We start from the raw sequence: 41776 nt of genomic DNA on the forward strand, positions 1-41776 counted from the left end.
AGACCCATGACCCCTATCAAGAACTTGTCCGCCTCCTTTATTTGCTTACTTATTATCCTCTTCTCTTTCTGCAAGGTATCCTATGCCCAGGAAATAACCCACTTCAACGTCTCGACCGGTGCTGAATTTCAACAGGCCCTGGATGCCATTGCAGCCGGCTCTGCCAACGACTACACCATTGAGCTAAAAGAAGACATTAATTTAAAGGACCAGTACCGCTATGACCGCCACCGGATTAGTCGCGGGCAGGTGACCCTAATCGGTAACGGCCATACCCTGACCCAGGTCTACACCATCCGGATTGGTCCCGGTGCTGCCCTCCGGCTGGGGAAAGAAGACGGGAGCGACAGGCTGACCATTGATGGGGCCTACACGGGTATGACCCCCCAACCCCTCTTTCAGGCCCTGGGCGGTGCGCTCTTCATCCATGAGGGGGTCACCATTAGCAACCGCCGGGCCAACCATACCAGTAGTTTCGGTACCATCGTCCTCATTTCCAGTGGCGGGACCTGTACTATGACCGGCGGCGAGATTAAAGATAACCTGGTTGAGAACTCTGCCCTAGGAAGTGGCGGCGGCTTTAACGGCATGGTCACTCTCCTAGGGGCGGATACAAGCTTTACCATGACCGGCGGCAAAATCATCAATAATGCCGTCACCTCCCACTATGAGCCAAGGCCCGGCTGGTTGCCTTTTGAGGAAGTGGTCTATGGCACAGCGATTTCATCTGTTGGGGGAGCGGTCGATATCAAAAATGCCGAGATATCCGGCAATAAGGCCCAGGGCCAATACGGCATGGGGGCCGGCATTTGTATCTTTAACGGGTCCTTGACCGTCGATGCCTCAGTCATAGCCAATAACCACAGTGATTGGCAGGGTGGGGGCATTTATATTGCAGAACCTGCGGATATTCCCTTCTACCCCATTACTTTTGGTGGTGGGGCTAGGCCAACAACGATTCCCGCCACTCCCTCAAGGGTCACTATTACCGACTCCCTCATCGCCTTTAATACCACCGGCCAAGCCGGAGCCGATATCCTTATCGACCAGGGAAACGAGGCCCCGACCCTGCCGAGCATCCAAGAGATGAAGGCCTTTGCCGCTAGCAAGGCCCTTCCCTACGATACAGCCAAGCTGGTGGATTGGCACCAGGATGCCCCTTCCAAGCGGTATAGCGATGCCGACCCAACAGCGGTCCTAGAGGTCAGTGAGCCCATCAGCCTGCCCCAGTACCTGATCGCTGCAGGCCTGCCAAAAAGCCATACCATTTCCTTTGATGCTAATGGCGGAGGAGGCAGCATGGCCCCGGTCGAAACAAGTGAGGCGACCTACGTCCTCCCGACCGCCAGCTTTACCCCACCGGCCGGGATGCACTTTGCCCATTGGTCAGTCCTAGGGGCGGTCAAGCAGCCCGGCGATGAAATCCCCCTGACCGATGACCTGGTCATTCAAGCGGTGTGGGAGAAGGATGCGACAGCTTCAGGGGCCGGTTCAGCCGGCAGCGGCGGGGCTGAAATCAGCTTCGAACGGCAGAAGGCCTATTTCTTCGGTTACCCGGACGGTAGCATCCGGCCCGATGGGCAGATGACCCGGGCCGAGGCCATTGCCCTCCTGGTGCGCCTAGAAAAGCTGCCTACCGGGGCAAAAGACCGGACCCCCTTTGCCGATACAGCAGCAAATGCCTGGTATAATACCGCCATTAATGCGGCCTTTAAGGCCGGCTACTTAGCAGACCAGCCCCGGGCAGCCATCCGGCCCGACGATCCGATTAGCCGGGGTGAGCTGGCCCAGTTGATTGCCCATGTTCCCGGCAAGACCGTCCTGGAAGGACCGGCCCCCTTTACGGATATCAAGGACAGTCCCTACTGGGAGGCCATCGAAGCCGGCTACACAAAAGGCCGGATAAAGGGCTATCCAGACCAGACCTTCCGCCCCAACCAGTCCATCAGCCGGGCCGAGGTAGTGACCATTTTTAACCAAATTTATAGTATTGAACCGGATAAGGACTATATCGCCAAGCACCCGGGGCAAGTGGCCAGCTTCAAAGACCTGTCCAGGGGCCACTGGGCCTATGCCGACCTTATCGCTGCCAGTACCAACCATTTTATTTTAATTAAAAATGGGGCCCGCTCCTGGCTGAATACCTTTAAATAAGGGTAAAAGGACTGGGCCGGAAGGGGCACAATCATTCAAGACCGCCTCTTCCTGTCAATAAAGGTCCCAGGCCATATATCCAGCAAACCTTCCCTGACTTCCCTGACCTCCATGCCCTACAGGCGAATAAAAGCCATAGCAAAGCCCCAGCTCATTTTGAGCTGGGGCTTTGCTATTTGGGTCTCTCTAGGATAAGACTTGACCCTTGACTGCTTTAATACTAGCCCATGCCTTACTTCTTATTTTCCAGGCAGTCCTGCCAGGTCTTTAAAAGCTTGGTCCAAACAAGGGTCCCATCTTCTGCACGGTAATATTCGTAAGAATTGGAGGCGCCAATGATTTCGTAGTAGGCCCAGTGGCCGGCATCCAGGTCTTTAAAGGCGACGATGTCTCCACGGAGGTCTTTTAGACCGGCCGGGCTAACTTGTCTATCGAAGAGGCTGTTGAGGATGGTGACGGCTTCGGCCCGGCTAATGGGATTGTCCGGTTTAAAGCTACCGTCCGGGTAGCCGGTGATCCGCTTGTTGGCGTAGGCTTGCTCAATGGCGCTAAGGCCCCAGTGCCCTTGAATGTCGCTAAAGGGGACGCTGGCCTGGTTGGCCTGGTCAAGGCCCTTAATCAGTTGGGTGAATTCTGCCCTGGTGATTTGCCCGTTGGCTTTAAAGCTACCGTCCGGGTAGCCGCTCATAAGCCCGGCTTTGACGACGGCGTTAATGGCTGAATTGTACCAGCTGCTGTCTACATCTGCAAAGGCCGGCTTGGACTTGTCGGACATGTCCAGGCCTTTGAGCCGGGCGACCATGGTGGCTGCTTCAGCCCGGGTGATCTTCCCTTGGGGACGGACGGTCTTGTCTTCGTAGCCGTAGAAGTAGATGTCATGGCTATGGGTTTCTTTTTGACTGACCTTATTGTCGTCCGGTTTGGAAGAGCTACCGGGGGTGGTGATGGTGGCGCCACCACCTGAGCTGCCCGGTGACGGCTTTTTCTTTTCAACGGTGATCTCTACGGGTTTTCCGTCTTTAGGGGTAATGGTGATTGCTGTGCCTTCGTCTTTCTTAGGTTGGATTTCAATGGTAAAGTCACCATTTCCGTCGGAAGTACCTGTACCGATTTCATTGTCATTTTCGTCTGTGACGGTGACTTCTGTATTCGGACTGGTCTTGCCGGTGACGGTGGTGCTGTCTTTACCGGGGTCGTTTTCGGCTTTGCCATCGGTGACGGTCGGCTTGGTCGGGGCCGGCTTGCCTTTTTCAACGGTTACCGTCGTGGGGTCGCCGTCTTTAGGGGTGACGGTGATTTTGCTGCCTTCGTCTTTCTTAGGCTGGATTTCAATGGTAAAGTCGCCATTTCCGTCGGAAGTACCTTCACCAATCTTACTACCTTGGTCGTCTGTGACGGTGACTTCTGTATTCGGGCTGGTCTTGCCGGTGACGGTGGTGCTGTCTTTACCGGGGTCGTTTTCGGCTTTGCCATCGGTGACGGTCGGCTTGGTCGGGGCCGGGCTGTCTACTTCAGCTGTTGCCGTAAAATCCTTGTTTGCTGCCGTTACCCTACGGTCGCCGGGTGACCAGGTTGGGTTCTTGTAGCCTGATTTAGCGGTGGCCTGCGGGAAGTCTCCATCTTCTAGGGTCAGGCCGCTTTGAACGGTCATGGTTTTACCTGCCGGTGCTAGGCTTTCAATACCATCGCCTGCAATAAAGCGAACTTGAATGCTGCCTTCAGGCTTCGGCTTATCTGCGTTGCCGCTATTATTTTCCGTTTTTGTCTTCCAAACATAGAGTTGTTGTTGGTCTACAGTGAGGCTTGAATCATCGGAGAAGGTAATTTTTATTTGACCTGGTGTCGGATCTAAGACTTCAGCTGTGGTGGCTCTGCCGGAAAGGTCCTCAAATTGCTTGGCCCCGTCAAGGTAGCCCTGGAGTTCAGCTGTTTTTCTAGGATCCAAGCCTGCTTTCACTTGACAGCCTTGCTTCCAGAACTTTTCGGCCTGGACATCTGTGCCAACGAAGACGCCAAAATCCTTGGCGATGATCTCGCCTGTTTGGACCTTGTCGGCGATGAGGGCCTTTTCTGCCTTAGCGGTGTAGACCGTATCTGCGCTGATTGCCTGGCCTGTAATATCCATGATGCCATCTGAGCCAGCAGCTCCATACCACTTTGGCGCCTTGTAGTTGTCCGCCGCCGTTAAGCTGGGCACTTGGATTGGGGCTGCTTCACCGGCAGCTGTCGCAGCGGCATTGGCTTCCTGGATGCTCGTACCTGCAAAGATGGCATAGGTGCCGTACTTGCCATCTTCTGCCGGGTCTGCCTTAATGCCCTCGCCCTTTTGCAGGCTTAGCTTGTAGACGCCTTCAGGCAGGCTGGCCGTGGGGTCGGTGAGTCTTTCTCCATTTTTAATAAACTGTGCCGTATAGACGGCCCCGTCACTTATAGCAAGATCATCAGCCGGAAGGGCCTCTTTCCAGCCGTTAAACTTAACATTGCCTGCCGGTTTGGGGGTCGGTTTAGGAAGGTCCTTCCCCTTGTCGCCCTTTGGCACCAGGACAGAGATAAGCTTACCTTCTGTACCGGCCAGGGCCAGGTCGGCCTTGTCCTTAAAGGATTCATCTACCTTAAAGGCGATGATATTGTAATCATCTAAGAGAATGTCCTGGTTGGCTGAATCTTTTGTAGGAATATTCGCATCTGACCGGCTCGTGGGGTTATTGCTATCTGCCGGGATATAGGGGATGGTCTCTAGCCAGTGAATATTGAGGGTGACCTCTAACTTGTGGCTTTTTCCCTCTTGGACAGTATAGTCATAACTGACCCTGGTTGCGCCCTCATCTACGGTAAGGGTCGTCCCGCTAACACTGCCGCCCTGCCAATTAGCCGTTCGAGCCAGATCAAAGCCCTCCGGCAGGGCCTCCAGGTCAAAGGTCCGGGTCGCCCTATTGACCTTTATTGGGTAGTTTTGATTAGACCCATTAAATAAGTCTAGACTTATGTTATCCGGGAGATTTAATGAGGTGAGCTGGTTGTCATAACACAATAACTGCCACAGATTGGGGTTGTGGGACAGGTCCAGGTCCCTTAGCTGATTCCCACTACAGTTTAAATACCACAAGTCCGGATTCTGGGTCAGGTTGAGTTCCTCGAGTGGGCCGACTACAATTTCCAAATGCTCAAGCTTTGGATTTTTTGAGAAATCCAGACTTTTGAGGTCATGCTGCCGGTAACTGAGGTGGAGCAGGTTAGGGTTCTTGGACAGGTCCAGGCTGGTCAGCCGGTTCTCCTGAAGGGTTAGGTGTTCTAGTTTTTCGAAGAGTCCAAGGTTGACATTTTTGGTGGGCACCTGGTTGTTCACTTCAGCTGCAATCTCAATTTGTTTTAAATTTTTAAATACTTCCCAGCCCTTCAGGTCCTTGACACCGGTGCCGGGCATGACACCATCTATGATTAGCGTATCTACCGCATCACATTCTGCCTGGGTCAGGATGCCATCGTCATCGGTATCAAAGGCTCGTACATACTGTTCCCTAAAGACCGGGTCCGGGAAATTGCTTTCGTTGATTGCCACATCACCCGGGGCTGCAAGGGCCTGGATGGGGTATAGGCTTAGCAGCAGTGAAAAAATAATGAAAAAACATAGGGACCGGTTCTTCTTCCTCTTTCCCTTCATAGCTGATGCTCCTCTCTTTTTTCCTTGTAAAAGGCTTACTTGGGCAAAGGTTATCACAGCCATTATATATATATATATATACGCAAGATGTTTTTTCGCTTTTACTTATTCTGGGCTATTGGATTTTTTTATTGAATGAATTGGCCTAGCTGGAGCTGACCGGTCATGGTTGTTTTACCGGTCGGCCCGCAAGGCCAGCGCCATTCCCAGCCCGGAAGTTCCCATCCCTGACCCGGCCAGCTGGGCCCCCTTCTGCAGACCGGCTATGTCTGCCCGACCTGCCTCCATACCGGCCAGGGCCGGGGCAGCCAGGGCTATACCGCCGCCCTCTACCGGCTCATCCACCAGCTAAGGGGCCGGGCAGACCTGGAAGAGGGTAAAGGCAAACAGAAAAAGCCTCGCAGGCAGTGACCGCCTGCGAGGCTTGCTTATCTTCTATTGACTGATTAATGGACCGGGTGGAGGGGGACAACCTTTTCCTTATCTTCTTTTGGGGCCGGCTCCCCGATGTAGATCCCGGAGAAGAAGCCGATGAGGGTGATGTAATTGCCTTCGGAGACTTCTTCCACTTGGATAAACCGTTCCGGTACGACGGCCCTAAAGACCCCCAAGTCGGTTTTCAGGGCCAGGAGGTAATTGTAGAGGCCGTTACCCAAGTGAACTTGCTCAACGCTTTCAACGGTGCCGTTTAAGTTCATGAGCCCGATGGGGTTGATGGCTAGGTCTTCAGCGGCATAGCGCATGAGGGCGACGGCCTGGTCGTCCATATTTTCGGTATCCTTTTCCTGCATCATCCGGTTGACGGCAATGCCCAAGGGAAACATATCCGGGGCCTCCTTGGCCTGGTCAGGGTTCAGGCCGGCCTGGCTGACCCAGTCTGCCCGGTTGGCGAAAAACTGCATGTCCAGGACGCTGACATTTAAGTTCAGGTCAATGACCTGGTCAGCGGCCGGGATCATATTTTTATTAATTAAATCCACTAAAATGGTGACCGGGTCTTCCCGGTCTGCAACCGGCAGGAGGACCGGGGTCAGGTTGTTAAAACGGGCGTCCTGGCTGGCCACCATGTCTTTTTTGATCTCTTCTGTGATGGTGACTTGGACATTGCCTGCTTGACCAGTGTCGGCGTGGAGGTCTAAGCGCCAGGGCACGTCCTTTTGCTCGGCAGTCACCTCTTGGCCGTCATCTTCCAGGTAGTGGAAGAAGTGGAGCCGGCGGGCGGGGTCATGCAGGTGGGCATAGGTGCCCTTGGCTGTATCAATAAAGTTGCCCCCTTGCAGGACATGCCATTGCATCATATCTTCAATTTCATTCCGGTTAAAACAAGTGAGGGATAGGGTTGCTACATCTGTTAAAAAAGCCATTATTTTCTCCTTTTCGACCTTGCAGTAAGCGACATGTTGACAGCTGCATAAAGCTGCTGGACTTCTTGGGCCGTTAACGGACGCACTTCACCTTCGGCGATTTTAGACAGGCCGAGCCCGGCGACTGCTGTCCGGCGCAGGGCCAGGACCGGGAAGCCAACGGCCCGGCACATCCGGCGGACCTGCCGCTTCCGCCCTTCATGGATGGTGAGGGCTACCTTGCTCTTACGCTGGCTCCGGTGGAGGACCTGGACCTCGGCAGGGGCCGTTCGGCCGTCTTCCAGGTCGATCCCCTTGGCCAGTTGGCGCAGGGCCCTGTCTGAAATAAAGCCCTTGACCGTCACTTCATACCGCTTGTTGACGCGGTAGGAAGGGTGGGTCAGGCGGTAGGTGAGTTCACCGTCATTGGTGAGGATCAGGAGGCCGGAGGTATCCCGGTCCAGCCGGCCAACGGGGACCACCTGCTGCCGCAGCTCAGGGAGGGCATCGAAGATGGTCGGGCGGCCTTGGGGGTCATGGGCGGTGGTGATGAGCCCTTCCGGCTTATCGTAGAGGTAGTAGGCATAGCTGGTCGGCGCCTCAAGGACCCGGCCATCAACAGCGACCCGGTCCTTGTCCGGGTCAATCTGCAGGCCCTGCTCTCTCACCACTTGGCCATTTACGGTAACCCGCCCTTGGGCAATAATGGCTTCCGAATGTCGCCTAGAGGCAACACCACAAGCGGCCATCCATTTTTGTAAGCGAGTCTTTTCCATAGGCATCCTCCTGGTCATCAATAAGACCTATTCTAACAGATACGGGCCTTTTTGGATAGGTGAAATATCTTTTTTATAGATAAGATAAGTGACCCAGGAGGGCCTCCCGGGTATTTTGACTGGGGTCCTCGACGACCAGGGTCAGGAGCCGGTCCAGGGTCTCGCCAATGGCCCTGCCCCGGATGCCCAGGTCCAGCAGGTCCTGGCCGCCCAGGGCCAGGTCTTGGATCCGGTAGGGCTCGCCGCTGGCCAGGATATCATCCACCAGGTCGGTAATTTCCCGGAAGAGGGCATCGACCCGGCTCCGGTCCCCTTTCACATCGTGAGCCTGGATATCTGCCACCTTGACGGCGATGAGCCGCTTGAGGCTCTCTCCGCCAAGGTCTCGGAGCCGGCGGCGGAGGAGCCGGCGGTTGGGCAAGAGGACGTCATTGTGGTGGGCAATGAGCTTGACCACTTCCCGCCGGGTGGCATTGTCGTACTTGAGCCGGCGGAGGCTCTGGTTGGCCAGGTCAGCCCCCAGGACCTCATGGGCCGGAAAGGCATCCTCTCCCCCCTCGCCCAAGGTCCAGGTAAAGGGTTTGCCGATGTCATGGAGAAACATGGTCAGCCGGAGGGTTAAGTCCGGTTGGATGAGGCCGGTGGCCAAGACGGTGTGCTCATAAACATCCAGGAAGTGGCGGCTGGTCTTTTGGTCAAAGCCGACGGCCGGGCATAGGTAGGGGACCACTTCGCCCAGGAGGCCGAAGTCCCGTAGGTCCAGGAGGCCCTTGGCCACATAGGGAGCGGTGAGGATCTTATTCAGCTCCACCTGGACCCTTTCCTTGGAGATATACTTTAAGAGATGGGCCGAGGCCTTGGCTGCAGCGGCGGTGGCCGGTTCATAGTCAAAGGACAGAACGGTCGCAAAACGGACCAGCCGCATGAGCCGAAGGCCGTCTTCTTCAAAGCGGACCAGGGGGTCACCGACGGCCCGCATGAGTCGGCGGTCCAGGTCAGCCCGGCCGCCATAGAGGTCAATGAGCCCCTCTTGGGGGTGCCAGGCCATGGCATTGACGGTAAAATCCCGCCGGGCCAGGTCCTCGGCCAGGTCCCGGGTGTAGGCCACCGCTTCGGGCCGCCGGTGGTCCTTATATTCGCCATCGATTCGGTAGCTGGTCACTTCAAAGGGGGTACCCCGGATGAGGACGGTCAGGGTTCCATGCTTAATCCCGGTAGGAATGACCCGGTAGCCCCGAAAGACGGTCAGCATTTCTTCCGGCTGGGCCGAGGTGCAAATATCCCAGTCTCCCGGGGTCTTGCCTAAGAGGGCATCCCGTACACACCCCCCTACAATATAGGCTTCATAGCCGGCATCATTCAGTTTTTTCAGGATGTCTGCACAGGCTTTCGGTAAGGTAATGGGCATAGGGATCCTCCTTTCTATATGTGGCAGGCCAGGCCGGTGACCAGGTTGCCGGTAGGGGCTGAAAACAGGTCAGCGGCCGACCATCAGCAGGGTGAGTGAAACTGAGGTAGGGCACATGGAGGGTCGGCCGGTCGTGGCCCAGGGCCGGACCCCCGTAGGCCGTATCCCCCAAGAGGGGGTGGCCGGCCTGGGCAAAGTGGGCCCGGATCTGGTGGCGACGGCCGGTGGCCAGGTAGACCAGGGCCCCACTGGCCAGGCCATCGGCTGAAGTGAATACCCGCCGGTAGTAGGTACAGGCCTCCCGGCCAGCTTTGGCAACAGGCCAAATCCGACCCAGGCCCCCCACCCCCTTGGCCAGGGGCAGGTTATAGCTGCCTGCAGCGGGCAGGCAGCCAAAGGCCTCCAAGGCATAAATCTTTTCCGGCGGCTTCTGGGCCAGCCGGGCCGCAGCCCAGGCAGACTTAGCCAAAAGAACCAGGCCGGTGGTGTCCCGGTCCAGCCGGTAGAGGGGGAAAAAGCCCGGGGCCCCGCCTGCTGCTTGCAGGTGGGCCAGGACAGGGCCGGACAGGGCCCCAAGGTCTCCCTTAAAGCGGGGATACATGGGGGTATCGGCGGGCTTATCCACCACCAGGACCAGGTCATCTTCATAGATGACAGCTAGGGGCCGGTCCTCGATGGGCATGGTCACCGGCCGGGCCGGGCCCTGGGCCACCGACACCCGGTCCCCCAGGACCAACTGGTAGCGGACGGTGACCCGGCTGCCATTGACCATAATCCCCCGGGGGTCGGTTTTCAACCGGCGGATGAGCCGCTTGGAACAGCCCAGGGGCCGCCGCATATAGTCCCCCAGCCGGCGGCCGGCATCTTCCGGCCCGATAGTAGCCTCGAGCCGGTTCACTTGGGCACCTCAAAACGGGCCCGGCTCCCGGCTTCATCGGCAGTGACCACCAGCTTGGCCGGGATCCGGTCTCGGAGTTCTGCCACGTGGGAGATAACCCCGACCAGCCGGCCCCCGCTTTGGAGTTCAAAGAGGGCATCAATGGTCTTGTCCAGGGCGTCTTCATCCAGGGTACCAAAGCCTTCATCAATGAAGATGGCTTCCATGGCATGGCCGCCGCTTTCTTCGCTAACCACATCGGCCAGGCCCAGGGCCAGGGCCAGGGAGGCCTTAAACCGCTCCCCGCCGGATAGGGTGCCGACGGCCCGGGCCCGGCCGGTATAGGTATCAGCTACATCCAGGTCCAGGCCGGCGTTTTTCCGCTTGTCGGCCACAGCCTTATGGCGGATGAGGCTGTACCGGCCCTCGGTCATCTTAGCCAGCCGGCCATTGGCCCGGTCCAGGACCTGGTCAAAGTATTGGGTCAGGACAAAGGTTTCCAGGTCCATCCGGGCCTCATTATCACCGGAGACAATCCGCTGGAGCCGGTTGACCTGGCCGTATTTTTCCAAGAGGCTACCCCCGGTCTGGCGGAGGTCGGCCATGGCCGTCTGGACCCGGGTCAACTGGTCGAGTCGGTTGCGGAGGGTGGCCCGGAGGTCGATATGGTCCACCAGGCTGGCCTGGAGGGCTGCCTCAGCAGCTTCCAAGGCCTGGCCTTGGCCCTTACCCGGGTGCTGGCGGTAGAGGGCCGTCAGCCGGGTCAATTCAGCCTTTAGGTAGGCCCGCCGGGCCCGGTTATCATTGAGGCTGGCCCGCCATTGATCGAGCATGGGCAAGTCTGCCTTGGCTTGCTGGTAGCCGGCAACCTGGTCAAAGACCGCCTCCCGGGCCTGGATCCACCGGTCCCGGGCGGCCAGGTAGGCGGCCTGGGCCTCGGTTAAGGTCTGGAGCCGCTCCCGCTGGCTGGTTTGGGCGGCCAACAGCCGGTTGGCCCCGGCCTGACGCCGGGCCTCCATCTGGTCGCAAGCCGCATCGTAGGCTTGTAGTTTCGCTTCATCGGCCTTGAGCTGGTCTTCCTTGCCGGCCCCCTCTTCTATGGCAAAGGGGAGCTGGTCGGCTATTTCCTGGATACCGGCCTGGCCGGCAGCCAGGTCCAGGGCCTTGGCCTGCCGGTCGGCAGCGGCCTGGGTCAGGTCCTCTTCTGCCAGGGCCAATTGGTCAGCCAAGGCCCTGGTTTCCTCTTCCACTGCCGCCAACCGCTCGCATTTGACGGCTAAGACCTGGGCCTGGCTGGTCTTTTCCTGAAGATCTGCCTTCAGGGCCTTACCGGCCTCTTCAACCTCTGCCATAAGCTGGCGGGTACTGGCGGCATCCGGCGCCTCAGCCTGACAAAAGGCCGGAGCCAGGTCGGAATAGTCTTCCCGGAGCCGCCGGGCCCGGTCTGTCTGGCTGGACCGGCTGGCGGCCAGGTCACCGGCCCGGGTCCGGGCCGCTTGCGCCCGGTCCTGCCAGGCCTTTTCCAACCGGGCCAGCTGGTCATCATCAAGGCCCTGGCCCCTGAAGACCGCCGGGGCCGGGTGGTGGTTGGCCCCGCAAACAGGGCAGGGCTGGCCTTCTGCCAGGTCCCGGGCCAGATAGGCGGCACTCTGGGCCTGACGACGCTGGTAGGCGGCTTGCCAGGCGGCATAGGCCGCCTTTTCTGCTACCAGGGCCTGGTTGGCCAGGTCCTCTTCTTCCTTGACCTGGTCTAGGCCCCGGTCATAGGCAGCCAGGACTTTCCAGGCCTGGCCCAGGAGGGTCTTTTTATTTTCCAATTGGTCACAGGCCGCCCGGAGGCTGACCTGCTGGGTCTCAACCTGGGCCAGGGCCTTACCCTCTTCCTGGAGGGCCTTGGTCCGGTCGGTCAGGGTCCGGACCCTTGCCTGGCAGGCCTTCTCCCGGCCTTCAGCGACGGTTAGGGCCGCCTGCCGGTCCTTGAGTCCCTTGGTCGCTACCTGCCAACGGGCAAAGAGCTGGACCCCCTGGCGCAAAAGGGGGAGGGCCTCCCGGCAGGCGGCCATCTCCTCCTTCTGATTGGCGAGGCGGGCCGCTTCGGCCTGGAGGCCGGTCTGGGCTTTTTCCGCCCGGGCCAGGTCTGTCTTGGCCTGGTCGGCGGCCTTTTCTGCTGCCTGACAGCGGTCTGCCAGGTCCTGGACGGCCTTCTCTTCCTGAACCAGGGGCTGGGCGGCTTCTGCCAATCGGATCCGGTCAGCCAGGGCTTGGTCTTCCGCTACCCCTTGGGTCAGGGGGCGGAGAAGGGCCGCCGTCTCCCGGACCTGCTTTTCCAGCTGGCCAGCGGCATCAACGGCCTGGCGGGTCCGGCCCAGGTCCTGCTTGCACCGGTCCAACCGGTCCAGGGCCAGGTCCAGGCTGGCCAGCCGGTCATGATCCTGCCGGATGTACCGATCCAGGGCGGCTTCGTCAGGCCCCTCAGACAGAGGCCAACCAAAGGCCGCCGGCACTTGGAGCCACTTTTCCTCTAGTTTCATTTCTATCGTGCGGGCCTCCTGGCCCAGTTGCCGGGCCGATTCGGCCAGGAGGTCCCGCATCCGCCGGTAAATATCCGTGCCAAAAAGGTGGCGCAGGAGCGGGGTCTTTTCCTTGGTTTCGGCCAGGAGGAACTGCTGGAATTCCCCCTGGGGCAACATGACAATCTTGCGAAACTGGTCCGCATTAAGGCCAATCCGGTCAATGACGGCCCGGTTGACCTCGTCCACCTTGGTCAGGGGGGCAAAGTCGGGATCGTCAAGGGCTTCGAAGAGGACCACCTGGCCCTGGTCGCGAAAGCCATCCCCCCGCCGCTTGAGGACCTGTTGGGCTGGCTGGCGGTAAATCCGGTACTGGCGCTGGTTTAGGAGGAAGGTAAAGCGGACATAGGTCAGCTGGGCCGGGTCCTTATTAAAGTCACTGACCAGCCTTTCCCCCTTGCTGTCCCCCTCGCCGGTTTCCCCGTAAAGGGCATAGGACATGGCGTCAAAAATCGTGGACTTTCCGGCCCCGGTGGGCCCGGTCACCAGGAAGAGCTTTTCCTGGCCCAGGGCGGAGAAATCCAAAAGGCTTTGGCCGGCGTAAGGGCCAAAGGCCGATATTTCTAACTTGAGCGGTCTCATAGCCCCTCCTCTCTCGCCTGCTGCCAGGTGTCGGCAAAGATGGCCCGGGTGGCCTCATCAGTCGGCTCGCCGGTCATCTCTTCATAAAAAATAGTGGCGTAGTCGACCGGGTTCAGCCCCTTGGCCCGGCTGTAACTGATGGCGGTCGGCCCGCCGGTCTGGGGCCGGATTTCTCGCTCCAGGGTCATGACATTGGGGTAGACCTTCCGTAGCCGGGCCATGGCATCCAGGACATCCCCCCGGTCGGTTAGGACAATGCGGAGGTAGTCATCGCCGGCCACCCCTTGGGGCAGGCCGGCCAGGATATCCGCCAGCTGGCCCCGGACTGTATGCATGGCATGCTGGGGCTGTATCGGCAGGAGCCGGGTGCCGGCATAACCGCTTTCGTCCAGGTCTATGACGCTGATGCTCTTGGCATGGTTTTCCTCTGAAAAGGAGTAGGGCAGGAGGGACCCGGCATAGCGGATATGGGGGGCCCCGGCGGTCTGGGGCCGGTGGAGGTGGCCCAGGGCCACATAGTCAAAGGCCCCTAGGGCATCGGAGGTCCAGTACTCGGTGCCACCAACGGTCAAGTCGCGTTCAGAATCGCTCTCGGCCAGTTCGCCGCCGGCATAGGCAACCATCCCATGGGCAATGAGGACCTGGCGGGCAGCCGGGTCCATGGGTAGGCGGGCCAGGAGGTCCGCCATGGCGTCCGGGTAGGCCAAGCCGGCATAGGCCTCATCCAGGTGGACCAGGAGGGGGCCATCGGCATAGGGCAGGAGGTGAAAATCGACCGGCCCGTAGGCATCGGTCAGGCGGACCACCGGCACCGGCAGGGTCAGCTGGCCGGCCAGGTAGAGGCCGGCATGGGCCAGGATGCCGCTGGCAAAGTTCAGCCGGTCACCGCTGTCGTGGTTGCCACCAATGGCCAGGGTGGGCACCCCTTCTTCTAGGACCACCCGGGCCAGAAAACGGTCAAATAGGTGGACGGCCTCCGGGTTGGGGTTGCGCCGGTCATAGAGGTCACCGGCTAAAAGTAAGGCATCCGGCTTCTCCAGACGGACCTGGTCCAGGACCTGGTCCAAGACCACCGCCTGGTCTTCCAGCAGGTCAAAGCCGTTGACTTTTTTCCCGATGTGTAAATCAGCTAGATGGAATAATTTCATCCGGTCTTCCTTTCTCTTTATTGTAGGGCTTGGGCAAGCAGGGTAGCCGGCACAGCCACCACCGCCCCCAGGGCCCCCATCCGTTCAACATGACGGAAGTAGGGGTTGGCAATGGCCCTTACCATGGTTTCCAACCGGGCCGGGCTCAACTGGAGGATTTCCCGTTGGGCCACCCGGGGCAGTTGCAGCACAGCAATGAGCAGCTGGCCATAAGAGGCAAAAAGAGGCACCAGCTGGTCCCAGGCCTTGGCGAACAGGCCCTCGACCCGGCCTCGGATGGCCTTGTCCAAGCCCCGGTCGCTGGGGTCGGTCAGGAGGGCCACCAGGGTATCCCGGTAATTGGCCCAAACCTGAGGAGCCAGGATATCCCGGATGGACAGGTCACAGAGGACCTGGACCGGGGCACTGGCCAGAAAGCGGCGGACCAGGCCCAGCAGGGCCTCTTTTTTCGCAGGATCGGCATTGGCGTAGACCCGGTCCAGGCGCTTGGATACCCAGCTGAGCACCGGCGAGTCGGCCTGGCCCCACTTGGCCAGGATGACCGGGAGCCGGTCCACCAGGACCCCCGGGTCCGGGAAGAAGTAACGGTGGTTGACTAGCCAGCGGCGAAGGTCCGTACCCTCTATGGCCCTTTTGACCGTCGGCCAGAGGATAGCCAATTGGCCAACGGTTTGAGGATCATTAAATTGGATCCCCAGGGCATAGGGCGTCCGGCCGGCCAGGGTCTTTTCCAGGAGGCCGGTCAGCTCAGCCTGGTAGTAGTCCCGCCGGTCAGCCAGGTAGGTCGGAAATTGTTTGGATAAGAACTTTTTGATGATGTCCCGGATCAGCCCCTCCCCATTCATCAGGGAAAAGAGGAAGTCCACAGACATGGGCAGGTGACGGCGGATCCGCTTGGACAGCCTTTTGGCCAGGCGCCCGGTATGGGGCTTCACCTGGTCGGGCAGTCGGTCATAGGCCAGCATCATCCCCTCAGCCAGGCGGCTGTAGAGGCCATGGCCTTCAGCAGGTAGCTGGAGGTTGCCGGCCCACTGGTCCAGCTGGAAGGCTATGGCTTCCGGCCTTTGGGCCAGTAATTTTCCCGTCACCCCCCGGGCGGTATTTTCCAGAAGATCAAGGAGAGAACCTTCAGAAAAGGCCGCCCAGTCCTGACCGGCCTCCAAGGCCTTCAAGCCCGCAGCCGGCAGGCTGGCAACCAGCTTGGCAGCCACAGACCCTTCCGGCCGGTGGTGAAAGCCGGCACTGACCAGGAAGTCCAGGTCTGCAGTGGTCAGCTGGGTCAGCCCCTGGGCTAGGGTATAGCGGCCGGCCACTCGATCCAGGGCCTCACTGAAAAAAGAAGCGCCGCCCAGCCGCATCTCCGTCATCAGGGGGGCAAAGTGGTCCCAGGCCGGCCTTTGGGCCTGGATGGCCAGGCCCTCCTGGACCCCGGCCCAGATTTCCTCATTGATGACATATTGCTGGGTCAATTCGTGCATCTTTTCAGCAAACCGGTGCTGGTTTTTCGGCAGGAGCCCCTGCCAGCCCAGGGTCTTGCTATAGGGCTTAAAGAGCCCCTGGACCGCCAGGACATTGGTCCCATAGCCAACTGCCCCGTACATGGCACAACGGCCGGCAAAGGCGGCGGAAAAGAGCAACTCACTCTCCTCAAAGGAAGGGGCCTGGAGGCCGGCCAAGGTCATCGCCGACCCGGAGGCCAGGCCCACCGCCCCGCCGACAACCCCACCAATGGCCGACAGGGGCCGCATTTCCCGGCCGAGCAGGTCCAGGGCCAGTTGCCGCATATCATTATGCGACAGCTGGTTCAGCTGGTCCCTGGCCAGCCCCCCCAGGTGGGCGGCCATGCCCCCGAAAACATTAGCGCTAATCCGACCCGTCAGGCTGGCTTCCAGCCGCTTACTCATGGTCGTTTCCCGGTCCAGGACCGCCCACATCTCTGTTAGGGGCAGGTGTAGGAACCGGTCGGCCCCCTTCATGATCAGGGGCTGGGGTGACAGGCCCTCCAGCCGGCCCAATACCGGCGACCAGTCCTTTTCCAACAGATAGTCCGTCGATAGCCGGCTCAGCCGGGCCGTCCGGTCCGCAGTCAGCACCGTCTCCGCCAGGGGCTTCTGTCGCCAGGCGGATTCAAAGCCAGCCAGTTTCGCCGGCATCTCAGTCTTATCGACCATATAGTAGAGGGCCTCATAGAGCCAGTAGACCAGCCGGTCCAGGCCCAGGGTCTCCTGGACCAGCTGGGTCGGCGTCTGGGCCAGGAGCCCGGCCAACTTTTCTTCAATAACCGAGGACAGGAAGGACGAGAGCGGCTCTTCCTCGATATCCCGTCTAAAGTCTTCCTCCTTAGAAGGCTTACTCAGACTGACCCGGTCCATGACCTGGTCGATTAAATTCTCCTTTAAGGAAGCCTGCTTATCCTCTTTTTGCCATTCAATGAAGAGGTGGGTCAGCCAATTATTCCCCTTGCTGCCGGCAAAATAGCTCTTCATGGCCCGGAGGACCGGTCCTTTGAGGCTGCTATCTCCCAGCGTTTCAGATACGGCCGACAAGAGGGCCTTCTCCAGGGCCGGCCGCTCATGCTGGAGGATGTCCATCCCCGCCGGCCAAAGGTCCGGGACTACGCTATCCCAAATGTTTTCCAACCGTCCCTGTAAAAAGCCATCTAAAGCCACCATGACCCCATCCCGGTCTGCCGGTTCGGTGACCTCCCTGGCCTTATCCTGCATATCGTTAAAAATATGGACCACTTTTTCCGCTAGGTACCTGGCCCCCTCCTCAGGCCGCCGACCAACCAGGGCCGCCAGGGATTTTTCCTGCCAGGTGGTCGTCTCACAAAAGGCCAGGAGTAGCCGTTGAAGCTCCTCAGTAATGAGCCGGCGGTGGCCACTTAAAAACTGGGTCATATGGTCCCGGTCCCACTTTTCCGCCAGGTCATTTGCCGGCAAAAGGGCAGCCAAAATAAGGGCATCCGGCGTCTCCCGGCCCAACCGGGTTAGGAACCGATGGACCACCCCTGCATACCCCTCCGCCCCTTCATTGACCGCAGCAATCCGCCTGCCGATAAAGCCCGGCACCAACCGGACCGGCGCCCAACTGGCCCTTTCCAACCGGCAGAGGGTCAAAGTTCGCAAAATCTGCCCCTCATCCCCATCATCCAGCCGCTCATCTGCCAGGACCACCGGCAGGACCTCCCGCCGCAAATGAGCCGCCAAGGCCTGGAAGACCGCAATGGTCTCCGGCTTAGCCGCCAGGTCAGCCATGACCTCCTGGCTAAAGATATCCTTTTCCAGAACCTCCGTAATCATATGAATAAAGCCATCCCGCTCTTTTTCAATAATGCCACCGGGACGGAATAATTGCCGCACAGCAATATCATTGGTCACAAAGCCCGTTAAGCTACCCAAAATGGTTTCAATCAAAATCTGCCACATATATTTAGCCTCATCCTCCTTTCCACCTATCATAGCACAGCCCCTAGAAAACCGACACAAAAAGCTGATGAATAAGGACCCTTTAAGACTACAGCCTTCCCCTTCTTCAAAACTTTAGACGACATGCTAAGAGCAAGGTCGCCTTAATGCAGCTGCTATTTTGCCAAGATCTTCTCAGTATAACCCCCTCTGGAGCAGGTCATGTTTTTAAAGTATTCTTATCCATACTGTGACTTATTATTCAGCATAGCGGGGATGTCTATGCCTTTGTTTACCTAATTGACTCTCCTTAAGAAATAAATTCGGTAAATCTTCTGTGATATAGGATAAGAGCATTTTCCCAGCATCGTTATGTTGCTTATCCTTATGCCAATTGATAAAAACATCACAGGCGGCAAAGGGGTCTAATAAACGAATGGCGCAAATGCCTTCCAAACGAGAATAAAAGGTATCTGACTGTTCTAAACAAACGATTAGCGCATCTAGAGAAGGTAGTATTTCTAGAATAAGCTCTATTTCACTTTCAAAAATAATGCGCGGCACAAAGCCAGCCTGCTTGGCTAATTGATCTATATACCGAGGAAAGTCTGGTTTTTGTGGCAGAGCAAAGAAGTTCGCTTCTTTAAAGGCACTAAAATAAGCTTCCTCCAAATGAGCATAGCAACTATGGTCATTGGCAACCACCTGATAGCAATCCGTCCATAAGAGTTGAGAAGTAAGCTCTGGGTGTACCAGTTGACCTAATGTGATGGCATAATCAATTTCCCCGCTTAATAATTGCATCACAGCTTGATTATCATTAAGAATCGTATGCCTTAGACCTAAATCCGGGGCTTTTTTTATAAAATCATATAACCATCGGTTGAGTAGACTGGTATTTGAAGAGGCCATCCGTAACCTGCGATTAGCAGCATGAGCAACTTGGTTCAAAGCCTCTTGGATAGCCTCGGAATGGTTAACAATCTGTTGAGAATGACTTAAAAATGCTTTCCCAAATTCATTCAACTGTAAACTTTTTCCATGACGGTCAAACAGAGGGAAGCCTACCTCATTTTCAATCCGAGAAAGCATTTTGCTTAAGGAGGGTTGAGAGACATAAAGCGCTTCCGCAGCCCGAGATAAGTTTTCAAACTCAGCCATTTTATTAAAATAATAGTACTGCAACAATTCCATGACTTTTCAACTCCTTATTCCCTTAAAGCTATATCAATTCGCCGACAAACGTATTTCACAAGCGAAATCGAATGAATTAATATTATTTATAAATAAAGGAACCTCATCCGTTCCCACCGGCCGGTGCTGCATCGTTCTCTGTTGAAAGGAAGTACACCCATGGACTATGCCAGCACAATTTATAAAAATGGTACGATTCTCACAATGGAAGACCGTTTACCAACTGCACAAGCAATCGCCGTAAAGAATGGCCGCATTGCCGCCATTGGTAGCGAAAATGAGATGACCCGGTATCAAGGGCCCGATACCCAAATCATCGACCTAAAAGGTTTTACCCTCATGCCCGGCTTTTATGATTCCCATAGCCACTTTAGCGTTGTTGGAGGTACTGCCTTAAATGCCGTCCAACTTGCTTGTCCGCCTATTGGAAATTTGTCCTCAATCACAGATGTCCTTGCTGCCTTGAAAGCAAAGGCCCAAGCCAGCCCAACTTGCAAGGTCCTGATTGGCTGGGGCTATGATGACAGCTTAATCAGTGAAAAACGTCACCTTACCCGCCATGACCTTGACCAGGTTTCAACAGATATTCCTATAGTAGTTGCACATATTTCAGGCCATGTCGGCTATGCCAACTCAAAAATGCTTGAGGTCGCTCAGATCAATCGGGATACCCCAGACCCGCTGGGCGGGAAAATTATCCGAGACCCAGAAACCGGCGAGCCCACTGGTCACTTGGATGAGCATGCCATGTACTTACTACCTATAGGTGGGATTTTTGACCTCTCTGGCGAAGGTGAGGCCTGCATCAAATCTCTTGAAAAGGCTTCTGAAATCTACGCTGCTCAGGGTGTCACCACTGCCAATGATGGGGGCATCAATAAAATTGGTACTCTGAAGGCCTACTATGAAGCTGACCGCCGGGATTTATTAAAAGTACGGGTCACCGTATGTCCCTTTTCAGAAATTTTAGAGGAAGCTGCTTTAGTAGAGAGACCCAGTGACTACATCACCCTCCAAGGGATCAAAATTGTTCAAGACGGATCAATCCAAGCCTATACGGCCTATATGAGCGAACCCTACTATACGCCATATCAAGGAGACCATAATTGGTGCGGGTATCCATCTTACAGCCAAGATGCCTTAAATCAAACTGTTTTAGATATTTACCGGGCCGGCCAGCAGGCGGTCTGCCACTGCAACGGTGATTTAACCCTGGATATGTTCCTGGATGCCTTAACTTTAGCACAAAAAACCTACCCTCGCATAGATGACCGTCCCATTGTTATTCATGCACAAACAGCCCGTTATGACCAGCTGGTGCGTATGAAGGCCTTACATGCGACCCCTTCCTTTTTCTCTTTGCATACCTATTATTGGGGCAAACGACATATGGAACGCTTTCTAGGCCCGAACCGCGGTGCCAATATTGACCCTGCCGGCTGGGCCAAGCAACTGGACCTACGCTTTAGCACTCATTGCGATACACCTATCACACCTCAAAATCCACTTCTAAGTATCTGGGCTGCAGTGAACCGTCAAAGCTTTGAAGGCCAACCTGTCGGCCTCCATCAGGGGGTAGATGTTTTATCCGCTTTAAAGAGTTATACCCTTGATGCTGCCTATCAGTATTTTGAAGATGATGCGAAGGGCTCTATCGCTAAAGGGAAACTGGCAGATTTTGTCATCTTAGACCATAACCCTTTACATGTTGACCCTTTAGAAATAAAAGATATTCAAGTGATGGCCACTATTGTCAACGACGAGTTTATCTATAATTTAGGACACCTTACAAAAACGAAATCACCCCAACCTACTACCGTTTAACAAAGCACATCTGCATTAATTATTTTGGAGGAAATTATTATGGAAATGATGATGTCAATCAGTTGGGTAGGCGTAATGATTCTCGTCGGCATGTTCTGCCGTGCTAAAATAAAACCGCTTGGTAATATTTTAATGCCCGCCAGCGTTATCGGGGGCCTCATAGGCTTTGGCTTAATGAACGCAAACCTCTTACCCCAGGCCTCCTCAGGTATGTTAACCCAAGCTGTAGGTTTTTTATTTACCATCTCCTTTATTTCTATTGGCTTAACCGGTGCGCCGGAAGGTGAAGGTGGGGCTGGGGCTGTTGCCAAACAGATCTTCAAAGGCTCCATGGGTATGGGCTTTATCTGGGATATGATGTATGTCATTACCCCCCTAATGGGTTTCTTCATTATCCTCTTGGTCGGGAAAAGTTTTGACATGAATCCCTTATATGGTTTGATGATTCCTTTCGCTTTCTGCCAGGGACCAGGACAATCCGCTGTTTTCGGTGGCATGATTGAAGCTAATGGCTGGCCTGATGCGGTGCAAGTCGGGGTTACCTATGCAGCAATCGGTTTCTTATTTGCATTCGGCCTTGGCGTTCCCATGGCAAAATGGGGGCTAAAGCGTGGCTTAGCCAAGTACTCAGAAAAAATATCAGAGCATATCACCGGTGGTCTATTTCCAAAGGCACACCAAGAAGAAAAATACGGAAGAATTACCACATACAGTGGCAGCATTGATGTTTTAGCTTTTCACATGGGTTTGGTAGGCTTATGCTTCATCGGTGCTGTTTATATGGGTAAAGCATTACAAGCCCTGATTCCCGGCACAATCGGCGATACTTTCGCCTCTATGACCTTCTTAAATGGTATGATTTTCGCTTATGTTGTTCGCTTTATTATGGGTAAGTTAAACCTCCTTCAATACCATGACAGCGCCCTACAAACCCGTATTACTGGCTGGGCTACCGACTTCCTTATTTGCGCTGCTTTTATGTCTATTCAAATTGCTATTATTGGCAAATGGATCATCCCGATGCTGATTATGTGCGCAATCGTAGGCCTCTTCACCCTCATCGTTGCTATTTTCCTAGGCCAACGTCTAGGCGGCGACTGCGACTTTGAACGAACACTAGGTCTTTGGGGTTGTTTAACGGGGACTTGCCCAACAGGTATTGCTCTCATCCGTATTGTAGACCCTAACTTACGCACCACAGCACCAACTGAAATGGGTGCAATGAACGTCTTCATGCTCCCCACTTACATTTTTGTACCTACGATTATTGGTTATACGGCTAACCCTTCAATGGCTACCTTTAATACCATACTCATTGTAGGCGGTATTTCTTTCGTTATTTACGCAGCCTGCATGGTCATCTTCCGGTTGACAGGTAAGAAAACATTTGATTTATTGAAGGGGAAAAGTTATAGCCATAATAATATTGAAAACAATTCTAGCGATGCCGGTCAAATCCTAGCTGACTAGAAAGGAGGGTGCCGTATGAGAGCTTATTTTAAATCCATGCTTGCTATCATATGTATTTTAGCACTCGGTTGTCTTTCCGCTTGTTCTGAGGAGTCACTAGGTATTTCTAATCATGGTCGCAATGTGACTGCCGAACCCCTCTCAGTGCATTCACTTGTCCAATTAGATGCTTGGCCTGAATACCAGGCCTCTCAAACAAAAGAAGATCTCGCTGCTGAGTTCAAATTAAAGCCCAGCTATTATGAAACAGGCACAGATATCTACGCCCAGTTACAAAAAGCTGACTGGCAAATCGCATCTTTAGGTGTATTCCCGGCTTTATTGGTTTTAAATACAGGACAGGCTGAACTGGTAGGCCTTGCCTCAGACGAAAGTGCGGCCAATGTTCTCTTTGCTAGACCAGAAGACCCTATTTTATCTCAAAATACAAATGGAATACCAGGCAGTCCGGACTTGATCAAAGACAAGACTTTCATATTAACGACAGCCAGTACTTCCTCGGTTCTCTTACACCATTACCTTGACAAAGTCAACTTAACAGAACAGGATATTAACATCACATCTATGGAACCGGAGGAAGCCATTAAAGCCTTTCAATCCGGGAAAGGAGACTACTTACTTCTTTGGTCCCCCTATATATATAAGGCTTTTGATGAAGAATGGGTCCCCCTTATTAATGGTCAAGACTTAGGCCTACACCTGCCCATGGTCTACCTTGCAAATAGTAGCTGGGCAGAAAAAAACAAAGACAAAATAAAAGCTTTTATGAAAGTACGTGATCCATATATTAAAAACTACAAAAATCCTTCTGAAACACTTATCGGAGATATCAAGGCCTTCTTCAAAGCAGAAATGGACGCCAATTTTTCTGACCAACAAGTTAAAGATTTGATTAGCCGGCACACCCTGTATACAAGTGATGAGCAGCAAGAACTACTGGACCAGGGTCAAGTTCAACAATGGCTATCTGAAAACGCCGATATATACAGTCAGCAAGAAAAATTCACTCCGAAAGATTTAGAAAGAATTAGAAAGGCTCATTTTTACATTAATGCCAGCTATTTAACTTAATTTAACGAATCGACCCAGGCATCGCAGAGTATGCCTGGGTCGATTCGTTATACATTTAATTTTTATTCAAAAAAGCTTGGGTCCGCGGATTTTTTGGCCGGTCCAGGACCTCTTCCGGTGGGCCCTCTTCGACGATCAGGCCGTCGGCCATAAAGATGACCCGGTCGGCCACATGGCGGGCGAAGGCCATTTCGTGGGTGACGATGACCATGGCCATGTTCTCTTCAGCCAGCTCCTGGATGACGGCCAGGACTTCCTGGGTTAGTTCCGGGTCCAGGGCAGAGGTTGGCTCGTCAAAGAAGATAATCTGGGGCTTCATGGCCAGGGCCCGGGCGATTGAGACCCGTTGCTGCTGGCCGCCGGAGAGTTCGAAGGGATAGCTGTGGGCCTTGTCGGCCAGGCCCATCCGGGCCAGGAGCCCTTCAGCGGTACGGACGGCCTCTTCCTTGCTCACTTTAAGCACATCCCTGGGGGCCAGGGTCAGGTTGGCCAAAACCGACAGGTGGGGAAAGAGGTTAAAGTGCTGGAAGACCATCCCGTAGAGGCGGTTGATCTTCTGTCTTTCTGCCGTAGGGGCATAGCCGTCTTTTTCCGTATAGAGGGTGAGGTCACCATAGTGGACTTCGCCTCCCTGGAGCTCTTCCAGGTTGGTGGCCAGGCGGATCAGGGTAGACTTACCGCTCCCTGAAGGGCCGATAATGGCCACCACTTCCCCTTCGGCGACGTCCAGGGAAATGTCCTTTAAGACGGTACGGTCCCCGAAGGATTTTTTGATGTGTTTCATGGATAATAGTTTCATTGGCTTACCTATAGTAGTTCAGTCCTTTTTCGATCCGGTCCATAATAAAGGCCACCAGGTAGTTCATCGCATAGTAGAAGACCGCTACCGCCAGATAAGGGCTCATGGAGGCTTCACGGGCCGCCATGGCCTTGGCGATAATAAAGGTCTCGCTGACGGAGATGACCATGGCCAGGGAAGTATCCTTGACCAGGGTGATGACTTCATTGGTAATAGAGGGCATGACCGTCTTCATAACCTGGGGCAGCTGAATTTTAAAGAAGGTCTGGGCCTTACTGAGGCCCAGCACCTCCGCTGCCTCCAGCTGGCCCCGGGGAATGGCCTCAAAACCGCCCCGGTAGATTTCCGCAAAGTAGGCGGCATAGTTAAAGACAAAGGCCACAATGGCTGCTCGGAACCGGTCCGGTGATGAAAGGCCAAATAAGTAGTAGGGCCCAAAGTAAACAAACATCAATTGAAGCATGAGGGGCGTGCCCCGCATGACCGAGATATAGAAGGTCGTCAATAAACTGATGGGTTTAAAGGGCGACTTCTTCAGCAGCATAACGACAAAACCCAGGGGCATCGCCAACACTAGGGTTATAAAGAATATAGCCAGTGTATTGCGAAACCCCTGAGATAATTCAATCAGCATATCCATCCGTTAAGGTATCCACCACCTGTTAGAGTTTTTGGCACTTACTTGCCGAGCAGGGTAATGTCTTCCTTGAAGTATTTTTCAGAGAGCTCTTTGAGCTTGCCTTCTTTGGCCAGTTCTTCAAGGGCTGCATCGACTTTCTTAGCCAGGTCTTCATCGCCGAGTTTGAAACCGACGGCGTATTCTTCTTCACTCATGGCCTCATCAAGGACTTTGAATGCCCGGCCCTGGGCGATATTATACCGGGCAACGACTTCATCCATCAGGACTGCGTCACAGGCCCCTTGTTCCAGGTCGGTTAAGGCGGTCATATTTTCCGGGACCATGGTCACTGTACCCAAGGAATCTTTGAAGTCCCCATTGTCATTGAGGGCATTTTCAGCGGTAGACCCCTGTTGTAGTTCGATGGTCTTGCCCTTTAAGTCAGCCAGGGTTTTAATGTCAGAGTCTTTTTTTACCACTAAAACCTGGCGGTTTTGCATGTAGGGTTTGCTGAAGGTGTACTTGCCCTCCCGGCCGGTCATGGTGAAGCCGTTCCAAATGCAATTGATATTGCCGGTATCTAATTCAGCATCTTTAGAATCCCAGTCGATGGGTTGTAAAGAGATGTCATAGCCCATTTTTTCAGCAGCCAGCTTGGCCAGTTCGATGTCAAAGCCGGTAAATTCACCCTTGTCATCTTTGAAGCCCATGGGCGGGAAACTTTGGTCAAAGCCTACAATTAAGGTCTCGCTGCCGGAAGCTGCCGGTGCTGATCCCTCACTGGATGGGGCCGATGTATCCCCACCGCCGCCACAAGCTGTCAGGGCAAAGGCTGCCACCATAATCATTGCTAAAATACTTTTTTTCTTCATTTTTAGTATCCCCCTTGGATATATTTTTACAAACACCATTCAGTGCTTTACCTCGTTAACATAATAGCATGGCCCCAGGGGGATTGCAACCCTTTATCGCTTTATCTAATTAAAATGTCTTCTGGTGACTGCTAGCCAGTAGACTATCTACCCTTTCAAAAAATAGAAGACCCCTTTACTGTCCTATAAAAAATGGGAACATTCATAGAATCCAGTAAGGGGGTAGTTAAACAGGGCTCTAGCTGTCTCCATGCCCTTAAGCGGGGCCCTCGTCTTATTTTAAATAGTTGTAGAGGTCGGCAAAGTTTTGGAAGACCAGGTCTGCGCCGGCTTCTTTAAATTCCTTTTCCGCCTTAGCCTTTAAGGCGACCTGGTCGGCGGCATTGAGCTGGTTGAAGTCTGCTTCCCGCATAGCGACTACAGAGCTGCCTTCTATAATCCCTGCCGCTCTTACGCCGGCATTCTTGGCTTCCTTGATGTCCGCTACCGTATCGCCAACCTTCAAGACCCGGCTAACCCCTTCAATTTTAAAGTGGGCCATGAGCTTGAAGATCATGTAGGGGTAGGGCCGGCCTAGGCCGCCCACATCTTCCGAGGTCAGGGCCCAGTCAACGGTATAGCCCTGGTCTTTGGCGCCGGGAATGATGAGGTCCATCATTTCTTTGGTATAGCCGCTGGTCCCGCCGATTTTATAGCCGGCGGCCCTTAATTTTTCCACCGTCTCAACCACATAGGGCTTGGGCCGGCTGAATTCTTTTTTGCCCAGTTCTTCTAAAATCTTTTCATTGAAGCTGGCATAGATGGCATCGACAGCCCTGTCATCGACCTTGCTTCCCTTGGCTTCCTCCCAGGCCTGGTTCAGGCGGGGGTAGGCCAGCATGGTCTTGACATGGTCCCACTTGCCCATGCCCATGGGCTTGCGGAGCTCTTCCTGGGTCGGGGTCAGGCCGTGCTTCTTAAAGGCCTCTTCCAGGGCCAAAACAGGGGCATAGCAACCATAGTCCACAGTGGTCCCTGCCCAGTCAAAGATAATTAAGTCAAATTTACGCATGGTATCCTTCCTCCCTATACGCCTCAAAGGGCGCCAAAATGCTTCCCCTGTCTTCTTCCAGCGGCTCGACCATTGCCCTATTTTAAAGACCGGCCTGTGAGGCGCACAGGCCCCGGGACAGCTGCCGAGCGCTTCTCTTTTAACCTTCCGCTAGCTCTTTTCTATAAGTAGGATAGCAAATCTTCTCTTTTCTTACAAGTATTTGTTAGCCAACGTTACTAGGCTAGCCCTCCTTTCCAGGCCGATAGACCGCCGGTCCGAGGCAGATACCCATGAGCCGGGGGCTGTTTTGTATACAAATTGTATATTTATTCATTTTTCGCTTGACTTTATTCATTTTCCCCGTATAATATACCCAATACCTATTGACAGAAAGCCCGGCAGGCGGGCCAAATAAGGAGGACTTTTTATGATTAAAGCAGGAATTATTGGAGCAACCGGCTATGCAGGCGCCGAGTTGGCCCGCTTGCTCTTGGACCACCCGGAAGTCACCATTGCAGGGGCCAGCTCTGTCAGCTACGAGGGCAAGCGCCTGGCCGAGGTCTACCCGGCCTATGAGCAGTTTACCGATGTGGTTTGTACCGACGAGGATGAGGTCATCGACAAGTCCGATGTGGTCTTTGCCGCCCTGCCGGCGGGCCTTTCCCAACCCCTGGCCACAAAGGCCCTGGCCGCCGGTAAAAAATTTATCGACCTGGGCGCCGACTTCCGCCTGGAAAGCGAGGCCGCCTATGAAAAATGGTACGGCCACCGTTGGGAAGACCCGGCCCTCCAGGCCGAAGCGGTCTATGGGATGCCGGAATTTTTCCGCGCATCCATCAAGGGGGCCCGACTGGTGGCCAACCCAGGCTGCTACACCACCGCCGTCCCTATGGCCGTCGCCCCCTTGGTGGTCAACCACTGGCTGGTCGACTACCCCATCACCTGCGACTGCAAGAGCGGGATCACCGGCGCCGGCCGCCAGTTGACCGAGAGCACCCACTTCCCGGTCATCAATGAAGGCTGCCACCCCTATAAGATTGCCAGCCACCGCCATACCCCGGAAATGGAGCAAACCTTGACCAAGCTGGCCGGTCACATCACCGAGGTGACCTTTGTCCCCCACCTGATCCCGGTCAACCGGGGCATCCTGGCCACCTGCTACATGACCCTGGCCAATTCCCGGACCGCCCAGGCCCTCCACGACCTCTACCGGCAATTTTACGCCGATGAGCCCTTCGTCCGGGTCCTGCCCGAAGGGGCTGTGGCCAATATTGCCTCGGTCCGTTATTCCAACCTCTGTGATGTCTCGGTCCACTTTGACCCCCACACCAATACGGTCATCACCGTCTCCGCCATTGACAACATGGTCAAGGGGGCTGCCGGCCAGGCCATCCAGAATATGAACATCATCTTCGACCTGCCGGAAACCACCGGCCTCTTACACCTGCCACCGGCCTTTTAGGAGGGATACCATGCACCACTGGATAGAAGCAGGGACCATCACCAGTCCCCTGGGCTTTACCGCTGCAGCCGGATCGGCCGGCATCAAGGCCGACGGCAGCCCGGACCTGGCCCTGATTGTTTGCGAAAAAACCGCCAGCGCCGCCGCTGCCTTTACCAAAAACCTGGTGGAATCGGATACCGTCACCCTCTGCCGGGCCCATGCGGCCTCAGGCCAAGCCCGGGCCTTTATTGATAACAGTGGCAATGCCAACTGCTGCACCCCGGACGCCTACCAGGTGGCTGAGGGCATCTGCGCCGCTGTCGGCCAGGCCCTGGCCTGCCCCCCTGAAGAGGTCCTCCCGGCCTCGACCGGGATCATTGGCGAACCCCTGGATCCGGCCCCGGTGGCCGCCGCCATCCCGGACCTGGCCGCTGCCCTGTCCAAGGCCGGCGGTGCGGCCTGTGCCAGGGCCATTATGACCACCGATACCCAGCCCAAGGCGGCCGCCCTTAGCTACAGCCGGGCGGGCCACACCATCACCCTGGGGGCCATCGCCAAGGGCAGCGGGATGATCCACCCCAATATGGGGACCATGCACGCCCTCATCACTACCGATGCCGCCATCAGCCCGGCCCTCCTGAAAAAGGCCCTCCAGGCCGCTGTCGACCGCAGCTTTAACATGGTCAGCGTCGATGGCGATACCTCTACCAATGATACCGTAGCCATTATGGCCTCCGGCCTGGCCGGCGCCCTGGAAGTCAGCCAAGGAGATGACAGCTACCAGGCCTTTGCCGACGCCCTGGAGGCCCTCTGCATCCACCTGGCCAAGGCCATCGCCGCCGATGGCGAAGGGGCCTCCCGGCTCATCATCTGCCAAGTCCATGGCGCCCCGACCGAAGCCGACGCCAAGACCGTCGCCAAGGCCGTCATCACCTCCCCCCTGGTCAAAACCGCCATCTACGGCGGCGACGCCAACTGGGGCCGGATCATCGCCGCCTGTGGCTACAGCGGCGCCCCCATCCGGCCGGACCGGATTGACATCCGCCTGGAGACCCCTGCCGGGTCAGCCACCGTCTGCCAAGGGGGCCGGGCCACCGGCCTGAGCCGCCGGGAAGTCAGCCCCCTCTTTGAGCAACCAGCTATCACAATCGTCATTAACCTCGACCTAGGGGATGGCCGGGCAGAGGCCTACGGCTGTGACCTGACCGAAAAGTACGTGGATATCAATGCCGCCTATGAAGTCTAGCGCCGGCCACCTGGACCCCCAAACCCGGGCCGAAGTCCTGGTCCAAGCCATCCCCTATATCCAGGACTTTGCCGGAAAAACCATCGTCATCAAGTACGGCGGCGGGGCCATGGTCAATACCGCCCTCATGCAGTCGGTTATGAGTGACCTCCTCCTCTTGCAGCTCATGGGCATGCGCCTGGTCCTGGTCCATGGCGGCGGTCCCTTTATCAACCGGGCCCTGGAGGCCATCGGCCACCAGTCCTCCTGGCAGGATGGCCTCCGGGTCACCGATGCCACCACCATGCAGGTGGCCCAGGAAGTCCTGGCCGGCGGCGTCAACAAGACCCTGGTCCGGGCCGTCGGTGCCGCCGGTGGCCAGGCCCTGGGCATTTGCGGCTTAGACGGCCGCCTCCTCCAGGCCCAAAAGCACCGGGGGCCGGTGGACCTGGGCTATGTCGGCGATATTGAATCCGTCAACTGCCGGATCCTCCATGACGGTCTGGACGCCGGCTACATGATGGTCGTGGCCTCCATTGCCGGCAGCCCGGCCGGCGACGTCTACAATGTCAACGCCGACCATGCCGCCGCAGCCATCGCCGCCGGCTGTGGCGCCCAAAAACTCATCCTAATGACAGACGTCCTGGGCGTCCTCAAGGACCGGTCCGACCCGGCCAGCCTCTTGAGCGTCCTCCCCCAAAAAGACGTCCCTGCCCTCATTGACGCCGGCATTATCCAGGGCGGCATGATCCCCAAGATCAACTGTTGCCTGGACGCCCTGGCCGGCGGCGTCCAGCAAGCCCATATTTTAGACGGTACCCTCCCCCACGCCATCCTCTTAGAACTCTTGAGCGATGACGGGATCGGTACCATGGTTATTTAGGAGGTCCCCTATGGATACCAAAACCCTGAAAGCAAGCTACCATGCCCATATGCTCCCTGTCTACGCTCCCTATGACGCCGTCCTGGTCCAGGGCCGGGGCGCCACCGCCACCGACCTGGACGGCAAGACCTACATCGACTTTACCAGCGGCATCGGCGTCAATGCCCTGGGCTTTTGCGACCCCGAATGGGTCCAGGCTGTCAGCGACCAGGCCGGCCGGCTCCAGCATAGCTCTAACCTCTACTACACCCTGCCGGCCACAATCCTGGCCCAAAGCCTGACCGCACAAAGCGACTTCGACGCCGTCTTCTTCGCCAATAGCGGGGCCGAGGCCAATGAATGCGCCATCAAGCTGGCCCGGAAGGTGAGCTTTGACCGCCATGGGCCCGGCCGGGCCGATATCATCAGCCTGACCGATAGCTTCCATGGCCGGACCATGGCCGCCCTGTCCGCCACCGGCCAGCCTTCTATGCATGAAGCCTTCATGCCCATCCTGCCGGGCTTTAGCTACGTCGCCCCGGATGACCTTGCCGCCCTGGAGGCCGCCATCACCCCCGCCACCTGCGCCGTCATGGTCGAGTGCGTCCAGGGGGAGGGGGGCGTCCACATCCTGGACCGGGCCTACCTCCAGGGCCTGGCCGCCCTCTGTCGGGATAAGGACCTTCTCCTCATTGTCGATGAAGTCCAAACCGGCATCGGCCGGACCGGCAAGCTCTTCGCCTACCAGCATTACGACATCCAGCCGGACATCATCACCCTGGCCAAGGGCCTGGGCGGCGGCCTCCCCATCGGGGCCTGCCTGACCACCGCCGCCCTCAAGGACCACTTTTCCACCGGCAGCCATGGGTCCACCTTTGGCGGCAACCCCATCGCCTGCGCCGGCGCCAAGGTCATGGTCGACCGGGTCGCCCAGCCGGCCTTCCTGGCCGCTGTCGAAGCCAAGGGCCAGCTAATCGAAGACCGCCTGGCCCCCTGCCCGGGCATCGAAAAAATCGACCGCCTGGGCCTCATGGTCGGCCTCACCCTCAAACACCAAAAACCCGCCGAGGTCCTGACCGCCTGCCTGGACAAGGGGCTCATGGTCCTCACCGCCAAAGACAAACTCCGCCTCCTCCCGCCCCTGTCCATCAGCGAGGCAGAGCTCAGCCAGGGCTGCGCCATCCTGACCGAAGTCCTCAGCGGCAAGTAAAGGGGCCAAGGCCTTACCCGCCTCCACTTACAGAAAGCTAGAGCCCTATCGGGCTCTTTTTCATCCAGCCAAACCCGCCCCAGCAATGTAGCCTTAAGGGAAAACCGCCTAAAGGCTTAGGGTCAGAATGTGCTATAATAAGGCCAACAAAAGAAGGAGGGGCGTCCATGTATAGCCAAAAATACCTTAGCGATATCCTCGTCCGTTTGGCCCACCACTCAACGGCCCTGGAGGGGAATACCATTTCCCTGCCGGAAACGGTTGTTATTATCTTGGAAAGCAGTCTGCCCGGCAGCCACAAAAGTATCCGAGAATTTTACGAAATAGATAACCACAAACAAGCCTTCCGGCTTCTGCTTGATGCCTTAGATGACCAGCCCCCCCTCTCCCTTTCCCTTATCCTGTCCCTACACGCCGCCTTAACTGACCGACTCCAGGCAGATAGCGGCCATTTCAAGTCAACTGACAACGCCATCATCGGCGCCACTTTCCAAACGGCCCCACCCGGCCAAGTCCCCTACCTGGTCCAACAATGGGTTGACAATACCAACCACCGACTGGCCACTGCCCATTCTGAAGCGGACATTCTCCATATCTTAGCCGACAGCCATATTCACTTTGAACGAATCCACCCCTTTAGCGATGGCAACGGGCGAACAGGCCGCCTCCTCCTCTTATTTTTATCCATGCGGGACCTCCCCGCCCCGGTCATCATCTCCAAGGAAGACCGCGGGGCCTATATAGAAGCCCTGGCCGACCAGGACGTCCAAGCCCTGGCCGCCTTAATGGCAGAAAAATTACAGGAAGAAAAAGCCCGCCGGCAGACATTCGCTTAAAGCACAGACAAATAGCAAAAGAGCCATGCCCAGGCCTGCATCACGCAGCCCTTAGGCATAGCTCTTTTTTACTGAGCGACAAGCCCGTCTCAAATCCGCATTAGAATCCGGTAAGTCCTCTTCAAGCGGATCAAAACCATCATCCAGGTCATAACTATCCCCTCGTAGGGCTTGAGCGTACCCCTAGCCGACCGTTCATTAAAGGCCTAGTCCTTCTGCCAGACCTAGCCAGGCTAAGCGAAAAAGCACCCCAATAAAGCAAGAAAAGTTCCCCTCTATAAAAACTGAGCCATGTAAAAGGGGAGGTAATCAATACCTCCGACTCTTTTTAAATCCTTCGTGTGGATGACATACCGGTTAGCTATTCGGCCGGCATACTTACTTGAAAAAGCATCTAATGAGCGATGCTTCCTGTAGTTAGAAGACTTGACCTCAACCGGGCATATTTTTTCCCCACAGGTCAACAAAAAATCCAGCTCGAAAGACCGTTTTTGCACCTGATCATAGTAGCTGTGATAAAACAAGTGGTGTCCCTTGGCTGCCAGACTTTGGGCCACCACATTTTCATAGAGAAAACCCAAGTTCGCCGGCAGCTTGTCATTCAACAATTTCCGGTAGACGGTATTCTCTGTGAACTGCCGGTCCTTAAACATGAGGGTCACCATTAGGCCGGTATCGGCCAAATAAATTTTAAACCGGTCCAAATGGATATGTCCGGCCAAGCCGATATGAGGGTCTGTCGACTGATAGGCCAGGAGGACTGTTTTTGACGCCTGCAATTCTGCTATTTCTTCCAATATCTCTGATGCCCGGCCATTTTCAAGGACACTGGAAACCTGGTACCTGGTCGAATGCTTGGCTAATTCAGCCGGCACTGCATCATAAAGCATGGATATTTTTCCACTGGGGTCTATTTTATAAAAGTCCTCTTCATATAAATGAACCATATCCCTTTTAACCTGGTCAACCAGCCTGAAATTATTGCTTGTCATATAGGCTTGAACAGCTTGCGGCATGCCACCCACAAGCATATACAGCCTAAACTTCCTCATCAGCTGCCTATTTTGTGCCTCGCCCAGGGATATCCTTGCCCGAAATGCCTTTTCCAGCAAAGGCATTGTGGTCTCATCACCGGTCGCCCATAGGAATTCTTCAAAATCCATGGGAAACATCTCAATTTTCCTTTCTTCACTGGGCACTAAAATATGGGCAATATTTTTCTTAATCGAAATCAAGGACCCTGTTTCAATATAGTCATACCGGCCATCAGCCACCAGCCGCTTAATGCTCTGCCGGGCCAGGGGGTTAAACTGCACCTCATCAAAGATAATTAAAGAATTCCTTTCGTGCAGGTCCACGCCATACTGTAATTGGAGTTGGAGAAAGAAATAATCCAAGTCACTCATATCTTCAAATAAGGCCTGGACACTCTTTGGCGCAAAGGCAAAATCAATGAGTATATAGGACCTATATTCCTTTTTTCCAAAGGCCTCGACAATGGTCGACTTGCCTACCCGCCTGGCCCCTTCAATCAGGAGGGCCGTCTGCCCGGCACTGGTCTTTTTCCAATCCAGGAGCTGGTCGTAGATCTTTCTTTTATACACAGATGTCCCACCTTTACCAAATCCGCAGTTCATTTATAGTCATTTTACTACAAATCCGCAGTTCGTCAAAGGCGGTTTTACCCCAAATCCGCATTAGAATCCGATAAGTCCGCCGCAAGCCGCGCAAAACCATCATCCAGGTCATCGCTATTCCCTTTAGGCTTAGCCAATATTTCATTAAAGGCCGGGATATCCATCTCTGCGCTGCTGGACCACTTGGCAGCTAGGCTAAGCGAACGCTTTCCCCCACAGCACAAAAAAGCGCCCGCCTGCAGTCTCGCAGGCGGGCGCTTCTTAGATGACCACTTAATCGCAGTGAAGGAAAATCCTTCACCGCTTGGGCCATCCTTAAATAAAGCTCTTCCAGTTGATCCCGGTCCAGTGTTCATGTTTGCCATCAGGATCCCGGGTAAAGTCATGGCCCATGGTGGCTTCCATGATGGGTTCATAGTACCAGTCGGTCCGGGCCACATCTGCAAAGTGGATGATGAGGTCCGAATGGCTGTCGATCCAGGCCAGGTCTCCATGCCGGTTGAGCATCCGGTTGGTGATGGAGGTCACTTCTGCCCGGGTGATGGCCTGTTCCGGCCGGAAGGTATCATCCGGATAGCCGGAAATCCAGCCATGGCTGGCGGCCAGGCGGATGGCCTTGTAGCCCCAGTGGTCAGCAGCCAGGTCAATGAAGGTAATGTCCTTTTCATCGGTCAGGGCTGCAAAGCGGGCGGCAATGGCCGAAAACTCAGCCCGGGTAATGGGCTTGTTGGGCCGGAAGCTCCCATCCGGGTAGCCGGCTACAATCCCCTTTTGGACCGCATAACCAACGGTATTGGCGTACCAGTCGCCCTGCTTGACATCACTAAAGCCGGCGTCATACTTCTTCCATTTAATGGGCCGGTCCTTTAGGAGCCGGGTGAACATGGTGGCCACTTCCGCCCGGGTCATGCCCCGGTTGGGGGCAAAGGTCCCATCCGGATAGCCGATCAGGTACTGGTAGTGGTCGGCCTTGTTCAAGTCTGATTCAGAAGGCTTCACCGTCGGCTTATCCGGTTTCGGTGAGGGGATAATCCAGCCTGAGCTGCCGCCGGACCCACCACCAGGCTGGGGTTTTTCCTGGATAAAGTCATACTCGGCCACGACAATCAGGTCCTCCACGATGGCCAGAGAATCCTTCCGGTTCCAGCCATTGGCCTTGACCCCGCTCTTGGCCTTTATGGTCGGCTTGGTCAGGTCGCCTAGGACCTTGCCGGCATCCGGGTTGACATAATAAACCGTCTCCCCTTCCAATTGGCCCAGGCTGCCGGTCACAAAGGTCACCGTCACATAGGCCTCCGGCTTAACATTGGGCTGGCCGCTCTCATCTTTGCCGGGTACAATATCCGGGTAGCCGGCAAAGGTCCCTATAATGGTCGTATCTTCTGCATATTGGCGGGCCGCAGCCGGGTTCGGTGTCCAGGTATCAAAGGCATGGCCGGTAGCGGCCGATACCGCCGGCGCCTCTAGGCTGACTGTAGCAGCCGGGTTCACATAGTAGGCCGTCATCTCGCCGGCCTTAATCTCCCCGCCTCCACCGGTAATCTTAAAGCTGACGGTCACATAGCCGTCAGGCTTTTGGGTGCCGTCCTTCTTGGGGATGACATCGCCAATTTTATTAAAGGAGGCGGTGATAATGGTATCCTTGCTGTAATTGGTCGCCTGTCGGGCATCCTGACTCCAGGCCCCGAATACATAGCCGACACTCGGTTGAATGTCTGCTCCTGTTGGCGGCATCAGCCGGACATACTTGTCCGGGTTGACATAGTAGACCTTATCGGTCACCTGGCCGCTCCCGCTATTATCTTCCGTAAAGGTAACGGTCACATAGGCCGGGTCCGGCTTATCGGGTTGGTCCTCGGTTTTTTCCTGGACATCCGGCAGGGCTTGAGCCAAGGCGGTAACGATCATATCCTGATCGACAGGGGTCGTATCCGCTGTATCCCAATCCTTAAAGACATAACCGGTACTGGCTTGAACCCCCGGCTTAACGAGGTCGGCATGGCCCAGGGTAACCCCGGCACCCTTCTTCACATAGTAGTGCTGGACATTTTCTAGGCTGAGACCCGGTTGAGCGGCAAAGCTCACCCGAACATAGCCCTCCGGCTTGGTTATAGGTTCATCCGGGGCATAGGGGATAATGTCCGCCGCTTCCACATAGGTTGCGGTAACGGTGGTATCTTCCTTGAACTGTTTTGGCGTCAGCGGCTGGTAGGCCTCCGCACCAAGTTTCCATTCTTTAAAGGTATAGTGCTGGGTACCCACCGGCGTCTGCACCGGAATCGTCACTGCCTTATCCGGATTCACCCAGAAAACACGGGGGCCTTCTAAGGTACCCTTATCGGTCGGCACAAAGGTGACCGATACAAAGTTATCCGGTACGTTCTCCGGCTTATCAGTCCCCTCTTGGGGGATGACATCCTTGTCCAGGGTCCATTGGGCCGTGGCCGTCCGGTCCCGGTCCAGGACGATGGATTCACCGGCCTGGTAAAGCTTGTCCTCACCGTCCAGCTTCCAGCCGGCAAAGACCGAATTAACTTTACTCAGCCTCGGAGCATTGGCCAATTGAACGGTGGCCCCATGCTTAGCAGTCACTTGATCCGGCGGCGTCCCGCTGCCTTCACCGGCTGCGTAAGTGAGGGTAACCTGACCCAGCTTGAAGTGAGCCACATACTCTCGGTTGCCGGTAATCGGATTGGTTAAATCCAAGTCTTCCACCCACTTGTCAAAGCCATAATTGTCCTTGGCCAGGGGAGTGGGTACAGCTAATTCTTTTTCGCCGGCTTGCTCGCCCTCTTCTAAGACCTTCAGCTTAATGCCGGCCTTGGGATTGACGTAAAAGACTCGTTCACCAACAGCCGTCTCTTGACCGGCTTGGTCAACCGGTCCTGCCAGCTGGCCCTTGTCCCCGGCCCTAAAGGTCACCGTCACATAGCCTGCCGGCTGATCCGGCGTCTCCGGCGTCTTTTCGATAATATCCTTGTTTGGCACAAAGTTATAGATGAAGATGCTTTCTTCGTCGGTAAAGGTCCCTTGCAGGGTCTTATTCTCTGCATTGGTCCAGTTTTCACTTTCACCGGACTGAGCCAGGTAACCGACAGCCGGTGTTTTTGTAATGGCTTTGGCCTGCTCGGTCATATCCACCGGCACTTCCGGGCTAACATAGTAGGTCAAGGTGCCGTCTAAAGAACCGCCTGTACCGGCTTGGAATATCACTTTCACATAGTTATTCAGTGCTTCTTCCGGTTTATCGCCATTCGGTTTAGCGGGGATGACTTTTTCGTGGACTTTAACTTGAATATCCACCGGCTTATCTTGGCTGCCAATGCTGGACCCATCGGTGTAGGTAATGATGACCTTAGCGGTAGAGTCGCCGGGCTTTGTTACATCCGGATCTTTGACAATTTTAACCGATGCGATGGTTTTTCCATCCGGCGGAGTGATTTTTGTCTTATAGTCTTCCGGACTTGGTGTCTTACCTTCGGGAGTATGGACCGGCACTTTTTTCGGTTCCAGGTCTTTAATGGCCTGGGGGGCATAGCTGTACCGGGCGGTGATGACTGTTTCCGCCTCAGTAAAGGTATGTGCCTTAGTTAAATCAATGACCTTCCGGTTTTCTCTCGGTTCGCCGATGGTCCACTGCTCAAGGGTCCAGCCCTTTTTGGGCGTCAGCTGTCCAAGAGGGATGGTCACCGCCTTGTCCCGATTGACCCAGAAGACATGGGGTCCTTCTAAGGTTCCCTTATCGGTCGGCACAAGGGTGACTTTCACAAAGGTTTCCGGTACGTCTGTCGGCTTATCCTTCCCCGTTTGCGGAATAACATCAGTGACGTAATTTGCCTCAATGGTTGTTTCCCCAGCAAATTTATATCGCTTGCTTAAGTCATAGCTGCCGTTGGCGTCTACCTTCGTACCCTTATATTGGGTCACGCCGCGGTTCACGGTCCACTTAGTGAATTTATTGTCCCCAACGCCTGTCGGATTGGCTCCCGGAATGGTGATATAGGCATTCGGATTGACATAGTAGTATGTCTTTTGCGGATCCTTCGCCTTTGTTGTCGGATCTAGGGTCACCTTTTTATAGCTATCCGGCACGTAGTGCGGCCTTTCCGTTAGGGTCTTGGCCTGGTAAATGTTTTTGTAAACGACGATGGGAATATCGACGGTTTGTTCTTGTCCGTTTTTAAAGGTCACTTTTACTTGAACGGTTTCTCTGCGAGTCGGCTCGTCATTTGGATTGGCTTTTTCCTGCAGCTTATCGTAGAGTTCTTCGTCGAAGCTCGTGTATTTAGAACCGTCAGACTTTGTACCGAGGACAAATTCTACTGTGCCATCATTGGGGATGGGATTGCCGCCCTTTAATTTTAGCTTCTCCTCTAAATCGGTTTGACTGGGAATGAAATCATTCACAAAGTTTCCTTCTCCGTCTTTAAAGGACTCCGCTACTTTTAAAGGCTCTGCTTCGAGATCGCCGTTATCTGCCTGATCTTTAACGTATTGCGCCGTAACGGTCGTTTCTTTTTCAGTAAACTTCCCTGTAAAGCCTTGGTCAATATCCTTTTTCCATTCCCGAGCCGGGCTTTCGTCAGATTGCCAACCTGTGAATTTCCAGCTAAAGGCAATAGGATTGGCCGTATCTCTTGCGACGTCCTTGCCCGTCGGCTTGGCCACTGGAATGGTTACGGCCTCTGTCGGATTGACCCAGAAGGTCTTGCTAATGGCCTTAGTATAGTCATCGCCGGTCAAGGGGTCACCTTGAGGGTCAGTTACCTTGGCCTTATCCGTCAATTGGACAATAACTTTCACAAAGTTTGCCGGCACGTCCGGCTTGTCGGTCCCCTCTTGGGGGACGACGTCGGCGCCGTCATAGGCATATTGGGCAGTATGAGTGGTATTTTGCGTGTAAATTGTTTGTACTACCGGGGACCAGGGGCTTTCGGTGTCGATTTTTTTACCGGTCTTCGGCGTGACGGTCGGCGGTGCTAAGGTGACTTCGACATCTTTGAGCACCCAGTACTCTTTAGTTTGATCCGTCGCAATACTGCCATCATTGCCGGCGTTAAAGTCGACTTTGACGTAGTCCTTGTCATCCGGGTCTGTCGTCAATACTTTTTGCTTGTACTGAGCGGTAATATCGGTCTTTGCCCTAAAGGTTTGGGTAAGGGCCTTGTCCCAGCCGGTATGCTTGTAGTCAGCTTTCGCCGCTACTGCCGGCGCCGTCAAGGTCACTTCCTTCTTGGGGTTGACCCAATACTTGCTGACTTCCGTATTCGCAATGGTCCCATGGTCGCCTTGTAAAAAGGTCACTTCGACAAAGGTATCCGGTACGTTACCGGGCTTCTTGTCTCCTTTTTGAGGGATAACGTCAACAACGTATTGCGCCGTTATCGTTGTGGCAACCTTAAATTGATTGCGAACATCCCCGGCAATGGTAATATCCGTCGGTTCATTCGTCGACCCGTCGGCCTTTTGGGTCCATTTGAGGAAGACGTTATCGTCCTTACCTGTGGGGTCTCCCTCGGGGATAATAACCTTGGCCTTCGGGTTGACATAGAAGTAGGTCTTTTGCGGGTCCGTTGCTTTTGTCGTCGGATTCACGGTAACTTTGACGTAGCCATCAGGTACATAGTAGGGCTTTTCTGTTAAGGTCTTGGCTTCATAGATGTTTTTAACCACCTGAATAGGGATAGCTACTTCTTTAACTTGACCGTTTTTAAAGGTTACTTCTGCCTGAACGGTCTCTCTGCGGGTCGGCTCGTCCTTTGGATTGGCTTTTTCCTTTAACTTGTCGTAGAGTTCCTCATCAAGGCTTCCGTATGGTTGACCGGAACTATTTTTGCCTAGAACAAATTCAAAGGTAGCATCACTTGGTAACTGACCAACCTGCCCATCAGTACCCTTTAATTGAACCAGACTTTTTAAGTCATCTGCCTTTGGGACAAAGTTATTCATCCAAGCGTCATCTGTTGTCTTAAAGGATTCCGGAACCGTTATCTCTCCAGCGACTAAGTCGCCATTATCGATAATGACTTGGTCATAGTTGGCAGTAATAAGTGTCTCCGCTGCCTCAAATTGTCCTTTAATACCTTGGTCAATATCAGTGGTCCAGGCTCTAGACGGTTTTTCATCTGATGTCCAATTTTTGAAATCCCAGCGATATTCAGTCGGGTTGCTTTCTGAAACCGGAACTGTTTTTCCCGCTGGCTTGGCTACCGGAAGGGTAACTTGTTTGTCCGGGTTTACCCAAAAAATCCGGGTAATGGCTTTGTTATAGTCCTCGCCCGTTAAGAGGTCGCCTTGGTCATTTTTGACCTCTGCCTTGTCCGTTAGCTGAACAGTTATCTTGACGTGACCATCGGGGACATTGCCCGGCTTATCTTTCCCCGGTTGCTCAATAACGTCTTCCGTATAGATGGCATAAAAGGTTTTGGCACCGGTGATGCCTTTAAAGGCTGTTTCTTGATCAACAGGATTTGTAGCGTCCGGTCTATCCCCCCAGCCAATAAAGGTCTTTCCTTCTGTAGGCGTTGGTGATTCAACAGAGCTTGCATCCTGACCATACTCAACCTCTTGAATGACCTTCTGCTCGGCACCCGGGCCAAAGGTGCCGCCGTTGGCATCGAAGGTCACCGGGATAACTTCGGTCATGGTCAGCTTACCGCCATTGATGACATCGTAGGCGAAGTCGTATTTGAACTTTTTACCATCAAGTGATGTGATGGTTTTACTCGCTTCGTCTAGGGTGTAGGTGGCTGAATCGGTATCAAGGTCAAATCCTTCTACGACTTTAACGATGGGGACGGTCCTTAGGTCATTCCCGTAGAACTCGTCAAAGCCATTGTATTCATCAATTGGTTTTTCATCGTTTCTTAGAATGGTTTTACCAGTATCGTTCTTCGGGAATTTAAAGAAACCCGTTTCATCAGCAATATCCCCATTACTTGCATCATGATCAAACAAACCTTCTACCGGCGGGCGATCAGCTTCTTCAACGCTCGTTCTCCACTCGCTGGTAAATTTCGTCGACGCCACTTGCCCCAAGGTGATGCTTAAGGGGATATCCGCAACGATTTTACCGTCACTATCTTTTTTAAAAGTGGCTTTACTGTCGCTCTTCCCGATTTCCATGGTTAAAAAGGTAATCTTATCAGAGGTCTGGTAGTCCAAGGCCACCTCATACCGGTAAGGCTCAAGTGCCGTCGAGTAGAGGGGGAGCTTGGCAGGCTTGCCATACTGGTCGGTCCAGGTATGCTTACCGGCTTGGTCAATTTCCAGGATAAAACGGTTGATTTCAGCATTAGTCGTTGCATCTTTTTGTAGAAAGATGATCTTAGCCTTGCTGGGCTTGCCGTTGGAATCTTGACCAAAAATTTCTTTCCACTGGAAGGGCTGCATCACGCCCTTGTCCGTTAAGCCTTCAGTGGCAAAGTTAACATGGACATTACCGTAGGCTGCAGCCTTATCCGCATCAGTCGGGTTCTGACCGGGTAGGTAGGGGCTCTCGGCCCCCAACATACCGGCGCCCTGCTGCCTGTGCGGGGCCTTTCTTTGATCTCTCGCCTGTCTTTGAATCTCTAGTATGGTCTTATTGTCCAGCTTGGGATAGTTTTTTGTATCCAGTTTTCCTAGGGTAATGAGCTGATTCACCGCTTTTGTAGGTGGATTCTCATTACCGGCCCAGGCCAGGCTTGGCACAAGGGTTTGTGCCAAGAGGGCAAAGGCTAGCCCAAGGGCTAATAGTTTCTTTATCAAAGTAT

General features: G+C 54.9%; 26 protein-coding genes. 9 read left to right on the forward strand and 17 right to left on the reverse strand.

Going from position 1 to position 41776, the window contains the following annotated elements; genetic code table 11:
• Positions 1-2154: S-layer homology domain-containing protein (locus tag ACLGL1_RS07870; protein ID WP_411008150.1), on the forward strand; the 2154-nt coding region annotated here is incomplete at its 5' end.
• Between the two features lie 232 nt (positions 2155-2386).
• Here the strand turns inward: ACLGL1_RS07870 and ACLGL1_RS07875 are convergent.
• The 10 genes from ACLGL1_RS07875 to ACLGL1_RS07920 all read right to left on the reverse strand — a co-directional run bounded on the left by ACLGL1_RS07875 (position 2387) and on the right by ACLGL1_RS07920 (position 19120).
• Positions 2387-5815 carry an S-layer homology domain-containing protein gene (locus ACLGL1_RS07875; protein WP_411008151.1) on the reverse strand — a complete coding sequence of 1143 codons (3429 nt, stop codon included), beginning with the start codon at positions 5813-5815 and terminating at the stop codon, positions 2387-2389.
• A gap of 174 nt (positions 5816-5989) precedes the next feature.
• On the reverse strand, positions 5990-6160 hold the full coding sequence (locus ACLGL1_RS07880; protein WP_411008152.1) for a hypothetical protein: 171 nt from the start codon (positions 6158-6160) through the stop codon (positions 5990-5992).
• Positions 6161-6261: 101 nt separating this feature from the next.
• Positions 6262-7179, reverse strand: a complete 918-nt coding sequence (locus ACLGL1_RS07885) for a hypothetical protein (protein WP_411008153.1) — start codon at positions 7177-7179, stop codon at positions 6262-6264.
• Positions 7179-7934, reverse strand: coding sequence for a pseudouridine synthase (locus ACLGL1_RS07890; protein WP_411008154.1), 756 nt, complete (start codon positions 7932-7934; stop codon positions 7179-7181). The genes ACLGL1_RS07885 and ACLGL1_RS07890 overlap by 1 nt, the downstream gene beginning before the upstream one ends.
• A 73-nt stretch (positions 7935-8007) precedes the next feature.
• Positions 8008-9342: a CCA tRNA nucleotidyltransferase gene (locus ACLGL1_RS07895; protein ID WP_411008155.1), complete on the reverse strand. Its 1335-nt coding sequence runs from the start codon at positions 9340-9342 to the stop codon at positions 8008-8010.
• Positions 9290-10240 carry a pseudouridine synthase gene (locus tag ACLGL1_RS07900; protein ID WP_411008156.1) on the reverse strand — a complete coding sequence of 317 codons (951 nt, stop codon included), beginning with the start codon at positions 10238-10240 and terminating at the stop codon, positions 9290-9292. The genes ACLGL1_RS07895 and ACLGL1_RS07900 overlap by 53 nt, the downstream gene beginning before the upstream one ends.
• Complete coding sequence (locus ACLGL1_RS07905) at positions 10237-13371, reverse strand: AAA family ATPase (protein ID WP_411008157.1); 3135 nt, start codon at positions 13369-13371, stop codon at positions 10237-10239. The genes ACLGL1_RS07900 and ACLGL1_RS07905 overlap by 4 nt, the downstream gene beginning before the upstream one ends.
• Positions 13368-14519 carry an exonuclease SbcCD subunit D gene (locus ACLGL1_RS07910; RefSeq protein WP_411008158.1) on the reverse strand — a complete coding sequence of 384 codons (1152 nt, stop codon included), beginning with the start codon at positions 14517-14519 and terminating at the stop codon, positions 13368-13370. The genes ACLGL1_RS07905 and ACLGL1_RS07910 overlap by 4 nt, the downstream gene beginning before the upstream one ends.
• A 17-nt stretch (positions 14520-14536) precedes the next feature.
• Positions 14537-17947 (reverse strand): hypothetical protein, encoded by a 3411-nt coding sequence (locus tag ACLGL1_RS07915; RefSeq protein ID WP_411008159.1) that lies wholly within the window; start codon positions 17945-17947, stop codon positions 14537-14539.
• A 237-nt stretch (positions 17948-18184) separates the two neighbouring features.
• Complete coding sequence (locus ACLGL1_RS07920) at positions 18185-19120, reverse strand: LysR family transcriptional regulator (RefSeq protein WP_411008160.1); 936 nt, start codon at positions 19118-19120, stop codon at positions 18185-18187.
• A gap of 159 nt (positions 19121-19279) precedes the next feature.
• Here ACLGL1_RS07920 and ACLGL1_RS07925 point away from each other — a divergent pair, with 159 nt between their 5' ends.
• Genes ACLGL1_RS07925 through ACLGL1_RS07935 form a run of 3 tightly spaced genes read left to right on the forward strand, consistent with a single transcriptional unit; the run spans position 19280 to position 23485 of the window.
• The gene (locus tag ACLGL1_RS07925; protein ID WP_411008161.1) at positions 19280-20944 is read left to right on the forward strand and encodes an amidohydrolase; all 1665 of its coding nucleotides are present in this window, start codon (positions 19280-19282) and stop codon (positions 20942-20944) included.
• A gap of 39 nt (positions 20945-20983) precedes the next feature.
• The gene (locus ACLGL1_RS07930) at positions 20984-22414 is read left to right on the forward strand and encodes a hypothetical protein (RefSeq protein WP_411008162.1); all 1431 of its coding nucleotides are present in this window, start codon (positions 20984-20986) and stop codon (positions 22412-22414) included.
• A gap of 15 nt (positions 22415-22429) precedes the next feature.
• Entirely contained in the window at positions 22430-23485 is a 1056-nt protein-coding gene (locus ACLGL1_RS07935) for an ABC transporter substrate-binding protein (protein ID WP_411008163.1), read from the forward strand.
• Between the two features lie 55 nt (positions 23486-23540).
• Here the strand turns inward: ACLGL1_RS07935 and ACLGL1_RS07940 are convergent, their stop codons facing one another.
• The 4 genes from ACLGL1_RS07940 to phnX form a co-directional block, all read right to left on the reverse strand.
• On the reverse strand, positions 23541-24284 hold the full coding sequence (locus ACLGL1_RS07940; RefSeq protein WP_411008164.1) for an amino acid ABC transporter ATP-binding protein: 744 nt from the start codon (positions 24282-24284) through the stop codon (positions 23541-23543).
• Between the two features lie 4 nt (positions 24285-24288).
• Positions 24289-24924, reverse strand: coding sequence for an amino acid ABC transporter permease (locus tag ACLGL1_RS07945; protein ID WP_411008165.1), 636 nt, complete (start codon positions 24922-24924; stop codon positions 24289-24291).
• A gap of 38 nt (positions 24925-24962) precedes the next feature.
• Positions 24963-25775, reverse strand: a complete 813-nt coding sequence (locus ACLGL1_RS07950) for a transporter substrate-binding domain-containing protein (protein ID WP_411008166.1) — start codon at positions 25773-25775, stop codon at positions 24963-24965.
• Between the two features lie 274 nt (positions 25776-26049).
• Entirely contained in the window at positions 26050-26826 is a 777-nt protein-coding gene (phnX, locus tag ACLGL1_RS07955; RefSeq protein ID WP_411008167.1) for a phosphonoacetaldehyde hydrolase, read from the reverse strand.
• A gap of 409 nt (positions 26827-27235) precedes the next feature.
• On the opposite strand from phnX, the gene argC reads away from it, so the two are divergent.
• The 5 genes from argC to ACLGL1_RS07980 all read left to right on the forward strand — a co-directional run bounded on the left by argC (position 27236) and on the right by ACLGL1_RS07980 (position 32385).
• Entirely contained in the window at positions 27236-28270 is a 1035-nt protein-coding gene (gene argC / locus ACLGL1_RS07960) for an N-acetyl-gamma-glutamyl-phosphate reductase (protein ID WP_411008168.1), read from the forward strand.
• Between the two features lie 10 nt (positions 28271-28280).
• On the forward strand, positions 28281-29498 hold the full coding sequence (gene argJ, locus ACLGL1_RS07965) for a bifunctional glutamate N-acetyltransferase/amino-acid acetyltransferase ArgJ (protein ID WP_411008169.1): 1218 nt from the start codon (positions 28281-28283) through the stop codon (positions 29496-29498).
• A complete protein-coding gene (gene argB / locus ACLGL1_RS07970; protein ID WP_411008170.1) occupies positions 29479-30360 on the forward strand; it encodes an acetylglutamate kinase in 882 nt (293 codons plus the stop codon). The genes argJ and argB overlap by 20 nt, the downstream gene beginning before the upstream one ends.
• 10 nt (positions 30361-30370) lie before the next feature.
• Positions 30371-31549, forward strand: a complete 1179-nt coding sequence (locus ACLGL1_RS07975) for an aspartate aminotransferase family protein (protein ID WP_411008171.1) — start codon at positions 30371-30373, stop codon at positions 31547-31549.
• A gap of 167 nt (positions 31550-31716) precedes the next feature.
• Complete coding sequence (locus ACLGL1_RS07980; protein WP_411008172.1) at positions 31717-32385, forward strand: Fic family protein; 669 nt, start codon at positions 31717-31719, stop codon at positions 32383-32385.
• 275 nt (positions 32386-32660) lie between these two features.
• Here the strand turns inward: ACLGL1_RS07980 and ACLGL1_RS07985 are convergent, their stop codons facing one another.
• The 3 genes from ACLGL1_RS07985 to ACLGL1_RS07995 all read right to left on the reverse strand — a co-directional run bounded on the left by ACLGL1_RS07985 (position 32661) and on the right by ACLGL1_RS07995 (position 41534).
• Positions 32661-33989, reverse strand: coding sequence for an ATP-binding protein (locus tag ACLGL1_RS07985; RefSeq protein ID WP_411008173.1), 1329 nt, complete (start codon positions 33987-33989; stop codon positions 32661-32663).
• 13 nt (positions 33990-34002) lie between these two features.
• Positions 34003-34134: a hypothetical protein gene (locus tag ACLGL1_RS07990; RefSeq protein WP_411008174.1), complete on the reverse strand. Its 132-nt coding sequence runs from the start codon at positions 34132-34134 to the stop codon at positions 34003-34005.
• Between the two features lie 203 nt (positions 34135-34337).
• Positions 34338-41534: an S-layer homology domain-containing protein gene (locus tag ACLGL1_RS07995; RefSeq protein ID WP_411008175.1), complete on the reverse strand. Its 7197-nt coding sequence runs from the start codon at positions 41532-41534 to the stop codon at positions 34338-34340.
• Positions 41535-41776 lie beyond the last annotated feature (242 nt).

Source organism: Peptococcus simiae (assembly GCF_046569735.1).
Lineage (GTDB): Bacteria > Bacillota > Peptococcia > Peptococcales > Peptococcaceae > Peptococcus > Peptococcus simiae_A.

What these genes read in the sequence shown, in the direction of transcription:
- ACLGL1_RS07875 (WP_411008151.1), bottom strand. Translation starts at nt 5,815, where the DNA reads ATGAAGGGAAAGAGGAAGAAGAACCGGTCCCTATGTTTTTTCATTATT.
- ACLGL1_RS07885 (WP_411008153.1), bottom strand. Translation starts at nt 7,179, where the DNA reads ATGGCTTTTTTAACAGATGTAGCAACCCTATCCCTCACTTGTTTTAAC.
- ACLGL1_RS07890 (WP_411008154.1), bottom strand. Translation starts at nt 7,934, where the DNA reads ATGGAAAAGACTCGCTTACAAAAATGGATGGCCGCTTGTGGTGTTGCC.
- ACLGL1_RS07895 (WP_411008155.1), bottom strand. Translation starts at nt 9,342, where the DNA reads ATGCCCATTACCTTACCGAAAGCCTGTGCAGACATCCTGAAAAAACTG.
- ACLGL1_RS07905 (WP_411008157.1), bottom strand. Translation starts at nt 13,371, where the DNA reads ATGAGACCGCTCAAGTTAGAAATATCGGCCTTTGGCCCTTACGCCGGC.
- ACLGL1_RS07910 (WP_411008158.1), bottom strand. Translation starts at nt 14,519, where the DNA reads ATGAAATTATTCCATCTAGCTGATTTACACATCGGGAAAAAAGTCAAC.
- ACLGL1_RS07915 (WP_411008159.1), bottom strand. Translation starts at nt 17,947, where the DNA reads ATGTGGCAGATTTTGATTGAAACCATTTTGGGTAGCTTAACGGGCTTT.
- ACLGL1_RS07920 (WP_411008160.1), bottom strand. Translation starts at nt 19,120, where the DNA reads ATGGAATTGTTGCAGTACTATTATTTTAATAAAATGGCTGAGTTTGAA.
- ACLGL1_RS07925 (WP_411008161.1), top strand. Translation starts at nt 19,280, where the DNA reads ATGGACTATGCCAGCACAATTTATAAAAATGGTACGATTCTCACAATG.
- ACLGL1_RS07930 (WP_411008162.1), top strand. Translation starts at nt 20,984, where the DNA reads ATGGAAATGATGATGTCAATCAGTTGGGTAGGCGTAATGATTCTCGTC.
- ACLGL1_RS07935 (WP_411008163.1), top strand. Translation starts at nt 22,430, where the DNA reads ATGAGAGCTTATTTTAAATCCATGCTTGCTATCATATGTATTTTAGCA.
- ACLGL1_RS07940 (WP_411008164.1), bottom strand. Translation starts at nt 24,284, where the DNA reads ATGAAACTATTATCCATGAAACACATCAAAAAATCCTTCGGGGACCGT.
- ACLGL1_RS07945 (WP_411008165.1), bottom strand. Translation starts at nt 24,924, where the DNA reads ATGGATATGCTGATTGAATTATCTCAGGGGTTTCGCAATACACTGGCT.
- ACLGL1_RS07950 (WP_411008166.1), bottom strand. Translation starts at nt 25,775, where the DNA reads ATGAAGAAAAAAAGTATTTTAGCAATGATTATGGTGGCAGCCTTTGCC.
- phnX (WP_411008167.1), bottom strand. Translation starts at nt 26,826, where the DNA reads ATGCGTAAATTTGACTTAATTATCTTTGACTGGGCAGGGACCACTGTG.
- argC (WP_411008168.1), top strand. Translation starts at nt 27,236, where the DNA reads ATGATTAAAGCAGGAATTATTGGAGCAACCGGCTATGCAGGCGCCGAG.
- argJ (WP_411008169.1), top strand. Translation starts at nt 28,281, where the DNA reads ATGCACCACTGGATAGAAGCAGGGACCATCACCAGTCCCCTGGGCTTT.
- argB (WP_411008170.1), top strand. Translation starts at nt 29,479, where the DNA reads ATGCCGCCTATGAAGTCTAGCGCCGGCCACCTGGACCCCCAAACCCGG.
- ACLGL1_RS07975 (WP_411008171.1), top strand. Translation starts at nt 30,371, where the DNA reads ATGGATACCAAAACCCTGAAAGCAAGCTACCATGCCCATATGCTCCCT.
- ACLGL1_RS07980 (WP_411008172.1), top strand. Translation starts at nt 31,717, where the DNA reads ATGTATAGCCAAAAATACCTTAGCGATATCCTCGTCCGTTTGGCCCAC.
- ACLGL1_RS07990 (WP_411008174.1), bottom strand. Translation starts at nt 34,134, where the DNA reads ATGACCTGGATGATGGTTTTGCGCGGCTTGCGGCGGACTTATCGGATT.
- ACLGL1_RS07995 (WP_411008175.1), bottom strand. Translation starts at nt 41,534, where the DNA reads ATGTTGGGGGCCGAGAGCCCCTACCTACCCGGTCAGAACCCGACTGAT.